The 40,537-nt window shown below is 58.3% G+C and carries 43 protein-coding genes and 2 pseudogenes; 31 read left to right on the top strand and 14 right to left on the bottom strand.

What is annotated here, in order from left to right; translation table 11 throughout:
• Positions 1 to 673: alpha/beta hydrolase (locus KHU33_RS14640; RefSeq protein ID WP_211464126.1), on the top strand; the 673-nt coding region annotated here is incomplete at its 5' end.
• A gap of 453 nt (positions 674 to 1,126) precedes the next feature.
• Here KHU33_RS14640 and KHU33_RS14635 read toward each other — a convergent pair.
• Positions 1,127 to 2,050, bottom strand: coding sequence for a carbon-nitrogen hydrolase family protein (locus tag KHU33_RS14635; protein ID WP_211464124.1), 924 nt, complete (start codon positions 2,048 to 2,050; stop codon positions 1,127 to 1,129).
• An 83-nt stretch (positions 2,051 to 2,133) separates the two neighbouring features.
• Between KHU33_RS14635 and KHU33_RS14630 the strand changes: the two genes are divergently transcribed.
• The 4 genes and pseudogenes from KHU33_RS14630 to KHU33_RS14615 all read left to right on the top strand — a co-directional run bounded on the left by KHU33_RS14630 (position 2,134) and on the right by KHU33_RS14615 (position 5,312).
• Entirely contained in the window at positions 2,134 to 3,045 is a 912-nt protein-coding gene (locus tag KHU33_RS14630; protein WP_211464122.1) for a LysR family transcriptional regulator, read from the top strand.
• A 217-nt stretch (positions 3,046 to 3,262) separates the two neighbouring features.
• Positions 3,263 to 3,676: pseudogene (locus KHU33_RS14625) on the top strand (type 1 glutamine amidotransferase domain-containing protein); the annotation flags it as partial.
• A gap of 208 nt (positions 3,677 to 3,884) precedes the next feature.
• Positions 3,885 to 4,475 (top strand): Crp/Fnr family transcriptional regulator, encoded by a 591-nt coding sequence (locus KHU33_RS14620; protein ID WP_211464121.1) that lies wholly within the window; start codon positions 3,885 to 3,887, stop codon positions 4,473 to 4,475.
• A gap of 159 nt (positions 4,476 to 4,634) precedes the next feature.
• Positions 4,635 to 5,312 (top strand): haloacid dehalogenase type II, encoded by a 678-nt coding sequence (locus KHU33_RS14615; RefSeq protein ID WP_211464120.1) that lies wholly within the window; start codon positions 4,635 to 4,637, stop codon positions 5,310 to 5,312.
• Positions 5,313 to 5,329: 17 nt separating this feature from the next.
• Here KHU33_RS14615 and KHU33_RS14610 read toward each other — a convergent pair.
• Positions 5,330 to 5,530, bottom strand: a pseudogene (locus KHU33_RS14610) (CBS domain-containing protein); the annotation flags it as partial.
• A 70-nt stretch (positions 5,531 to 5,600) separates the two neighbouring features.
• Positions 5,601 to 6,008: a MarR family winged helix-turn-helix transcriptional regulator gene (locus KHU33_RS14605; RefSeq protein WP_211464119.1), complete on the bottom strand. Its 408-nt coding sequence runs from the start codon at positions 6,006 to 6,008 to the stop codon at positions 5,601 to 5,603.
• A 115-nt stretch (positions 6,009 to 6,123) separates the two neighbouring features.
• Between KHU33_RS14605 and KHU33_RS26880 the strand changes: the two genes are divergently transcribed.
• The 6 genes from KHU33_RS26880 to KHU33_RS14575 all read left to right on the top strand — a co-directional run bounded on the left by KHU33_RS26880 (position 6,124) and on the right by KHU33_RS14575 (position 9,283).
• Positions 6,124 to 6,501 carry a YdeI/OmpD-associated family protein gene (locus KHU33_RS26880; protein ID WP_407928284.1) on the top strand — a complete coding sequence of 126 codons (378 nt, stop codon included), beginning with the start codon at positions 6,124 to 6,126 and terminating at the stop codon, positions 6,499 to 6,501.
• Between the two features lie 128 nt (positions 6,502 to 6,629).
• On the top strand, positions 6,630 to 7,178 hold the full coding sequence (locus KHU33_RS14595; protein WP_211464117.1) for a sigma-70 family RNA polymerase sigma factor: 549 nt from the start codon (positions 6,630 to 6,632) through the stop codon (positions 7,176 to 7,178).
• Positions 7,175 to 7,930, top strand: coding sequence for an anti-sigma factor family protein (locus KHU33_RS14590; protein ID WP_211464116.1), 756 nt, complete (start codon positions 7,175 to 7,177; stop codon positions 7,928 to 7,930). Before KHU33_RS14595 ends, KHU33_RS14590 begins: the two co-directional genes overlap by 4 nt.
• Before the next feature lie 173 nt (positions 7,931 to 8,103).
• The gene (locus tag KHU33_RS14585) at positions 8,104 to 8,316 is read left to right on the top strand and encodes a hypothetical protein (protein WP_211464114.1); all 213 of its coding nucleotides are present in this window, start codon (positions 8,104 to 8,106) and stop codon (positions 8,314 to 8,316) included.
• A 10-nt stretch (positions 8,317 to 8,326) separates the two neighbouring features.
• A complete protein-coding gene (locus KHU33_RS14580; protein WP_211464112.1) occupies positions 8,327 to 8,512 on the top strand; it encodes a hypothetical protein in 186 nt (61 codons plus the stop codon).
• 156 nt (positions 8,513 to 8,668) lie between these two features.
• Positions 8,669 to 9,283, top strand: coding sequence for a glutathione S-transferase (locus KHU33_RS14575; RefSeq protein ID WP_211464110.1), 615 nt, complete (start codon positions 8,669 to 8,671; stop codon positions 9,281 to 9,283).
• Between the two features lie 49 nt (positions 9,284 to 9,332).
• Here the strand turns inward: KHU33_RS14575 and KHU33_RS14570 are convergent, their stop codons facing one another.
• From KHU33_RS14570 to KHU33_RS14550, 5 genes are all read right to left on the bottom strand, one after another.
• Positions 9,333 to 9,476 (bottom strand): hypothetical protein, encoded by a 144-nt coding sequence (locus KHU33_RS14570; RefSeq protein ID WP_211464108.1) that lies wholly within the window; start codon positions 9,474 to 9,476, stop codon positions 9,333 to 9,335.
• A 35-nt stretch (positions 9,477 to 9,511) separates the two neighbouring features.
• Positions 9,512 to 9,874: a hypothetical protein gene (locus tag KHU33_RS14565; RefSeq protein WP_211464106.1), complete on the bottom strand. Its 363-nt coding sequence runs from the start codon at positions 9,872 to 9,874 to the stop codon at positions 9,512 to 9,514.
• A 181-nt stretch (positions 9,875 to 10,055) separates the two neighbouring features.
• Complete coding sequence (locus KHU33_RS14560) at positions 10,056 to 11,171, bottom strand: lipocalin-like domain-containing protein (protein ID WP_211464104.1); 1,116 nt, start codon at positions 11,169 to 11,171, stop codon at positions 10,056 to 10,058.
• Positions 11,171 to 13,744, bottom strand: coding sequence for an ABC transporter permease (locus KHU33_RS14555; RefSeq protein ID WP_211464129.1), 2,574 nt, complete (start codon positions 13,742 to 13,744; stop codon positions 11,171 to 11,173). Before KHU33_RS14555 ends, KHU33_RS14560 begins: the two co-directional genes overlap by 1 nt.
• A gap of 11 nt (positions 13,745 to 13,755) precedes the next feature.
• Complete coding sequence (locus KHU33_RS14550; protein ID WP_230414274.1) at positions 13,756 to 14,472, bottom strand: ABC transporter ATP-binding protein; 717 nt, start codon at positions 14,470 to 14,472, stop codon at positions 13,756 to 13,758.
• A gap of 259 nt (positions 14,473 to 14,731) precedes the next feature.
• Between KHU33_RS14550 and KHU33_RS14545 the strand changes: the two genes are divergently transcribed.
• The 13 genes from KHU33_RS14545 to KHU33_RS14485 all read left to right on the top strand — a co-directional run bounded on the left by KHU33_RS14545 (position 14,732) and on the right by KHU33_RS14485 (position 28,494).
• Positions 14,732 to 15,094 (top strand): COG4315 family predicted lipoprotein, encoded by a 363-nt coding sequence (locus KHU33_RS14545; RefSeq protein ID WP_211464103.1) that lies wholly within the window; start codon positions 14,732 to 14,734, stop codon positions 15,092 to 15,094.
• A gap of 102 nt (positions 15,095 to 15,196) precedes the next feature.
• Positions 15,197 to 15,727, top strand: coding sequence for a sigma-70 family RNA polymerase sigma factor (locus KHU33_RS14540; RefSeq protein ID WP_211464102.1), 531 nt, complete (start codon positions 15,197 to 15,199; stop codon positions 15,725 to 15,727).
• 27 nt (positions 15,728 to 15,754) lie between these two features.
• Entirely contained in the window at positions 15,755 to 16,537 is a 783-nt protein-coding gene (locus tag KHU33_RS14535; protein WP_211464101.1) for an anti-sigma factor family protein, read from the top strand.
• A gap of 240 nt (positions 16,538 to 16,777) precedes the next feature.
• The gene (locus KHU33_RS14530; protein ID WP_211464100.1) at positions 16,778 to 17,212 is read left to right on the top strand and encodes a hypothetical protein; all 435 of its coding nucleotides are present in this window, start codon (positions 16,778 to 16,780) and stop codon (positions 17,210 to 17,212) included.
• A 171-nt stretch (positions 17,213 to 17,383) separates the two neighbouring features.
• Complete coding sequence (locus KHU33_RS14525; RefSeq protein WP_211464099.1) at positions 17,384 to 17,854, top strand: aminoacyl-tRNA deacylase; 471 nt, start codon at positions 17,384 to 17,386, stop codon at positions 17,852 to 17,854.
• Positions 17,855 to 17,944: 90 nt separating this feature from the next.
• Positions 17,945 to 18,430 (top strand): adenosine-specific kinase, encoded by a 486-nt coding sequence (locus KHU33_RS14520; RefSeq protein ID WP_211464098.1) that lies wholly within the window; start codon positions 17,945 to 17,947, stop codon positions 18,428 to 18,430.
• Positions 18,431 to 18,539: 109 nt separating this feature from the next.
• On the top strand, positions 18,540 to 19,772 hold the full coding sequence (locus KHU33_RS14515; RefSeq protein WP_211464096.1) for a 3-methyl-2-oxobutanoate dehydrogenase (2-methylpropanoyl-transferring) subunit alpha: 1,233 nt from the start codon (positions 18,540 to 18,542) through the stop codon (positions 19,770 to 19,772).
• Positions 19,773 to 19,774: 2 nt separating this feature from the next.
• Positions 19,775 to 20,821 (top strand): alpha-ketoacid dehydrogenase subunit beta, encoded by a 1,047-nt coding sequence (locus tag KHU33_RS14510; protein ID WP_211464094.1) that lies wholly within the window; start codon positions 19,775 to 19,777, stop codon positions 20,819 to 20,821.
• A complete protein-coding gene (locus tag KHU33_RS14505; RefSeq protein WP_211464092.1) occupies positions 20,818 to 22,089 on the top strand; it encodes a dihydrolipoamide acetyltransferase family protein in 1,272 nt (423 codons plus the stop codon). Before KHU33_RS14510 ends, KHU33_RS14505 begins: the two co-directional genes overlap by 4 nt.
• A gap of 130 nt (positions 22,090 to 22,219) precedes the next feature.
• A complete protein-coding gene (locus tag KHU33_RS14500) occupies positions 22,220 to 25,252 on the top strand; it encodes a transglycosylase domain-containing protein (RefSeq protein ID WP_329956058.1) in 3,033 nt (1,010 codons plus the stop codon).
• Positions 25,253 to 25,278: 26 nt separating this feature from the next.
• Entirely contained in the window at positions 25,279 to 26,637 is a 1,359-nt protein-coding gene (locus KHU33_RS14495) for a TAXI family TRAP transporter solute-binding subunit (RefSeq protein ID WP_211464090.1), read from the top strand.
• Between the two features lie 156 nt (positions 26,638 to 26,793).
• Positions 26,794 to 27,258, top strand: a complete 465-nt coding sequence (locus KHU33_RS14490) for a DUF2844 domain-containing protein (protein ID WP_211464089.1) — start codon at positions 26,794 to 26,796, stop codon at positions 27,256 to 27,258.
• Positions 27,259 to 27,270: 12 nt separating this feature from the next.
• The gene (locus tag KHU33_RS14485; protein WP_211464087.1) at positions 27,271 to 28,494 is read left to right on the top strand and encodes a DUF3443 domain-containing protein; all 1,224 of its coding nucleotides are present in this window, start codon (positions 27,271 to 27,273) and stop codon (positions 28,492 to 28,494) included.
• Between the two features lie 105 nt (positions 28,495 to 28,599).
• Here KHU33_RS14485 and KHU33_RS14480 read toward each other — a convergent pair whose 3' ends face one another.
• Positions 28,600 to 29,343 carry a LysM peptidoglycan-binding domain-containing M23 family metallopeptidase gene (locus KHU33_RS14480; RefSeq protein WP_230414273.1) on the bottom strand — a complete coding sequence of 248 codons (744 nt, stop codon included), beginning with the start codon at positions 29,341 to 29,343 and terminating at the stop codon, positions 28,600 to 28,602.
• Positions 29,344 to 29,881: 538 nt separating this feature from the next.
• On the opposite strand from KHU33_RS14480, the gene KHU33_RS14475 reads away from it, so the two are divergent.
• Positions 29,882 to 31,261 (top strand): collagen-like triple helix repeat-containing protein, encoded by a 1,380-nt coding sequence (locus tag KHU33_RS14475; RefSeq protein ID WP_211464083.1) that lies wholly within the window; start codon positions 29,882 to 29,884, stop codon positions 31,259 to 31,261.
• Between the two features lie 132 nt (positions 31,262 to 31,393).
• Positions 31,394 to 31,588, top strand: a complete 195-nt coding sequence (locus tag KHU33_RS14470) for a hypothetical protein (RefSeq protein WP_211464081.1) — start codon at positions 31,394 to 31,396, stop codon at positions 31,586 to 31,588.
• Between the two features lie 12 nt (positions 31,589 to 31,600).
• Here KHU33_RS14470 and KHU33_RS14465 read toward each other — a convergent pair whose 3' ends face one another.
• The 4 genes from KHU33_RS14465 to KHU33_RS26420 form a co-directional block, all read right to left on the bottom strand.
• The gene (locus KHU33_RS14465; protein ID WP_211464079.1) at positions 31,601 to 33,166 is read right to left on the bottom strand and encodes a sensor domain-containing diguanylate cyclase; all 1,566 of its coding nucleotides are present in this window, start codon (positions 33,164 to 33,166) and stop codon (positions 31,601 to 31,603) included.
• A 34-nt stretch (positions 33,167 to 33,200) separates the two neighbouring features.
• Positions 33,201 to 34,223, bottom strand: coding sequence for a GlxA family transcriptional regulator (locus KHU33_RS14460; protein ID WP_211464076.1), 1,023 nt, complete (start codon positions 34,221 to 34,223; stop codon positions 33,201 to 33,203).
• A 312-nt stretch (positions 34,224 to 34,535) separates the two neighbouring features.
• Positions 34,536 to 34,829 carry a transposase gene (locus KHU33_RS14455; RefSeq protein WP_211464075.1) on the bottom strand — a complete coding sequence of 98 codons (294 nt, stop codon included), beginning with the start codon at positions 34,827 to 34,829 and terminating at the stop codon, positions 34,536 to 34,538.
• Positions 34,830 to 34,850: 21 nt separating this feature from the next.
• Positions 34,851 to 35,273: a hypothetical protein gene (locus tag KHU33_RS26420; protein ID WP_230414277.1), complete on the bottom strand. Its 423-nt coding sequence runs from the start codon at positions 35,271 to 35,273 to the stop codon at positions 34,851 to 34,853.
• Positions 35,274 to 35,484: 211 nt separating this feature from the next.
• Here KHU33_RS26420 and KHU33_RS26415 point away from each other — a divergent pair, with 211 nt between their 5' ends.
• Positions 35,485 to 35,808 carry a hypothetical protein gene (locus tag KHU33_RS26415; RefSeq protein ID WP_230414276.1) on the top strand — a complete coding sequence of 108 codons (324 nt, stop codon included), beginning with the start codon at positions 35,485 to 35,487 and terminating at the stop codon, positions 35,806 to 35,808.
• Between the two features lie 81 nt (positions 35,809 to 35,889).
• Here the strand turns inward: KHU33_RS26415 and KHU33_RS14445 are convergent, their stop codons facing one another.
• Positions 35,890 to 36,498: a hypothetical protein gene (locus tag KHU33_RS14445; protein WP_211464073.1), complete on the bottom strand. Its 609-nt coding sequence runs from the start codon at positions 36,496 to 36,498 to the stop codon at positions 35,890 to 35,892.
• Positions 36,499 to 37,203: 705 nt separating this feature from the next.
• Here KHU33_RS14445 and KHU33_RS14440 point away from each other — a divergent pair.
• From KHU33_RS14440 to leuD, 4 genes are all read left to right on the top strand, one after another.
• On the top strand, positions 37,204 to 38,088 hold the full coding sequence (locus tag KHU33_RS14440; protein ID WP_211464071.1) for a DMT family transporter: 885 nt from the start codon (positions 37,204 to 37,206) through the stop codon (positions 38,086 to 38,088).
• A gap of 180 nt (positions 38,089 to 38,268) precedes the next feature.
• The gene (gene leuC / locus KHU33_RS14435) at positions 38,269 to 39,669 is read left to right on the top strand and encodes a 3-isopropylmalate dehydratase large subunit (RefSeq protein WP_211464069.1); all 1,401 of its coding nucleotides are present in this window, start codon (positions 38,269 to 38,271) and stop codon (positions 39,667 to 39,669) included.
• A gap of 19 nt (positions 39,670 to 39,688) precedes the next feature.
• On the top strand, positions 39,689 to 39,811 hold the full coding sequence (locus KHU33_RS14430) for an entericidin A/B family lipoprotein (RefSeq protein ID WP_092431761.1): 123 nt from the start codon (positions 39,689 to 39,691) through the stop codon (positions 39,809 to 39,811).
• A 40-nt stretch (positions 39,812 to 39,851) separates the two neighbouring features.
• Positions 39,852 to 40,499: a 3-isopropylmalate dehydratase small subunit gene (gene leuD, locus KHU33_RS14425; RefSeq protein ID WP_211464067.1), complete on the top strand. Its 648-nt coding sequence runs from the start codon at positions 39,852 to 39,854 to the stop codon at positions 40,497 to 40,499.
• The last annotated feature ends 38 nt before the right edge of the window (positions 40,500 to 40,537 follow it).

Below are 40,537 nucleotides of genomic sequence, written 5' to 3'. Positions count from 1 at the left end.
GGTACATGGCTTTTGGGGTGGCGCAGCGCATTGGGGCAAGGTTATCGTCGAACTCTCACGCAAGGGCTATACATCCATTTTCGCTGTTGAATTGCCGCTGACATCGCTTGCAGAAGATGCAGAGCGCACTCGCAAGATGATCGCCCAACAGAAAGGCCCCGTTTTGCTGGTGGGCCACTCATATGGTGGTGCTGTCATTACAGAAGCGGGAGATCAGCCAAATGTGGTTGGCCTGGTATATATCGCCGCATTTGCTCCGGACGCAGGTGAGAGTCCAGGCGGCATCACCCAGGAACATCTCCCGGTTGCGGCACCCGATATTACCCCCGATAGCGATGGTTATTTATGGCTCAACCCTGAGAAATTTCACGAAAGCCTCTGCCAGGATCTGACTACGGATGAAGGGCTAGTAATGGCTGTGACCCAAAAGGCTCCTCTTGCAGGTACTTTCGGTGACACAATCACGAATCCAACTTGGAAAAAAAAGCCTTCGTGGTATCAGATTTCCAGCGACGACAGGATGATTGCACCCGAAAATCAAGAACGGATGTCAGTGCGGCTCGGCGCCAGAAAGATCATTACGTTGAAGGCAAGCCATGCTTCGTTGGCGTCCAAACCGGTGGAAGTGTCTGCATTTATCGATGAGGCTGCAACGGAGGCGATGAAGAGCTAACAGGATCGCATTTTTCCGTCCCTGATCAACATCGCTCGGGGACGGATTAAGTTAATCATTTTACTTTTACCTTGATCAGTTGGTAATACATGCTGGAACCGGTCTTCGACAACTTCGCCTCGGCGACAACCATGCTAACAGCCATCGCCATTCACATAGATGGGCTGCAATTTCTTCATCATCCGACCCAGGTGTGAATTTCGCGCTGAAATTCGACATTGCAAAGGTAAACGCATAGGAAAAGCGTTCGCAGCGCGTTTTTCCTAGGCTCATCCGAAACCTAGCTGGAGGAGGTACTTGCCGGAAGTGTTGCGCAAAGAGACTCGATACAGCGGACCTATTCACTACTTCGTACCGGGCGTTCATAGCGGTGCTGATTTAGCCAGTGGTATGCGGTCTCTTGAATGCACGGTCTGGGTAAGGAAGGTCTTGAATTAGCTTTGTATGAAAAAGTCAATCGGTTAATTTCACGCCCGGCTTAGGCCGCTGATCCACGCTGAGCTCAAAGACATCAGGCCTGGAATAGTGGCCGACGACGTCGAAGTCGTAGCGCGCCCGGACCAGTTCGTCAATGTCGATGGCGGCGGCGACCAAACCTTCTTCGTTGATCAGCGGTCCAGCCAGCACGTCGCCAAGGGGGCCAACGATGACGGAGCCGCCACGAATCAGGGGACGGTTAGTGTCCCAGTGCGGGACCTCAATCCCTAGCTCTGCTGGAGATGGCTGCACTTGGCAAGCACTGACTACAAAACAGCGCCCTTCATGGGCAATATGCCGCATCGAGCATAGCCATATATCGCGCTCGTCCACTGTCGGTGCACACCATATCTGTGCGCCCTTGGCATACATCGCCGAGCGCAGCAGTGGCATATGGTTTTCCCAGCATATGGCCGAGGCCAAGAGGCCAGCCGGAGATTCAACCACGGGCAATGTCGAACCATCTCCTTGCCCCCAGATCAACCGCTCTGTGCCAGTTGGCATAAGCTTGCGATGCTTGGCCACCAAACCTTTGACCGGGTCAAAAAACAACGCAGTGCAGTACAGCGTATAGCCGTCACGCTCGATCACGCCAACTACCAGACTTGCGCCGGTACGCTCCGACAGACCAGCCAGGGCTGCAGTCTCTTCTCCGGGTACATCAACCGCGTTGGCATGGTAGCGGGCATACGACTCGCGCCCTTCGGGCAAACGGTAACCCAGACGCGTGCCAAAGATCTCACCCTTAGGGTAGCCGCCCAAAAGAGCTTCAGGCATTACTACAAGGCATGTATCAGAGTCGATGATTTGTTGCTCAAAGCTTAAGATGTGAGCAAGTGTGTCTGCTTTGCCAGATGGAGAGGAGCCGATCTGCAAGGCCGCAACGATTGAGGTTGGCATTACTTTCCTAACATTTAAAAAGGAGATGCATCCATAATCGCATGCCTGTAAAATCAAGCAACGGACATCTATGTATAAACGATATGAATGATATTAATATCTCTAGAGTAGATCTTAACTTGTTGAAAGTGTTTGAGGCGCTCTATGAGGAAGGTGGCGCGAGCCGTGCCGCGATCAGGCTCGATCAGACGCAGTCCGCCGTCAGTGCCGCGCTCAGGCGACTGCGAACGTTGTATCGAGATCCGTTGTTTACTCGAACTGGACGCGGCTTAATGCCGACCGCTCGTGCAGACGAATTGAATCCAGTAATCGGAGAGGCCTTGGGCCGCTTTCGACAAACAATTACGATGATATCCAGAGATGCGCATGATTATCGAGGCCGGTCAGTGTCAATCGGTCTTTCAGACGACTTTGAGATAGCTCTCGCAAAGCGCTTGGTGGATGCAGTGGAAAAGTCCGCGCCCGGCCTACGTTTGATCTTTAGGCAAACGCACAGTCAGATCGTTGCTGATGCACTCTTGGACCGGGAAATAGATCTCGCAATCGCTTCAGGCGGCTTCTCTTCTCGCGGGTTAAGTCGTCAGGCACTTGGGGAAGGAGCGTACTCGTGCTTGGTTGATCCATTGACCGTTCCAGCCTCCGACTACGTACTGTCACTCGACGATTACATTGGGAGACAGCACATTTTAGTTTCATCCGGGGGCGTCATCGGAATCGTTGACGAAGCATTGGCGGATGTGGGAAAGAAGAGGCACGTTGCCGCCTCGACGACTCATTTCGCTGCCTTGCCTTACTTGCTCAAGGGCTCGAACGCAGTCGCAACAATTCCAACCCATGCGGCCCTAGCGATCGCTGCACTAACCGGATTGCTTGTGATGTCGTGTCCCGTATTTTTACCCAGATACCCGATCGAACTCGGCTGGAGGACCGTAGCGCTACGGGATTCGGCCGTCACTGCCGTACAAGGTGCAATCGTGGCATGCTTTGAACCGTGATAACGCTGACCATGGCTGATGTCAAGGTGGAGCGTCCTCAAAATCCGGGGCGGTTCAAGTAGCACAGGTCTTGGAAGCAAAAATATTGAGAAATCTACGGCACACTTTTTCCAAGCTAAATTTAACTTGGAATGATGTGGCCCAGCCATCAAAGGCGATGCACCCGTATGACATCTATGGCCTCCTTTAACGCGATCTCATAGAGGTCAACAGAGACGTCTCTATCAGTGATTTCGATGCGGTGTTCTACCCGGGCGGTCATGGACCGTTGTGGGATCTGGCAGAAGATCCTGTTTCGATCTCCCTGATCGAGACTGCTATCGCCGCCGGCAAACCTGTCGCTGCGGTTTGCCATGCTCCCGGCGTATTGCGGCATGCCAAGTCAGCCGACGGCAAGCCGCTGGCGCAGGGCAAGGCGGTAACCGGGTTCTCCAACAGCGAAGAGGCGGCCGTGGGACTGACCGAGATCGTGCCGTTCCTGGTTGAGGATATGCTCAAGCAACAGGGCGCAGTCTATTCCAAGAAAGACGACTGGCAGTCCCATGTCGTGACCGACGGTCTCCCGATTACGGGACAGAACCCGGGTTCGTCGGAAGCAGCGGCACGCGCCTTGCTCACGAAACTTTCCTGAGGAGCTGCCGCAGATCCCATTGGATATCACTCACGCACCGTCGCAGACATCTTGTTCACGTAGCGCTATTCGTCGAACGCATATCTGACATGGATAATTGGAATTGGCTTTGGATTCGCTGCTCAATCTACACTACGGCATAGTTGAAGCGCGCTAGCGTCCAGGCGCATGGTGGTGGACAAGGTATTCAAGACAGGAGTGGCAGAGCATGAGTTGGTTAGCGGCGATCGGGTATGTGGCTTCTGCCTTGACCTTCGTGACGTTCTGCATGACGGCGATATTGCCTTTGCGGTATATCGCCCTGTGCAGCAACGTGGCGTTCATCGCGTATGGGTACTTTGCCCATTTGTATCCGGTCCTGTTGCTGCATTTATTCCTGCTGCCTCTGAATGGCCTTCGGGTATTGGAACTTCGGAAGCTCATCGGCCTGGTGCGCCAGGCAGGGGAAGGCGAGGTGCCGATTGAACATTTGCTGCCGTTCGCCGCCAAGCGCCGTTTCGCTGCGGGAGATATTCTGTTCTACAAGGGCGATCCGGCGCGTGAGATGTACTACATTCTCAACGGCGCGATTCGGGTCGACGAAATTCAACGCGATATCGGTCCAGGTCAGATTGCCGGCGTAATCGGCGTGTTTGCTCCTGAGAAGAAACGGCCATGGACGGCGGTATGCAAAATGGACGGGGAATTGCTCGCGGTATCCAATGAAAAAGTGATGCAGGCCTTCTACCAGAACCCGCGCTTTGGCATGTCTCTGGCGCGGCTGATTACAAAACGGGCCATCGCGGATATGTCTCAGTGATCGTCAAAGTCAGGTCGCGGCATGCGGCTATCAGGAAAACGGCTCTTTACGGCCGTTTTTCTTTTTCCGGATACAATTTATCCAGTGCGGCCCATCCATGCGTGCCGCTGTAGCGTCAGATCTGGGTTGACAGCTTTTCTCCCGATGACTGGACAATAAATGAAAACCATCAAAGGCATCGTATTTGACCTTTACGGCACGCTTTACGATGTGCATTCGGTCGCCGCGTCATGCGACGCTTATCATCCGGGCCGGGGACTTGAGATCAGCACCGTCTGGCGGCAGAAGCAACTCGAATACACCTGGCTGCGCAGCCTGATGGGGGCATATGCGGATTTCGAGCAGGTAACCCATGATGCCTTGGTATTTGCATCCAGGCATTTGAAGCTGCCGCTAGATGATGCCGCGTGCGCCGCGCTCTGCAAGGAATATCTCAAGATCAAGCCTTATCCCGAAGTACCTGAGGCACTCGCCAGACTGCAGGCGATGGGGATGCCGCTCGCGATTTTATCCAATGGTTCGGCCAACTCGATTCGCAGCGTCGTCGTGGCGTCCGGACTTGAACGCCGCTTCCAACATCTGATCAGCGCCGACGATGCGCAAATCTTCAAGCCGCACAGCAGCGTCTACACACTGGCCGAGCAACGGTTGAACTGCGATTGTTCGGAACTCCTGTTCGTTTCTTCAAATGCATGGGATGCATCCGGAGCGCGCCATTTCGGCTATGCCGTGTGCTGGATTAACCGGGCCGGCAACACGTTCGATGAGCTGGGGCAGTCTCCCGATCATGTCGTGGAGGGACTGGATCAGTTGGCGGATTGGATGGACGCGCAGTAGCGCGCTGCGTAGATCCCTTAACTCAAAAGCCGTTCACGTTTTTGCTCTTCATCGAAAAACAAACGCGATGGTTTGATCAGATCGCTACGGCTGACGATGCCGATCAAGCGCCGGCTTTGCAGGTCGTCTACCACCGGCAGCCGTTCAAGGTGGTGGGTCGCCATACGCGCTGCCACGATACGGCAGGTTTCTGACGGCAGGGCGACCAGGGCAGCGGATTGTTCCATATGTGCGGGATTGAACAATGTGGTCGATGCAGAGCTAAGCTTGATGGGCATGGTGAATTTCTCAGGTATTGATAGTCGGGACGCGAAAGATATCGGTCAGGGTATTCAGCTCGGCATGATGCAATTCCGCCAGCTTGGCCAGGCAGCGTTCGCCGGCGGGCAACAGGTGGATATTCACCTGGCGGCGGTCGATCTCGCTGCTGCGGCGTTCCACCAATTCCAGTTTTTCGCAACGCGAGATCAGCGCAACCACGCTGTGATGCTGCGATTGCAAGCGTTCGGCAAGCTCGCCTACGCTGGCCCAGTCGCGGCCGGGAGCGCCTTTCACATGCAGCAACAGCAAATATTGCTGGGGAGTGACGCCTTCGCTCTGGGCTGCTTCTTCACTGAAACGCAGGAATTTCCGAAGCTGGTAGCGGAATGTCGACAGGGCTTCGAAGTCTTGCTTGGATAAGGAGGGGGATTGCATCTGTGGCGCGGTTCTTCGGGGGGAGTAAGGATTCTTGAGAGCGAATAATATATCACAATGCGATATAGTTTTGTCTGGAAAATTTTCCCGATGGGGCTCGGCGAGCAGCTCGACCGTGCCGACGGATTTCCAGGCGGCGCTGGACGCCAGTCCACGGGCGCAGGCATTTTTCGCCACTCTCAACAGTAGTAATCGCTACGCTGTCCTGTTCAGGATTCAAACCGCTAAAAAAGCCGAGACCCGCGCCAAGCGCATCCAGGATTTCACCCGCATGCTGGATTGGGCGGCTCGTCGAAACCCCAGTGGGTATCGGATAGCTGGACAAAAAGAAGTCCTCATTGGCGTTTCCCGGTTTTGCAGCGGGGCTGGCTCAGCTACTCAGACCGGAAACATAGATGGCGCCGCCTGGCCCGGCCAGCTTGAGGAAGCTGCGCCGCTTGATGGCATGGTCCATAACACCTCCGTAATTATCGTGGTTATAGCGATCACTTGATCGACAAAACCCTATACCGGTGTACCCTGTAATTTATTCCCGCTTGAGATTCTTATTTGAGCCGGTTTTCCGGGAATAAATTTCTGGTATCAGCGGTCTTGTGCTACATGAACCCTGGAAACGTCTGGATGATCGAACCCACAAAAAAACAGCGATTCCAAGCAAGCGTGCTGCCGCACTTGAACTCAGCGTTCAACCTGGCGTGCTGGCTTACGCACAGCCGACAGGACGCGGAGGACGTGGTGCAGGAGGCGTATTTGCGGGCTTTTAAATTTTTCGACGGTTTTCATGGCGAAGACAGCCGCGCCTGGTTGCTGGCAATCGTGCGCAATACTTTCTACACCTGGTATCAGGAGCACCAGAAGCAGCGGCAGGAAACCGCCTTTGACGAGGAAATGCACAATTTCAACGCCTGCGGCATCGTCGGCACGGAATCTGCCGACAACAATCCGGAGACGCTGCTGATGCAGAAAGACAGCGAGCGGCAGTTGCAGCAGGCGCTGCAAGCCTTGCCGTTGGAGTTCCGCGAGGTGATGGTGATGCGCGAGCTGGAAGAGCTGTCCTATAAACAGATCGCCGCCATCGTCGGGATTCCCATCGGTACCGTAATGTCGCGCCTCGGGCGCGGCCGTAAATTGCTGGCGGCAATTCTTGCGCCGGCCAGGCAGGAGGCATGATGGATCATCAGGAAATACTGGCGCTGTTGCCGGCTTATGCAGATCAAGAGCTAGGCGTGGTAGAGGCGCGGGAGGTGCAGCGCCATCTAGAGAGCTGTGTCGATTGTCAGCGCGAATATGCAGCGCAGCGCATCGTCAGCGCGCGCTTTAAGAAGGAGGCGCCATACTTCGATGCTCCGGCGCATCTTGCGCACCGCATCAATGCTGCGTTGCCGCAAGATGCTCCGCGCGCCAAGCCCTGGCATATCAACTGGCTCAATCTCGGCGCCGCCATGGCAGCCGGACTGGCGCTGGCATGGAGCGTTGGTCTGTACCTCAATTTGCCGTCGGACCAGGACAGGTTGACTGAAGAAGTGGTTGCCAGCCATGTTCGTTCGCTCCAGGTAGATCATCTGTCGGATGTGGCGTCAAGCGACCAGCACACGGTAAAACCCTGGTTCAACGGTAAGCTGAATTTTTCTCCGCCGGTGGTCGATCTGGCGCCACAGGGTTTTCCGCTGATCGGCGGCCGCCTCGATTATCTCGGCGGCCGGCCGGTGGCCGCGCTGATCTACCGGCGCGCGCAACACCCGATTAATTTGTATATATGGCCGAGCAGCGACAAAGATGCTGCGCCGCAGTTGCAAAATCGTCAAGGCTATCATCTGGTGCGCTGGACCTGGGATGGCATGAGTTACTGGACGGTATCCGATCTGGCTGCCGGCGAGCTGGAAAAATTTGTGGGGATGGTGCGCTCCACGGTACGTCAATAGTCGGGGCCTTTCTTTAGCTTTTTCTGATAAGCGCCACCAAACTTATAACATTTTCTTGTTTGACAGATGCCAGTTCGTAGACGAAAGTGAATGAGTCCTGAACGGCAGTAATTTGCGGCATCTTAACCGCCTCTCTAGATGACGGGGCGCGAATACGCACATAGCTGCCAGTATTGACAGTTCAAGAAGAATCACCAAAAGCGTACTATCAAGAAAACGAAGCGGGCCGTTTGCACGGCGTGCCGCTATTGCGGCAGAGCCGGGTATTCCTGTCTTTCGATGCACAGCAGTATCGTTATTCTGTATCGCTGTTTTTCCTTGCGACAAACGGCAAGCCGATACTTTTAGCCGTGCCGGGATGGCCCTTACTTTTGACACTAAGCTAAGGAGATTGCAATGGTTAGGCTGAATGAAGCGACCGTCACTTTTAAAGGACTGGCTTACGAATTTGACAGCACCGCTGAGGCAGCAGAATTCAAGAAACGCCTGGAAGCCGGCGGCGATCCAAAGCGTTATGCGGATACGTTCAAATGTATCGATATCTACGCAACCCCGAGTAAGCGCGAGGTACAGGAAGCCTGAAGCGGCTGGCTTTCCTTGTTGCCTGCGTTGATGCAAGACTGGCATGCATCGATGTTGCTGTTCCATGCTAGGATTATTTCCTTTCGATAAATTCAATGCGTCACTGCATCTGTCAGATGCAGTGACGTTCGTCGCTGAACCATCAAAGGAGAAACTATGCAGCTCATCGGTATGCTTGACTCACCCTATGTCCGTCGTGTCTCGATTTCCTTGCAACTGCTTGCCATTCCGTTCGAACACCGGTCCATTTCGGTATTCAGCACTTTCGAACAATTCCGTCAAATCAATCCGGTAGTCAAAGCGCCGTCGCTGGTGTGCGACGATGGCGAGTTGCTGATGGACTCCACACTGATCCTGGACTATGCCGAAGCGCTGGCGGCGCCTGGCAAGAGCCTGATGCCAACTGCCATCGGCGAGCGCCAGCATGCATTGCGGGTTATCGGGCTGGCGCTGGCGGCTTGCGAAAAAACTGTGCAGATCGCCTATGAGCGCAATTTGCGGCCGGCAGAAAAACAGTACGAGCCGTGGGTCGCCCGCGTCCAGGGCCAGCTGTTTGCGGCTTATCAGGCGCTGGAGATTGAACTGCGTAATAAACCGCTGGAGGTCGCCAGCAAGACGATCAATCAGGCCGGGGTGACAACCGCCGTTGCCTGGCATTTCACGCAAATGATGCTGCCTGAAATCGTCATCGCGGCGGATTATCCAACACTGCAATCGTACTCTGAGCAGGCTGAACAATTGGCCGAGTTCATCGCCGCACCGCCGCTATAAGACGCTGAGGGGTCACGCTGTCGAGCTACCGGTTCCGGCAGCGTTGCATCTATTGCGGATGTTTTGTGCCGCGCATGCCGCCCGTATCGTCGCACCAGGACGGGCGGACGTCGGGATCGTCGCATTTCAGATTTGGATAGGCGCAGCCGGCCAGCAGCGAAACGAGGGCAAGTATTCCTAGTGCTGTTTTCATGGGAAGCGCCTGTGGCCGGGGTTTTAATGCGGGTTTTAATTCATCATGCGGCATTGCCGCTGCTCACACTTGTAAAGCTGTTGCTGGCCGTCCTGGCAACTGACCTGATAGGTTTCAACCGCAGCGGTCTTGGCGATCAATGTTGCGCCGCTGGCCGGAATGCAAGCCGTCTTTCTCGCCATGCGCTCCACGGTGTTCGATAATTCACCGCCTTTCCGATTGGCAGGCTGTTGCGGCATGTCGATAATTTGTTCGGACGGACTTAGCGATTCTGATAGCGATACCGGCGCCGGCGCGGAGCTGCGCGGCGGCGGTGTATAGGTGCGCATGGTAGGTGGTACGACGCAGCCGGCGAGAAGAATGGTGGCGATGGCGAGAAATAGAAATGGACTTTTCATGCGTCTCCCAATAAAAAATGCATCAAGCTGGTGCTTGAACCAAGTGTGTTAAATGTATCACCTTTTGCATCTGTTCAGCTTGGCCTTAAGTGTAGTCCGGGATAATAAAATGGAAACTGCAAGCAATGGAAGTGCTTGCGGTTTCGGGCCATGCGGCCAGTCCGACTTGCAAAGCATCACTTCAAAATTTCAGCGCCTTGAGATAACCCGTCAGCTCCAGATAACCGCGGCCGGCGCGCCGGCCATCGCGATTGACGGTTACCGCACCCTCCCAATACACCGATCCCGTCGATAATCGGGAATCGAGTTCCTGATCGTCTTGCAAGGGAATCAGCGACCATTCGATGGCGCCGGTACGCAACGCTTGCTGCACCGGATAGCTGGCGTCGGTGCGCGGTGAGCGCCACTTGCGCTGCGGCTGGAAGCTGACTTGCCCGGGGCCGAATTGCGTCACCTTGCCGCTGGCGTCGCGCAGGGCGGCGTGCGCCCATATCTTGCCGCCGCTACGGCTGCGGATCTGGAACGCCATCAAGGCCGAACCGTCGTCCAGGTTGGCGCCCAGCCAATCCCAGCCGGTGGCATCGGCGTCCAGCACGCTGGTCGACCATTCGTGATCCAGCCAGGCGCTGCCGCTGACCTCTTGTGCATGTCCCGAGCGGATCAGCTTGCCGCCGACCTGTAACTGCGGTTCGCTATAGTAGTAGCTGGCTTGCGCCGCCTGCGGTCCCTTGCGCGAATAGCCGCGCTCGCCTTGGAGCAAAGGCGGCTGGCTTGGCGTCAAACTCAGTTGCAGGGTAAATTCGCCGGCTGCGATACTGGCCTGATAACGGCCGTCGGCGCCGCGCAGCAAGCGCCAGTCGTCCAGCGCGACATCGGTGTTGCCCTCCTTGGCATACGCCAGGCCGAAACCGGCGCGGGCGCTTTTTTGCGCATGCAAGAGCTTGCCCAGGCTGGGGTCGGACAGCGCTGCATGGGCAATGATCAACTGGGTCGGTGCGAAGGCGCTGGGATTGGCGCGGTCATGTTCGGAGGCGGAGCGGAAGAACGTGATCTGGAAGCCGATCGGCTTGCCGTCCGGGGTAGCCAGCCAGCCGGTGGCGTACCACCATTCGGTGCGAAAGCCGGGATGGGCGCCGCTATCCTGCGGCAGCATCACCGGCCGCTCCGGGCTTACCTGCGCAAACTGGGGCGCTGCGGCAAAAAGCGGCGGCGCGAGCAACAGCAGCAGGGCGCCTGATAACCGGCATGACCAACGACATAACCAGCGACATAACCAGCGACGAACGCCATGCAACATCACCAATCCTCCCGTACCGAATGCAGCACATCGACCGACACCGCACGCAGACCCGCCAGCAAAGCCGTAGCGCTGGCCGACAACAGCAGCAACAGCGCCACCGCCGCCAGCCCCAGCCAAGGCATGTGCAATTCCATGGACCAGTGAAACGATTGCGGATTGACGATGAACACCAGAATCAGGCTGATCGCCCAACCCAGCAAAAAACCGACCAGCATGCCGAGCGCGGTCAGCAAGCCGCCTTCCAGCGCCAGCATCGAGAGGATCTGGCGGCGCGTGACGCCGACATGGCGCAGCATGCCGAACTCCCGCGCCCGCGCCAGCGTCTGCGCCGAGAAGGTGGCCGCCACGCCAAACAAGCCGATCACGATGGCGACGATTTCCAGCAGATAAGTGATGGCAAAACTGCGATCGAAAATCTTCAAGGTGAGGGCACGGATTTCTCCTGGCTGGGAGAATTCCAGCGTGGCCCCGAACGGCAATCTGCGCAGCGCCGCGATCACAGCGCCGGGATCGGCATCGCGCTGCAAGCTGAGTGCGGCGTCGGTGACTTCGGTATCGCCGCTTAAGCGTTGGTAATCCGCCAGGCGCAACTCGATTGCTCCCGATTGCCGCGCATAATCGCGCCAGACGCCGGCCACCGTGAAGCGATAGGGATGCATCGCCAGCGGCAACGTGACTTGCTGTCCCAGACGGTAGCCGTACAGATCGACCATGGCTTCCGAGACCCATATCGGCAAACTATCCGCGGCAATCGCACTTGGCGGCAGTACCGGGCCTGTCATGGGCAGCATGCGCGCCGGATCGGCGGCGTCGATGGCGCGTGCGATCAATATCACGGGTGGCCGCGCCGGATCTAGCGTCAGCGGCGAGGTGCGCAGGAAACTGGCACGCGCCACGCCTGGCGCCGTGCTCAGCAAACGCTGCTCGGCGGGCTGCAAGGCGCCGGTCTCGCCGTTGCTGGCCGAGCGCACATACAGGTCTGCCGACAGCAGTTGCTGCATCCAGTCGTCAACCGATATGCGGAAACTGGTGACCATGATCGCCATCGCCACGATCAGGCTAAAGCTGGATAGCACACCGCCGAGCGCGATCGAGGCTTGCCCCGGCACGTTTGCCAGGCGCGCCAGCACCAGCGTCGTGACGAGACCGTGGCGGCGTCCCAGGCTGAATCTTTGCAGCGCGGAAAAGACCAGCGCCGCCACTCGCGGCATCAGCGTGATGCCGCCAATTAACAGCAGCGCGACTGCCATATAGCCGAAGATCGGCAAGTCGAACAGCGGCGGCAGCCGCGTCAGCAGCGCACCGAGCAACAGGCAGGCCAGCGCCGGCCACGGTGTCGCCAGCCGCGCCAACGCGGTTTCTTCGCTGCCGGCCTTGAGCGCCGCCGCCGGTTGCGCCCGGGCTGCTTCCAGTGCCGGCGCCAGGCTGCCGAGCAGGGCGATGCCGCTGCCGAGCGCAAAAAAAACCAGCGCCGCCGGCACATCGAATTGCACACTTGCCTGCACCCCGCGGAAATAACCGCCGCCCAGATCGCCGCCAAAAAAATGCAAGGCCGCCGCCGCCAATACGTAGCCCAGCGCCAGTCCGAGCAGCGCCCCCAGGCAACCCAGCAAACTGCCTTCCAGCAGCACCTGGCGTAACAACTGAGCACGGCGCAAGCCCAGCACGCGCAGCAGGGCAAATTGAGAGCGGCGCCGGATCACCGACAGCGCCTGGGTCGAGAACACCAGGAAGGCGCCGGTGAATAACGCCACCAAAGCCAGCACATTCAGATTGATGCGATAGGCGCGCGACATATTGTTGTTGCGGCTGTCCTGATCCTGGCTTTCCGATACCTGCAAGCCCATCGGCCACTCAGCTTGCAAGGCGCGCCTGAATGCTTCCCGGTTGACGCCTGGCTGCAGCTTGAGGTCGATGCGCGATAGTTTGCCGATGCGGCCGAAGCGCCATTGGGCCGCGCCGATATCCATCACGGCAAGCCGCTGTCCGGCCCGCGCCCGCACCAGGCCGCCGGCCACCCGCAGCTTGACGATGGCGGTGCCGTTGCGCAAGGCCAGGGTTTGGCCAGGTTGTACCTGCAGCCATTGCTGGGCTGCCGGCGACAGGAAGATGGCGTCGTCGGCCAGGGTGTCGAACGGCCGCTCCGGATCGGCTGTGCCAATCAGGTCGGGCGTGACGCGGGCGGCGCGGAAGGTATCGATGCCAAGCACTTTCAGCGCGTTGGCCTGGCCCGGTACGGTGACATTGAGTTCCAGCACCGGACTGGCGACGGCCACCCCTTCGCGTTGCGCCAGTTGCGGATAGACGGCGTCGTCGAACAAGCCTTGCACGCCGCGCAACTGCAGATCGGACTGGCCGGACAAGCTTCTGGTGGCGGCCGAGAACTCATTGAAAGCGGCGCCGTTGATCAGGTCGACCGCATAACCGAGAGCGACGCCGAGCGCGATGGCGGCAATCGCTACCAGCGCCCGTACCGGATGCGAGCGCCATTCGCCCAGCAGCAGCCAGCGTGACAAGAGCACGATCGGATTGCCGGTTTTGACAACCAGGGCGGCGGCGTTCGGCCTCATTGCATCAGGAGTCAAGATTTGCCTGGCAACGGCTGCAAGCCGTCGGCGCTCATGATCAGGATGCGGTCGGCGCTGGCGGCGGCGACCGCAGAGTGGGTGACCATGATGGCCGAGGCGCCGTTGGCCTTGATCTCCTGGCGCAGCAGGGCCAATACTTCATGTGCGGTATCCGGATCGAGATTGCCGGTCGGTTCGTCGGCGAGGATCAGTTTGGGCCGGTGCACCAGGGCGCGCGCAATCGCGACTCTTTGCATTTCACCGCCCGACAGCTGGCGCGGGAAGTCATTGCCGCGGCCAGCCAGCCCGACCGCCGCCAGCAACTCCAGCGCACGCTCCTGCGGTGCGTCGTTGAGCAGCAGGGGCAAGGCAACGTTCTGTTGCAGAGTCAGGTGCGGCAATACATGGAAGGCCTGGAAAATGAAACCGAGTTTTTGACGGCGCAGGAGGGTGGCGGCATCGTCATCCAGGCTGGATATGTTGACGCCGTCGATCAGTATCGAACCGCTGTTGGCGCTGTCGAGGCCGGCGATCAGGTTCAGCAAGGTCGATTTGCCGACACCGGAATCGCCCATGATGGCGATATATTCGCCCGCCGCCAGCGTGAAGTCGAGATGCGTCAGCACCACCCGGCCATGACCGTAAGACTTGCGCAGTCCGTGGCATTCCAGCGCCGGGACGCCGCCATCCAAAGGAGGCGTGGAGGACATGGTTTCAGTATCGGCGTACATGCAAGCCTGGTTTGTCGAATAGGTTAGATGCAATAGTGTAGAGGATTTTGCGAAATGATCCGGATCGTCCCGGCAAACCATCCGCCGACAGCCGGTGGTTGCCCAGGATTAATGGTCAACAGAATGAAAATAATGTATCAAAGGGTTGCAGAAAGTTGGAATAAACTAGTCATGCCGGACGTTTAACTGCTATCCCAGCCATCATTCCCAGCGCTGGTTTCCGGCTGCATTTTTCTATCGATCATCCTGAGGAGACATCATGCGAAAAACCATATTTCTGCTGCTGAGCTGCGCCACTCTTGCGGCACCCGCCTTGGCCGAAGCACCCAAGGCCGTCAATGGCAAGCTGGTCGATGCAGAGGGGCGGACACTGTATATCTTTGATAAAGATACGGTAGCCGGCAAGAGTGCTTGCGACGGCAGCTGTGCCGCGAATTGGCCGGCGGCACTGGCGGATTCCTATGACAAGGCCGCTCCCGATTGGAGTTTTGTGACAGGCGCTGACGGCAAGCGGCAATGGGCCTACAAGGGACATCCGCTGTACCGTTTCGCCATGGACCAGAAAGCTGGCGACGCCAACGGCGACGGCAAGGGAGGTGTGTGGCATACGGCGAAACCCTGATGAAATGCGGCGCTGCGCAACGCAGCGAAACGAAACGCCGTCCGGGGCGACAGCCGCCGCAGCAGTTATTGACGATTAGTTTGGGTGCTTGAGAAGACCCTTATGAGTTTCGAGGCCGACATGGTGGTCTGGCTGCCGGTGCTGCGGCGTTACGCCCGCGCGCTGACAGGCGATGCCGCGTGGGCCGACGATCTGGTGCAGGACACAGCGGAGCGCGCCCTGCACCGATGGCATACCTTGCAGCCGGATAGCAATTTGCGGGCGTGGCTGCTGACCATCCTCAGGCATCTGTTTATCGACCAGTTGCGCAAGCGCCGCGAGATCGCCGTCGATGATGAAAGCGCGCCCTGGCGTACGATGGCGGCGCCGGCCGACGAAGTCGACGGGCTGTTCCTGCTCGACGTCCAGCACGCGCTGTATTGCCTGCCGGTCGAGCAGCGCGAGGTGCTGTTGCTGGTCGGCCTGGAAGAGCTCAGTTATCAGCAGGTGGCGGGCATCCTGAACGTCCCGGTCGGCACGGTGATGTCGCGCTTGTCGCGTGCCCGCGAGCACATGCGCTCTTTGTTGAAGGAAGATCCAGGCAGCAAGCGGCCGCCTCTTAAAGTAGTAAGGAATGCAGCAAGGAACAAGTAGCGAGAAACAAGTAATGAGAAACACGCCATGAATGAAGAGACCTTCTCGACGTTGCCGGATCCGGAGCAAGCCCATCTGCAGACGCTATCGGCATGGGTCGACAATGAACTTTCCGGCCCGGCGCGGACCGCTGTCGTTGAACGGCTGGCGAGCGATCCGCAGGATAGCGCGCGCGTCGCCGATTATCGGGCCCAGAATGCTGCGTTAAAGGCCTTGTTTGCGATGCCGCAAGAGAATGTCCGATGCATTTTCCTGCCGCGCCGGGCGCCGTGGTGGCGGCGTGCCGGAGCGGCTGGCGGGTGGCTCGCAGCGGGCTTGCTGTGCGGGCTGGCGTCTGGCTGGATGGTGCCGTATTTCTATGACGAGCAGCCGGCGTTCGCCAAGCGTGCGGATATTGCCTACGCTGTCTATGCACCGGAGCAACGGCATCCGGTTGAAATTGCCGCAGTCGAAGAAGAGCATTTGATTAACTGGCTGTCGAAGCGTCTGGATCGTCCGCTGACCGCGCCATCGCTGCAGGAATACGGTTACATGCTGGTGGGAGGGCGCTTGCTGCCTGGCGAAGCCGGTCCGGCAGCGCAGTTCATGTATCAGAACGGCAAGGGTGAACGGCTGACCCTGTACGTTACCGCGGCAAGCAAGGACACCACGGCGTTCCGCCTGCTCCAAGACGGTAAGCGAGCTACCTTTTACTGGGTAAGCCAGGGCATGGGATATGCGCTGTCCGGTCAGACATCGGTGGCCCGTCTGCGTTCGATGGCGATTGACGTATGCAGTGCCTTGGGCGGCCATCCCGAGGCGTGGCGCTGACCTCCGTTGCGCTGCCGGCTACCTCTCAGCGCCAGCCCCGCAAACGTTTTTCCATAAAAAATCAACATATTGCTGGAATATGCTGGAATAGCGGCGCCGCTCCCTGCGTTTACATAATACGGGCTAGCTTGCCGCCGGACAGCGTATCGCCATGGCGGCTTTGCCTGGGAAGCAAGCCGATATCGCGGGCCACTCAGTTTGCGCGTGCTGCTACGTCGGACATTCATTTAGGACGACATCATGTTTATCACGTTTAACGAAATTCCTTTGGTCGTACTTCTATTGGCTCTCTCGGCCTGCAGTGGAACGCAAGGCACGTCTGGTTACGCCGGCAAAGCGAGTTGCCAGAAATTGACGACTCAGGCTGAAATCAACGGCAAGGTAGAACCGGTCACCGGTGTTGCTTGCCTGCAAAGTGACGGCACATGGCAACTCATGCAAAATGCCGACCGGCCATATTACGGCTACCCCTATGCCTATTACGATCCTTGGTATTGGGGACCGTACGGTTTCGGCGCGGACTTTATCTTTATCGACCGGGTCCATCATCATCATCATTTTGATCACGGTTCGACAATGCATCAGAGTGCTGCGGCCGGCACTGGCGCGGGTGCGGGCGCAGGTGCCGGTGCCGGATTCCATAGCCGCGGCATGGGCGCCGGGATGCGCCATTGAGCAGGGCATAAGGATGCCGTCTGGCGGCCATCGGATGGCCGCCAGGTGGCGTTGCGCGAGTGCATGCCGCGGATGCGGCGCTAATAAGCCTTCCCAGAAGGGGGGAAGCGCACTATATTGAGACAAATAGCCAATAATTTTTTGTCCACCTCATCCCGGAGGAGGATCATCATGTCAGTTTCCGCCACCTTGGAAGATTGCCTGCGCAACAAAGGCAGCCATTACAAAATCCTGCATCATCCGCACACCCACACCAGCATCGGCACCGCAGAGGCGGCGCATATTCCGGGCGATCGCCTGGCCAAGACAGTCGTCCTGGAAGACGAGCATGGCTATGTGGCGGCGGTACTGCCTTCAACCTATCACTTGCACTTGTCCGAGCTGTGGGACAAGACCGGGCGCCATCTGGTGCTGGCCAGCGAAGACGAACTGCGAGAGATGTTCAAGGATTGCGATGTCGGCGCGCTGCATCCGGTCTGCACCGCCTACGGCGTGCAAACCTATCTCGACGAGAGCCTGGCGCAACAGCCGGAAATCTATTTCGAGGCAGGCGACCACGAAGCCCTGATACAGATGCAGACCGCGCATTTCCTCGATCTCATGGACCAGGCTGAACGGGCGCGCTTCGCCCATCGGATGTAGGCTGAAGGGCTTTGGGTTTTGGGGCTTGTTAGCCGGTCGCGGGCGGCAAGCCTGGTGTGGCAGCCAACGCTGGCAAAGGAGAAGTGCGTCATGCAGCTCATGGCGGTGAAAATCGATAAGCCGGAAGCGAGCAACTTCATTCTTGGCCAGGCCCACTTCATCAAAACCGTGGAGGATCTGCATGAAGCCCTGGTTGCTGCAGTGCCGGGCATCCGCTTCGGCCTGGCATTTTGCGAAGCCTCCGGCAAATGCCTGATACGCTGGTCGGGCACCGATCCCGCCATGGTGGAGCTTGCCCAGAAAAACGCGCAAGCAATTTCCGCCGGCCATTGCTTCATCATCTTCCTTGGCGACGGTTTCTATCCGCTGAACGTGCTGAACACAGTCAAAATGGTGCCGGAGGTATGCCGCATTTTTTGCGCGACAGCCAATCCGACCGAAGTGATTCTTGCTGAAACGGAGCAGGGACGGGGTGTGCTAGGCGTGGTGGACGGCCTGCTTACCAAAGGCGTCGAAGGCGACGGCGACATCCAGTGGCGTAAGGATTTGTTGCGGCAAATCGGCTACAAGTTATAGTCGCTGTACCGACTGGGTGACGAACAAAATCAGGCCGCGCAAAGTCAAACCCGCCAGCGTTAAAGTTTGCTAAACTCAACTGGACATCACCAAGCGCGAGGGAGCGGGTATGAGCCAGTGCAAGCCTCTGACGTTGCATGTTCCGGAGCCGAGCGGCCGGCCCGGCCACGAAACCGACTTCTCCTACCTCCATCTCGCCGCCGCCGGGGCAGTACGCCGGCCGCCGCTCGAAGTTCTCCCTTCCGATACCAGTGATCTTGCCTACGCCTTGGTGCGGGTGCTGGATGACGACGGCAACGCCGTCGGCCCGTGGGCGCCGGAAATAGATCGCCAATTGCTGCGCCGCGGCATGCGGGCCATGATGAAAACCCGGATTTTCGATGCGCGCATGGTGATCGCCCAGCGTCAGAAAAAAATGTCCTTCTACATGCAGAGCCTGGGTGAGGAAGCGATAGGCACGGCGCATGCGCTGGCCCTGCGCGACGGCGACATGTGCTTTCCCACCTATCGCCAGCAAAGCCTGCTGATGGCGCGCGACGTGCCGCTGGCGGACTTGATTTGCCAGCTTTTTTCGAATCAGCGCGATCCCTTGAAAGGACGGCAATTGCCGGTGCTGTACTCGGTGCGCGCCGCCGGCTTTTTCTCGGTCTCGGGCAACCTTGCGACGCAGTTCATCCAGGCGGTCGGCTGGGGCATGGCCTCGGCGATCAAGGGCGATACCAAGATCGCCTCGGCCTGGATCGGCGACGGTTCCACCGCCGAATCCGATTTCCACACCGCGCTTACTTTCGCGCATGTCTATCAAGCCCCGGTGATTCTCAATGTGGTCAATAACCAATGGGCCATCTCGACGTTTCAGACGCTCGCCGGCGGCGAAAGCACCACCTTCGCCGCGCGCGGCATCGGCTGCGGCATCGCCTCGCTGCGGGTCGACGGCAACGACTTCCTGGCGGTGTACGCCGCCTCGTGCTGGGCCGCGGAACGGGCGCGCAGCAATCTGGGGCCGACCCTGATCGAATGGATCACCTATCGCGCCGGCCCGCATTCAACCTCCGACGATCCATCCAAGTACCGGCCGGCGGATGACTGGTCGCACTTTCCGCTGGGGGATCCGATTGCCCGTCTCAAGCAGCACCTGATCCGGATTGGCGCGTGGTCCGAGCAGGAGCACCAGGACACTGAAAAAGAACTGGAGGCAGAAGTGATCGCGGCCCAGAAAGAGGCGGAGCGCTACGGCACCCTGGCCAGCGGCCGGATTCCTGAGCCGGCGACGATGTTCGAGGATGTCTATAAAGACATGCCGGAACATCTGCGGCAGCAGCGCCGCCAACTGGGAGTGTGATCATGTCAGCGCAAAAAGATGTCAAGCCGGCGACGACGCAGATGACAATGATCCAGGCGCTGCGTTCGGCGATGGACATCATGCTGGAGCGTGACAGCAATGTGGTCATTTTCGGTGAGGATGTGGGTTTTTTTGGCGGCGTATTCCGCTGCACCGAAGGTTTGCAGGCGAAGTACGGCGCTTCGCGGGTATTCGACGCCCCCATCTCGGAAGGCGGGATTGTCGGCGCCGCCGTCGGCATGGCGGCCTACGGTTTGCGGCCGGTGGTGGAGATCCAGTTCGCCGACTACTTCTATCCGGCCTCGGACCAGATCGTTTCAGAAGCGGCGCGTTTGCGTTACCGTTCGGCCGGCGAATTCACGGCGTCGATGACCATCCGCATGCCTTGCGGCGGCGGCATTTATGGCGGCCAGACCCACAGCCAGAGCCCGGAAGCCTTGTTCACCCACGTCTGCGGCTTGCGCACGGTGATGCCATCCAACCCGTATGACGCCAAAGGCCTGCTGATTGCCTCGATAGAGAATGACGATCCGGTGATCTTTCTGGAACCGAAACGCTTGTATAACGGCCCGTTCGACGGTCATCACGATCAGCCGATAGTGCCCTGGTCCAAGCATCCGCTGGGGGAGGTGCCGGACGGCTATTACACAGTGCCGCTGGAATCGGCGGCGATCTTCCGTGCCGGCGCCGAGCTGACCGTGCTTACCTACGGCACCATGGTATTCGTGTCGGCGGCGGCGGCGCGCGAGACCGGCATCGACGCCGAGATCATCGATTTGCGCAGCCTGTGGCCGCTCGACCTGGCGACCATCGTCGCCTCGGTCAAGAAGACCGGACGCTGTGTGGTGGTGCACGAAGCCACCCGTACCAGCGGCTTCGGCGCGGAATTGGCGGCATTGGTGCAAGAGCATTGTTTCTACCATCTTGAAGCACCGATCGAACGCGTAACCGGTTGGGACACGCCTTATCCGCACGCTCAGGAATGGGCTTATTTCCCCGGCCCGGCCCGTGTCGGGGCGGCCTTCAAACGCGCGCTGGAGGCACGATGACTATCCATGTAATCAAAATGCCGGATATCGGCGAAGGGATTGCCGAAGTCGAACTGGTGGTCTGGCGCGTCACGCTCGGCGAGCGCGTGGTCGAGGATCAGGTGCTGGCCGACGTGATGACCGACAAGGCCACCGTCGAGATTCCGTCTCCGGTGGTGGGCCGGGTAGTGGCGCTGGGCTGTGAGCCTGGCCAGGTGCTGGCGGTAGGCGGCGAACTGATACGGCTTGAGGTCGAAGAAGCTGAACATGCTGATTCGACCTTGACTGCTCTGCCGCCGACAACCGTAACGCCGGTGCCGGTCGCTGCGCCGTCGCAGGAAGCGCCCGCGGCCAAACTCATCGTGCCGGCTCAAGGCTCTGGCCCCGTGCAAGCGATACGGCAAGCTACCAGTCCGCCGACTGCGTCTCCCGCCGTGCGCCGACGCGCCCACCAGCTCGGTATCGAGTTGCAAAACGTGCCTGCCAGCGGCACAGATGGCCGCATCACGCATGAGGATCTCGACGCTTATGTCGCCCGTGGCAGCAGTCTGCCGGCGGCCAGCGCAGACGGCAGCCGCTATGCCGAGCGCCATGGCGAAGAGGCGCTGCCGGTGATCGGCTTGCGTCGCAAGATTGCTCAAAAGATGCAGGACGCCAAGCGCCGCATCCCGCACTTTACTTATGTTGAAGAATGCGATGTCACCGAAATCGAGGCGCTGCGCGCGCACCTGAACACGAGATGGGCTGGCGAACGCGGCCGACTGACCTTGTTGCCGCTGCTGATGCGCGCCATGGTGCTGGCGTTGCGTCGGTACCCGCAATGCAACGCCCGCTTCGACGATGACGCCGGCGTCGTCACGCGTTACGGCGCAGTGCATATCGGCATCGCCACCCAGACTGCCGCCGGCCTGATGGTGCCGGTGGTGCATCATGCCGAGGCGCGCGACCCGTGGTCGAATGCGGCCGAAATCAGCCGTCTGGCCGAGGCCGCACGCGCGGGCCGGGCGGTGCGCGCGGAACTCTCCGGTTCCACCATCACCATCACCAGCCTGGGAGCCTTGGGCGGCCTGGTATCGACGCCGGTGATCAATCACCCGGAGGTGGCGATTGTCGGCGTCAACCGGATTATCGAAAGACCGGTGATGCGCGACAATACCGTGGTGGCGCGCAAGATGATGAATCTGTCGTCTTCGTTCGACCATCGGGTGGTCGACGGCCTGGATGCGGCCGAGTTCGTGCAGTCGCTGCGCGCCTATCTGGAGTCTCCCGCCACCCTGTTTGTGGAGTAGCGTGGACGCGACGCCGGGGGCCTCGGGACTCAAAAATAGGCGTCTCAATCGCAGCTAGACATAGGCTGAAAAGGCGATTATCTTGAAATACAGGCACTCCCGCCAAGCCGCATTTCAACTTTAGAAAAAAGTGACGCTACGTAATTGGGCCAAATTGCTATTGCTGATCAGTTTGCTCGGGCTGCTGGTGTTCGCGGCCCGGCTGGTCAATAACGAAATGCGCTCATCTCAATGGCAGGCGCGCCATCTCTCCGAACTTGGCCGCGAACTGACATTCAAACTTGAACTCGGCGCAAGCGACGCTATCCGTTTTCCTAAAACCGGCCCTTACGACGAACGCCTCGGGTATAGCAAGATCCCGGCTTTTACCCAATATCTGGGCAAACACGATTACCAGATTACGCAGCAGGCGCGGATCTCGCCAAAGCTGGCGGAACTGGTGGATAAAGGACTGTCCCCGGTCTATAGCGAAAAGACGCAAGCGGGCCTCGATTTACTCGATTGCAATAAACAATCCCTGTACTCGGAACGTTTTCCCGAGCGCAGTTATAAGGATTTCGAGTCGGTGCCGCGCTTGCTGGCAGACACACTGCTGTTTATCGAGGACCGCGACCTGCTCACTACCAGCTATCCGCTCCACAATCCGGCGATCGACTGGAGCCGTTTCGCCAGAGCCATCTTTGATCAGGGCGTGCATGTGTTCGATAAATCGCACCAGACGCCGGGCGCCAGCACACTGGTGACGCAGATCGAGAAATACCGTCATTCGCCTGAGGGGCGTACCGCATCGCCGCAGGAAAAGCTGCGGCAGATGGCGTCGGCCTCGGTCAGGGCGTATCTGGGCGGCGAGAATACGCTGCCGGTACGGCGCCAGATCGTGGTCGATTACCTGAATACCGTGCCGCTTGCGGCCAAGCCCGGCTATGGCGAAATCGATGGCTTGGGCGACGGCTTGTGGGCCTGGTTCGGGCGCGATTTCGCGGAGGTCAATCAACTCCTGGACAACAACGCCGATGCGGTGGAAGGCGATCCCGATCGGCTAAAGCGCAGGGCGGAGGCGTTCAAACAGGCGCTTTCGCTGATGATCGCGCAGCGCCGGCCATCTTATTACCTGCGGGAAGGCGCCGCCGATCTGGAACAGTTGACCGATAGTCATTTGCGGCTGCTGGCGACAGCGGGAATCATCCCGGCGGCGCTGCGCGATGCGGCGTTGCCGGTCAAGTTGAATCTGCAGCAAAAACCGGTCAGCGCGCCGCCGATCTCATTTATTACGCGTAAAGCGGTGACTGCGTTGCGCGCCCATCTTTCCGGTTTGTTGCATATCAACCACTTGTACGATCTGGACCGTCTGGATCTTAGCGCAGCGACCACCATGAATGGCGAGATGCAGCGTGCAGTGACGACCGTGCTGCGTCAGCTCAAGCAACCGGCCAATGCAAAAACGGCTGAACTGTATGGCCATAACATGCTCAGTCCGGGTGACGACCCGGGCAAGCTGATTTTCAGTTTCACGCTGTTCGAGCAGCGCGACGGCGCCAACCTGCTGCGGGTGCAGACCGATAATTTCGATCAGCCCTTCGATATCAACGAGGGCGCCAGACTCAATCTGGGGTCTACCGCCAAGTTGCGCACGCTGATTACCTATCTCGAAATAATCGCCGATCTGCATCAGCGTTACACCGGCATGACGCTGGAGCAGCGTGCCCAGCTGCAAGTGGAGAAGGAGGACGTGCTGAGCCTGTGGGCGCTGACCTACCTGGCGCAAGCACAGGATCGCGGTTTGCCGGCGATGCTGGAAGCGGCCATGGAGCGCCGCTACTCGGGCAGCCCGGGGGAAGCGTTCGTGACCGGCGGCGGGGTGCAGACATTCTCGAATTTCGAGTCTGAAGAAAACTACAAGGTGATGACGGTACGCGAAGGTTTCCAGCAATCGGTGAACCTGGTTTTTGTACGGCTCATGCGCGACATCGTGCGGCATTACAAATTCAAGATGGTTGGCGCAGGTTCGGCGTCGATGGACGGTCTGAGTGCTGCGAAGCGGCAAGAAATACTATCCCGCTTTGCCGACAAAGAAGGACGTCAGTTCATGCTTCGCTTCTACAAGAAATACCATGGCAAGACGCCCCAGGAGGCGCAGGAACTGTTGCTGGAAAACATGCATCCGGCGCCGGCACGGCTTGCCACGATATTTCGCAGCATTGCGCCGGATGCGGATCTGCAGCATTTCTCTGCCTTCATGCGCAAGCAATTCCCCAAAGACGGCTTGTCGGAAGCCAAATTAAGTGCGCTGTATTTGCAGTACGGGCCGGACAAGTTCTCATTGGCCGATCGCGGCTACATCGCGCGCATCCATCCGCTGGAATTGTGGCTGCTCGGATTCATGCGCCAGCATCCGGACGCGACACTGACGCAAACGCTGGACGCCAGCCGCGACGCGCGCCAGGAGGTCTACGCCTGGCTGTTCAAAACCCACAATAAAAATAAGCAGGATAAGCGTATCCGGCAAATGCTGGAGCTTGAGGCGTTTCTGGAGATCGGCCGCGCCTGGCGGCGGCTTGGCTATCCCTTCGAATCGCTTACCCCCTCTTATGCAAGCGCAGTTGGCGCCTCGGGCGACCGGCCTGCCGCGCTGGCGGAATTGATGGGGATTATCGTCAATAACGGCATGCGTCTGCCGCTCAAGAAATTGCAAATCCTGGAGCTGGCGCAAGGCACGCCTTATGAAACCCACTTCGAGAATAGCGGGCCGGCGCCGGAACGGCTTTTGCCCGAAGAAATAACCGACGTGGTACGCCGTTCGCTGATCGACGTGGTGGAGGGCGGCACTGCCAAGCGCCTCAAGGGCGGCTTGCCGTCACGCCATGCGAACGGCAAGCCGCTGGGAGTTGGCGGAAAAACCGGCACCGGCGACCAGCGCTTCGAGGTCTATGCGGCGGGCGGCAGGCTGATTTCTTCGCGCGCCGTGAACCGTTCCGCCACTTTCGTGTTCTTTATCGGCGATCGCTTCTTCGGCACCATGACCGCCTACGTCCACGAGCCCTATGCGGCCAGTTATAAGTTCACGAGTGCGCTTTCGGTACAATTGCTGAAATCGCTGACGCCGACCCTGCTGCCCATGATGGAAGCGGACGCCAGCGACACGCCGTTAGCATGTCGGCATTGACAGCTCACAACAATAGAATAATTCTCATGGCAACCCCACTCAATCCGTCCGAACTGAAACAATCTGCAAAAAATATCAAGATGCGATTCGTCGCGATTTCGTGGCGCGACCTAGCCATCAGCTTCGGCCCGATCGCCTTGCTGGCGGTGGTGGCCATCTGGCTGGCGATCTGGTTCATCCATCCCGCGCCGCCGAATACCATCACCATGATCACCGGTCCCGAGCACAGCAATTTCTGGAACACGGCCGAAAAATACAAGAAGATTTTGGCGCGTAACGGCATCAAGCTGAAAGTCGTGACTTCCGAAGGATCGCTGGACAATCTGAAGAAACTGAGCGATCCGCATTCAGGGATCGATGTCGGTTTTGTCCAGGGCGGGGTGGCGGGGGAGCTGCCGATTGATCATCTGGTGTCGCTGGGCAGTGTTTCCTATGTGCCGGTGTCGGTGTTTTACCGAGGCCGTGACAAGGTAGACCGCTTGTCCGAGTTGAACGGAAAGCGCGTGTCTATCGGCGTGCCAGGCAGCGGTTCGCGGGTGTTGGCGCTGACGTTGTTGAAAGCGAATGGCATCGAAGCCGACGGCAAGACTGAGCTGCTCGATATGGCCGGCGACGAAGCTGCGCTAGCGCTGACCGACGGCAAGATCGACGCCGCTTTCCTGATGGGCGATTCCGCCTCGCCGCCGACCATGGGCAAGCTGTTGCGCACGCCTGGCATCCATCTGCTCGATTTTGCGCAAGCGGCCGCCTACGCCCGCCGTTTCAGCTATCTGAACCAGTTGAATATTCCGAAGGGAGTATTCGATCTGGGGAAAAATATTCCCAGCCGCGATATCCGCCTGATTGCCCCGACAGCCGAACTGATCGCCCGCGAAGACCTGCATCCGGCACTCTCCGATTTGCTGATTGAAGCTGCCAAGGAAGTGCATAGCGACGCCAATGTACTGCAGCGCGCCGGCGAGTTTCCGGCGCCGCTGGCGCATGAATACCGTATCAGCGACGATGCCACGCGCTACTATAAATCGGGCAAGGGTTTCTTCTACCGCACCTTGCCGTTCTGGCTGGCCAGCCTGGTGGACCGGACCATGGTGGTGCTGCTGCCGATCATCTTGCTGCTGATTCCGGGCTTCCGCCTGGTGCCGCTGCTTTACGGCTGGCGCATCAAGTCACGCATCTATCGCTGGTACGGCACCTTGATCGCACTGGAGCGCGCAGCCGTCATCGACACCGATACCCCGGAACAGCAGGCGCAGCTGCTGAAGCGCCTGGATCATATTGAAGAAGCGGTCAACCGGATGAAAATGCCGCTGGCTTTTGCCGATCAGTTTTATGTATTGCGGGAACATATCGGTTTCGTGCGCAGCCGCCTGCTTAATCGCAGCTGACAATCCTGGGGGTAGGTTTACGCATTGCAGGTGCCGCGAATATCTAGCACATTACGAATGGCAATGACAGATGTGGATGTTAAAACATCTTTGCAAATTGCTGTGCAGCATCGGTTATGATTTCTCTGATATTTGTTAATCGAGCAGAGGTGAGCCATGAGATTCCCTGTTTCTGTGATGTGCGGATTGCTGTTTGCGCAATCCGTGCCGGCGTTTGCGGCGCTCGGCGCGGCTGTCGGTCCGGCCGCCGGCGTGGCCCAGGCCCAGGCCGATAGCGCGAGCGCCAAGGTCAGCGCTCGCGTGACCAACTACAACGGCTATTCGGTCAGTGAAGTGGTAGAGCCCTCGGGCACCACGGTGCGTGAATACATAGGGCCGGATAACGTGGTGTTTGCCGTCAGCTGGCAAGGACCGAGCATGCCGAATCTGCAGCAATTGCTGGGCAGTTATGCCGATCAATATGTGAGCGCAGCCAGTGAGCCGCATGCGGGCCGGCGTGCGGTAGCAATTCAGTCGGATCAACTGGTATTGCATTCCGGCGGCCATATGCGCTCCTTCGCCGGCAGCGCTTATGTGCCTGCCTTGTTGCCGCAAGGCGTGACCCCTGACAATATTCGCTGAGTGGAGACGACCATGCGGATGACCACGCGCTTTTCGATGTATCTGCTATGCCTGCTCAGCAGTCTGCTCTTGCTCGCCTGCGGCGGTGGCGGCGGTTCTGGCAGCAGTCCGACCCCAACCCCGACGCCGCAACCGGTCCAGAATGTCCAGGCCATAGTCATCGATAGCGGCCCCTCGGCTGCCTCCGGCTCAATCAACTCGCCCTATGTCACGCTCACCGTCTGCCAGCCCGGCAGCACGGCCCAATGCCAGACCATCGACCACATCCTGGTCGATACCGGATCGAGCGGCTTGCGCATCATCTCGTCAGTCCTGGCCGGCAATATGACGCTGCCTGCGGTGACTAACGCCAGCGGCAATCCCTTGGCCGAATGCGCGCGCTTTGCCGACGGTTATAGCTGGGGTTCGGTGAAACAGGCTGATTTGCGTATCGCCGGCGAAGTTGCCAGCGGCATCTCGGTACACATCATCGGCGATAACGTTTTTCCGTCAGTGCCTACCGGTTGTTCCGGCAGCCTGGTTGCGGAAAACACGGTGGCGGCGTTCCATGCCAACGGCTTGCTGGGCATCAGTTCCTTTCTCCAGGATTGCGGCGCCGCCTGCGCCAGCCAGGCGCTGGAAGGGTGGTACTACACTTGTCCAGGTGCGAGTTGCAGTGCTACCACGCTGGCGTCAGCCAAGCAGGTGGGTAATCCGGTAGCGGCTTTCGCGCAGGATAACAACGGCACTGTGATACAGCTGCCGGCAGTCGGCGACAATGGCGCAGCGGGTGTCACCGGGTCGCTGATTTTCGGCATCGGCACGCAAACCAATAATGCACTTGGCAGCGCCAGCGTCTATACCTTGAATAGTGCGGGCAATCTGAGCGCCTTGTATCAGGGGCAGGTCATGCAGGCTTTTTTTGACAGCGGTTCGAATGGATTGTTCTTTGCCGATTCGACTATCCCCAACTGCACCAGGAGCAAGGGCTTTTATTGTCCTTTGGCCACGCTGAGCCGGAGTGTGACGAATACCGGCTTGAACGGGCGCAGCGGCAGCGTCAACTTCAATGTGGTCAATGCGGATTCCCTGTTCCAGTCCAACCCGAATAATACGGCGTTCAACAATCTGGCCGGCGGCGCGGCTTTCTCTTCGTTTTTCGATTGGGGGCTGCCATTCTTCCTTGGCCGTTCGGTCTATACCGCGCTTGAGGGCGTCTCGGCTGGCGGCACGACAGGGCCATACGTAGCCTATTGAACGGTCGTTGAGGGGCTTGGCTGTGAATGATCCGAAGGGCGCAGCGATGCGCCCTTTTTCTTGCCTGACTTATTGCCCAACTTGTTATTCAACTCATTGTTCAACTTAACGGCTCGGTAAAAAAAGCGACGGATCTACAGGTTTTCCCTGGCGCCGGATTTCGAAATACAGTTTGACCGCGTTGCTGTCGGACTTGCCCATCTCGGCTATTTGCTGACCCTTGCGGACCATTTGCCCCTCTTTGACGACGATGGTTTTGTTGTGGGCGTAGACCGATAGCAGTTTGCTGCTATGTTTGATGATGACAAGATTGCCGTAGCCGCGTATGCCGCTGCCGGAGTACATGACCTTGCCGGCGGCGGCGGCCAGCACCGGCTGTCCGAGCTGGCCGAAAATGTCTAAGCCTTTTTTCCCTTGACCGACGCCGCCGCTGGATTGGCCGCTTGCCGGCCAAGTCCAGTCGACCGGATCTTTTTCGTCGCCGGCTGCCGCCGCCGTATCTGCACTGTCAACGCTGCGCGGCGTGGTTTTGCTGCTGGCTGCACTGGCGCTGCGGGCGCCCTGAGGCAAGACCCGCAATACCTGATCGACCTTGATGTCATTTGGGTCCGACAACTTGTTCCAGGCGATGATGTCGCTATTGCTGCGCCGGAATTTGCGCGCGATGCTGGATAAGGTGTCGCCTTTTTGCACCGTGTAATAGCCGGGTCCGCTCGGCTGTGCGGGATTGGAGTCAGGGCCGGACGGCGTGCTGCAGGCGGCGAGAGTGGCCAGCAGGATCAACGCAAGGCCGCAATGCTTGATTCCGTTTTGTTTTTTCGAGCTGGATGCTGCGGTATTCTGGACCAACAATGGCGTTCCTCTGATCAATCGATCTCACTTTAGTTAAATAATCACCGGCGCCTTCGGGCCAGTGCGCGTCTTCTGACCTTGTTTGGCTTAACTAGTTGCGTGCTCTGCATTCACTACACAGTGAAACCTGCATTTGTTGCTGTTTTTTCTAGAGGCTTGAGAATATCTCAATTATGACGACGGGGTAAATGCCGGTCGCAGCCCTGATCCCTCCATGTCAGATTGTCTCCCGACGCCGGGCCGTTGAGAGTGCCTATCTTTTGATGTCGATAGAGCAATTAATTGTTCCTGTCCCGAAGCCCTTGTTACGTTACATGTAACGTATCAATTGCAACCCGGCACTTTGCTTCGCGAGTCGCTCAGGCTAGTGTGAGAAATTTCTTAGTCATTGATTTATAAGGATTTATTGCTTTCTGGAATAGAAAGTCGTGGTGTGACTTTTTCCTTTGCTTAGAGATTTTCCTGGTGGCATGTTCTTTGCGAAATAGACAAGCAGGAACAACTGCTTCGAACTTTCAATAAGAGGAAATGCACCATGAATACATCGCAAAAGGGTAGCTTGATTGTCGCGTCGTTGTTATTGACCAGTATGCTCGCCGGCTGCGCCAGCGGCGGCGGGAGTCTGGGTAAATCGCTCGGCTCGACATCGGTAGCGGGAGCAAGTCAGGGCGCTGCAGGCGGCACTGGTGCGGGAGGCGGTGATGGCGGCGGAACCGGCTCGGGCAGCGGCGGGGGTTCTGACGGAAGTGCCGGCACTGGCGGCGGAAGCGGTGGTACGGGCGGTGGAAGTGGTGGCACAGGCGGCGGAGATGGCGGAACAGGTGGCACAGGTGGTACAGGCGGCGCTTCGGGTAAATTTCTTTCTCGGGTCGGTGGCTCCGTATCCGACACAGCTGCTGCGTTGGATACGATAGGCAATACTGTCATCAATAACGTACCGCTGTTGCCGACGCAGGCAAAAACCGGTTTGGGCGGCGTGGTTGATAACGGCGCCGGCATTGTTTCCACCGTCGGCGCCGGCATCGGCAACGGCCTGGGTCAGCTCGGCACTAACCAGAATGCGCTCGGCACAACTCTCGGCAGTACAGGCGGCGTTGTCACGCAAACGGGGAACACGCTACAGAGCGCCGGGCAACTGGTGGCTGGATTGGGAAGCGGACCGCTGGCGCCATTGGCAGCCGTGACCACGCCGGCAGGCGGTTTGCTAACCCAGGTCGGTACTGCAGTCTCCGGATTGGGGGCGCCGTTGACCGGCGCCTTGACTAGTGGTCCGGTGCAACAGATCACCCAGACCGTCAGTCAGGCGATTGTGCCGCTGACCAGCACGGTGACCACCTTGACACAGACCGTCGGCAACGCAACCGGCCTCAACCAGCCCGTGAATACCTTGCTGGCGGCGGTGGGCGGCGGCGTCAACACTGTTGGGGGCGCGCTGACTGGCGCCAAAGTACCTGGGGTCAGCAGCCTGGGTCCAGTAACGAGTAATGCCGGCGGTACGGTGGCTGGCCTTGGCACGAACGCCTTGGTTGGTACCGGTCAGCCTCTGCTCGGCAACAAGACCGGCGGTTTGCTGCAGCCTTTGAATAACGTGCTTACCGGTGTGGCCGGCGGATTGGGCGGCGCTGCCGGCGGCAGTCCGTTGGCTCCGGTAACTGGCGTACTGAGTGGTGTGACCGGCGCCGTCGGCGGTGCAACGGGTTCCGGTAGCAGCCCACTGGCTCCGGTCACTAATCTGGTCGCTGGCTTGACTGGTGCGGTTGGCGGCGCAAGCGGCTCGACCGCCAGTCCTTTGGCTCCGGTCACCAATCTGGTGGCTGGCCTGACCGGAGGCAAGGGCACAACAGGAACCACCAGCACTCCATTGGCGCCAGTGTCAGGTTTGCTTGGCGGATTGTTGGGGGGAGTTAAGAAATAATAATTGCGTTGCCAGCTTGCTCCAGGGAAGCGCTGGCAGTACGCCAGGCTCCCTTATTTCAAGATTGGCGAATCAAGTGGCGCAGGAAGGCAAGGGCTGAAGTCTTGTATCAAAACTACCTGAGGTGGGATCATGAGAGCCGAACAAATAGTCGATCTGATCGCTTGCGCCAGCCCACAAGCACAGGTCCCGGGAAATGATCTGCTGATAGGCATGCTGGCACGTGAGATTGCTGCGCTGTCGTACAAGCTGACCGAGCAGGAATTGTTTCGCCTGATAGCCGTTGGCTCGCTGGTGTATGAACGCGGACGCCGCGGCAGGATTTGAAATGACACCCGTCTAATGCAGATCGGCACTGGAGCAAACACGATTACGACCGGCTGATTTCGCAGCGTACAGTGCCTTGTCTGCTGCCTGGATCAGATCAAAAGGAATATTCCCATCCCTGACCGGGACGAAGGCGTCGACACCGGCGCTGATCGTCACTACACCGGCCGGGCCATTGGGATGTTCGATCTGCAGATTGTAGATGGCGAGACGAATCTTTTCTGCCACGGCGATGGCGCCGGCCAGATTGGTGTCGGGCAGCAAGACTGCCATCTCTTCGCCGCCGTAACGCGCGGCCAGGTCGCCCGGACGGTTTTTACTGGCTTCTACGACTTTGCTGATCTGCCGCAGGCATTCGTCTCCGGCCAGATGTCCGTAAAAATCATTGTATTGTTTGAAGTAATCGACATCGATCATCACCAGCGCCAGTGAATTCGCGGTGCGCATGGCGCGGCTGAATTCGTCGCGCAGCGCGCTGTCGAACTGGCGGCGGTTGGCGATGCCGGTCAAGCTGTCTTGCAAGGCAAGCTGCTCCAGATGCCGGTTGAGGGTTTTCAGCGATTCCTGGACCCGCAGCAGATCGGTCTCTGCCAGCAAGCGCAGTTGAATCTGATGAATCAGGCGCCAGCCGAGCAGGCCCAGGGCCAGCGTCAGCAGCATGGCGCCGAACAGGTGCAAATAAGTGTCGGCGCGCCAGTCGGCCAATACCTCGTCCTTTGAGCGGGCGACGGTGACGAACAGCGGATATTTTTCCAGATGGCGATAGGCGATCAGCCGTTCCACGCCATCCTGGCCGGCCTTCATGACGGCAGTACCGGCAGCGCTCCTTGATGCGTAATCGCGATAGATAGGGTTGTTAGACAAATTCTTGCCGATCGTATCGTCCATCATCGGCCGTCTTACCAGCATGGTGCCGTCATTCAGGCTCAGAAAAATGGAGCCGAGGCGGCCGATATCGAAGCTTTCGTAATAGGTCTTGAAATAGTCGATGTTGATGGTGCCCAAAGCCAGGCCGGCGAAACTGCCGTCAGGATGGTTGAAGCGCCTGGATACGGTGACTACCCATGCGCCGGTGGATCGGCTGCGTATCGGCGGCCCGATATATGGTCCGCGTCCAGAATGGCTGCGATGATATTGGAAGTATTGGCGATCGGAGTTGTTGACGACCGGGATCGGGCCGCTGCGGGCGTTGACCAGCCAGTTGCCGCTTTCATCGTAAATCGACAGGTCATTGAGTTGCGGCAGTTCGGCGATATGCTGGATCAATAGTTTATGCAGGCGCTCCAGCGAGGCGCCGCCGGTACCTTCCACTTCGAGGCGTTCAATCACGCCTACCAGGACGGTGTCGGCTTCCTTTATCGTGTCGTCGGCATGCTGCGACAAGGCGCGCGCCAGATTGGATGTCGCAATTTCGGTATCGCGCAATTCGATGTCACGTGCATTCCAGCTGCGCCACACTTCGACTGTCATCAACGAGACGCAAACCAGCGCCACGAAAATGATCGCAAGAAAGGTGATCGGCAGCGCCTTAAGTTTGAAATGCGCCGGCGGATGCGCAATCGCGATGGGAATGTTCATCGTCTCTCCAGACAATAACGCACTGGTCCATTCTTCAGTTTGGCCTTATGCCCTTGCGATATTCGGTCGGAGAGGTCCACATATGCTTGCGGAACAATTTAGCGACATGCTCGCCGCTGAATAAGCCGCAGCGGCGCGCTATCTTGTCTACCGGCAGATCGGTCTCGGTCAATTGCTGGCGCACCGCTTCCAGGCGCAGGTTCAGCAGGAAATCATGCGGCGTCTGGCCGGTTTCACGCTTGAACTGCCGCACAAAATTACGCTCGCTCATGGAAACAAAATTGGCGGCGTCGACCACGCTCACGGAGTCCGCAAGATGCTCGACAAACCAGAGCGAGGCTCTGTGGATCTTGCTGCTCTTGGCGGGAGCGCTGGCTGGCGAGGCTGGTTTGAGCGAAGGCGTATCGCGCCTGCGCTGGCATACCACCAGGCTTTGCGCTACACGCTGCGCAACCGCCGGGCCGAGATCGTTTTCCAGCAAGCGCAGCGCCAGATCGGCGGCCATGCCGACGTCGCAAGACGTGAAAATGCCGTCGTCTTCGCTGATCAACGCTTCGCGGTCAATTTTAATCAGCGGGAATTCACGCGCCAGCTTGTCCTGCAGCGCCCAATGCGTGGTGGCGCGGCGATGATTCAGAAAGCCGGCGGCGCCGATCACGAACACGCCGGTGCAGATCGCGGCGATACGGCGTACGCTGCTACGCATTTGCTGTAGCCAGGCGATCAGATCGGGATTTCGGTAGGCGTCGAAATTTCCAGTGCCGCTGGCAACGAGCAGTGTGTCGAACTGATGTTTGTCGAAAGATGCTAGCGGCGCGGTCATGATCTGCACCGAGGCGGACGACATGATCATGCCGCCGGAGATGGAAAGAATCGAGACGGCGTAACGCGTGGCGCCTGGGAACACCGTCGAAATCAGCTTGTCGCCGATGCCGAAAACATCTGCTGCGCCCACCACGTCAGCCAGTACGACCCCTTCAAAAACGATGATCCCTATGTGCCTGGTTGAGCAGCCGTCGTCTATCACCTCAAGTGTCTTTGTGCACTCGATATCCATGTGATTCTCCCCGAGAGCAATCTACCTTTGTGCATTGCTGGAACGCAATTTTTTATTGGTAAATTACTATTTCCCATTCTGCTACAAAATAAGATTTTGTCCAGCGAATGATTGTTAAATATAGTTGGTTCTGTGACGTATCAACATAAGATTTTTTACGGTAACAAAAAATCTCGTGATGAAATTTCTCCTGTGCACTAATGTTAATTTCCATCAAGCATTTAATGAAATCGGAAACCGTTTTTTACCCACCTGAACTCAAGCAATATGGCGCGCGGAGTTGTCTCCCCCAAGCCAGTTGCTTGCATTCATTCAATTAGAGGAACCGTAGTGCTCATGCATACCCCTCTTGTCGTCCAGTGCGTCTTGCAAGCGAGAATTTTCCAGCGTCAATTCAGCCACAATCTGTTTCAGCTTGGCGTTTTCTTCTAGCAGGCACTTCATGTCTTGCGGATAACCTTGCAGGCCGCCGTATTGCCTCTTCCAGTTGAGGAAGGTGCGCTCGGTAATTCCAGCTTGCCTGATCACATCGGCCAACGGCATGCCAAGCTCCTCTTGTTTGAGAGCGGCAGCAATTTGGTCGCTTGAGAATGGCGTGCGTTTCATGGCATCCCCTCGCGTCTCTTTTTAGTGATCTTTTAATGCCGATAGATCTGGCAATTTGTCCAGGCCGAGTCGGGCGCGTATTACGGGATCCTTGTACTGATCGCCGATGTTGCCGACACTGTTTTGGCCGATGATGCCGGTTGACGCTGCCGCGGGTGCAGCCGGAGCGGCAGGTCCTGCGGCCCTCTCCATGCCAGGGCAGGAGCGTCCGGTCGACTCAACCGCTTTCCGGTTGGCTTCACTTTGGCACAGCAAGGCGAGTGCAACGTCATTTAAACCCATCGCGCGGAATTCTCTGGAATCGAGCCTGCGTACGCAAGCTTGATCGACCATGGTGCTGCCGCCGGTTGCGCCGAAGCCCGTGAAGGACAGGCCGAACGATGCCGAACCCATGCAGGTGTCAGACAAGGTCGTGGTCAACGATGGCGCGACAATATTCGGCACGGTCTTGACGGAATAGCTGCCGCCATAGTCAACCGTGGTTTTGGTGTTGTTGGGACTGCTGCCTGGATCGCCCGCAGCGCTGCCGGATCCGGTTCCAGTTCCGCTTGCAGTGCCGCCTGCTCCGGTTCCAGAAGTTCCAGAGCCCCCAGAGCCCCCAGAGCCTCCAGAGCCTCCAGAGCCTCCAGAGCCTCCAGTGCCTCCAGTGCCTCCAGTGCCTCCAGTGCCTCCGGACGCCGGTAAGATCGGCAAGGAAACCGACACGCTCACCGTCGAATTGCCGCCGGTCCCAGAGCCGCCGGTTGCGCTGCCGCCATTGGTGGCCGACGCGCCATATGTGCCCGATATCGTGTTCGAAGCCGTACCGCCTGACGCAGTACCGCCTGACGCCGAACCGCCGACGCCGCCGGCGCCGCCAACCGCGGTTGCGGTAGATGTGGAAGTGGTTGTAGGCGTGGTCTGTGCAAGAGCTGGCAATGTAAAGGCCGAGGCTACCAGGATACCTATAAGTTTGCGTTTCATGGCTTCTCCATCGTAGTGATTGGTTTGACAAACGAGAGGGAAAAATTTCTTTTCCCATCCCGCAATTCATCGGTAGCCGAGCCGCTGATTGTTGTTATTAATATTGATTACCTGCGCCTGCCTTCGATACGGCAGTGCCGCCGTTGCCACCGTTGCCAGCAGTTGCATTACCAGAGGAGGCGCTGCCGGCGAACACAAAGTTCCCGGCTGAGCCGCCGGTATTGCTGGCGGCAATCGATGCGTCCGAGTTGCCGGTATGGGTGTAGTTGGTTCCGCCACCCGCAACCGCATTGCCGTTATAGGCTTGTGTGCCGCCGGTAGCGCTGGTTATGCCGCTGCCGCCACCGGCGCCGCCGCCAGTCGTTGCGCCAGCGGCAGTTGCACCGCCAGTTGCCGAGCCGCCGCCGGCGCCGGTCCAGTTGTTGCCGCTGGTGGCTGTGCCCCCAGTGATGGTTTGGCTTGCATTGCCGCCAGTGGCTGTGCCCCCCGTAGCCGATCCGCCTATAGCGCCGCCCGCCGTTGCAGATCCACCTGCGCCGCCTGCGCCGCCAATCGACACCGCAGTTGCGACGCTGGTGGTGATGGTTGTGACGGCAGTTGTACTTGAACCGGAACCGGAACCGGAACCTGATCCTGAAGATTCATGAGCGAATGCAGAGACGGCGAACAGTGAAACTACGGATGCAGCAATAATTTGCTTTTTCATTTCTGATTCTCCTTGGAGCGGGGCATCATTCACTAGAGTGTCCCGTCTATGCGCCCCTAGCCATAGACAAGCGTTACCACATGTGAGGGTCATATCGGCAACGCGTCGGGCAGAAGATGTTCGCTTGATTGGAGCGAGCTTCTTATGCGGCAACAAGCGCTGCGAGTGCCTCACTGAACCAAAACGGAAATGTCTTTTTTCGACAAGGCAAAGCGTGACCGGAGAGAGAGCGGGAAAATGGAGCCGATCAGCGCCAGGCTCGTCGAACCAATGCTTTTGCGCTGATCTGATAATAGGATTGCAAAATCGAATGCTTACGACAAAACCTTGTCAGGTTCGGACAGCTGGAATGGCGGATGTGGATATTTTTTTGATCACAACCGCATGTGAGCGCTAACAAAAAATGCTTAAGAACACATTGCATTCGTGGCGCCTCCACGCACATCTTCAAGAGTAGCGATGCGCGGAAATTTCGTTGCTAATTCGTTGATAATACTTGTTGTCCGTTTTTGACAAGCAGGCAAAAAAAAGTCTCATGGGTTTTAGTGGGCGGTCGCCGATTGGCGGTCCTCCACGAGATGGAGACAGGATGGCTTGCATGAAAAAAGAAACTTGGTCTACGTCTCTCGTCGTTATCGGATATATTGCCGGATGCAAACAGATGTCCTGATGTTTGATGTTCATCCAAATCGAAAAAAAACAATTATGAATATTGCCGAACTTTTTTTGCTTGCCGCCATCTGGGGCGCGTCGTTTCTTTTCATGCGCGTCGGCACCCCGGAATTCGGCCCGGTGCCGCTGATTGCCTTACGGGTGGGGATAGCGGCGCTGGTGCTGTTGCCGGTACTGCGTTCCGCCGCAGCCCGCAGCCATTTGCGTAGCAAGGCGTGGCCGATGCTGATTGTCGGCGTCACGAATTCGGCCTTGCCGTTTTCACTGTTCGCCTACTCGACCTTGTATCTCAGCGCCGGTTTCGATGCAATCCTGAACGCCACCGTGCCGCTGTGGACCGGCCTGATTGCTTTCATCTGGCTGAAAACGCCAATGAGCCGGCCGCAAATTATCGGCATGCTGGTCGGTTTGGTGGGCGTGATTACGTTGGTGTCGGACAAGATCGGCGCCGGCGTGTCCAGCGTGTGGCTGGCGATAGGCGCGGTATTGCTGGCCACGCTGTCCTACGGTTTTGCCATCAATTACTCGAAAACGCGGCTGGCAGGCGTGCCGCCTTTTGTTGTCGCCTGCGGTAGCCAGCTGGCGGCAACCCTGGTGCTGTTGCCGCTGGCAATATGGTATTGGCCCGCCGCACCTGTTTCTGCCACGGCGTGGTATTCGGTGCTGGCGTTAGGGGTGGTTTGTACCGGCATCGCCTACGCGATTTTCTATCGTTTGCTAGAGCATGTGGGCTCGGCGTACGCCGCCTCCGTGACCTTCCTGATTCCTATCTTCGGGGTGATCTGGGGGGCGATTTTTCTGAAAGAAGAAGTCACTGCGCCCATGCTGATCGGTTGCCTGATCGTGTTGCTTGGGACGGCTTTGGCGACCGGCAAGCTCGATCTGTCCGGCTATCTGGGTAGTAAAGTAGCGAAGTAAAGTGCTCAAGTAAACTCTGGTCTCTGCGCCGTTGGGGGCGGCGCTATAAGTGAATATATGCAACATGTCAGTCGCTAGTGTGTCGTTTTCGCGGCGTCAAGCAGCATTAGTTGCCTGCTTCTATGGCATAATCAAGAGCTAAATTCACTGTTTTGCGCAGTCTCGAAGCTGCCCCGGATCATGCTTAAAACGCTCTACGATAAACTTTGGGAATCCCACGTCGTCCATACCGAGCAGGATGGCACGGCGATTCTGTATATTGATCGACATCTTTTGCATGAGGTTACCAGCCCTCAGGCTTTCGAAGGCCTGAAGCTGGCCGGCCGCAAGCCATGGCGGCTGCCGGCCAACCTGATGGTGGCCGACCATAACGTGCCGACCACCGGCCGCGCCAACGGCATTGCCGATCCGGTCTCGCGTTTGCAGGTGGAAACCCTGGACGCCAACGCCAAGACCTATGGCCTGACTTATTTCGGCATGAACGACCATCGTCAAGGCATCGTCCATGTGATCGGGCCCGAGCAGGGCGCAACCTTGCCGGGCATGACTGTGGTCTGCGGCGATTCCCACACCTCGACCCATGGCGCTTTCGGCTGCCTGGCGCATGGCATCGGCACTTCCGAAGTCGAACATGTGCTGGCTACCCAACCCTTGCTGACCAAGAAATCGAAATCGATGCTGGTGCAAGTCGACGGTGCGATTCCTGACGGCGTTACCGCCAAGGACATCGTGCTGGCCGTGATCGGCCGCATCGGCACCGCCGGCGGCACCGGTTATGCAATCGAATTCGCCGGTTCGGCGATTCGCGCCTTGTCGATGGAAGGCCGCATGACGGTATGCAATATGGCGATTGAAGCCGGCGCCCGCGCCGGCATGATCGCGGTCGACGATACTACGCTGAACTATGTCAAGGGCCGGCCGTTCTCGCCGGCCGGGCCGCATTGGGAACGCGCCGTGGCTTACTGGCGCACCTTGCATTCCGATCCAGGCGCCAAGTTCGACATGGTGGTGACACTCAACGCCGCCGAGATCAAACCGCAGGTGACTTGGGGCACCTCGCCTGAAATGGTGGTGGCGATCGATGGCCGCGTGCCTGATCCGGACAAGGAAAAAGACGCCACCAAGCGCGACGGCATGGAAAAAGCGTTGGCCTATATGGCGCTGAAACCGAATACCGCGATGGAAGATATCCGTATCGACAAGGTGTTCATCGGTTCCTGCACCAATTCGCGGATTGAAGATTTGCGGGCGGCGGCGGCAGTGGTGCGCGGCAAGTTCCGTGCTTCCAACGTCAAGCTGGCGATGGTGGTGCCGGGCTCCGGACTGGTCAAGGAACAAGCCGAGCGCGAGGGTCTGGACAGGATTTTCAAGGACGCCGGCTTCGAATGGCGCGAGCCGGGCTGCTCTATGTGTCTGGCCATGAATGCCGACCGGCTCGAACCGGGCGAACGTTGCGCCTCCACCTCGAACCGCAATTTCGAAGGCCGCCAAGGCGCCGGCGGCCGCACCCACCTGGTCAGCCCTGCGATGGCGGCAGCGGCTGGCATTGCAGGCCATTTTGTTGATATTCGTTCGCTATAACTAATTTCGAAGGACAAAGATGAAAAAAATAGTCACCCTATGCGTTTTGCTGGCCAGCGTCTATGCGCTGAGCGCTTGCAATACTTTCCACGGCTTTGGTAAAGATGTGGAACACGTCGGCGAGAAAATTCAAGGCAAGTGATCACCTCGCGCAAGCGGGGATGGCAGATTGGAATGAAGAAATGAATAAATTTACCGTACTGGATGGTTTGGTGGCGCCGCTGGACCGCGCCAATGTCGATACCGATGCGATTATCCCCAAGCAGTTCCTGAAATCGATCCAGCGCACCGGTTTCGGTCCGAATCTGTTTGACGAATGGCGTTACCTGGATCATGGCGAGCCAGGCATGGACAATTCGCGCCGCCCGCTCAACCCGGAGTTCGTCCTCAATCAGCAACGCTATCAGGGCGCGTCGATTCTGCTGACCCGCAAGAATTTCGGTTGCGGTTCGTCGCGCGAGCATGCGCCGTGGGCGCTGGATCAATACGGTTTCCGCGCCATCATCGCACCCAGTTTTGCCGATATTTTCTTCAATAACTGCTTCAAGAACGGCTTGTTGCCGCTGGTCCTGCCCGAGGCGCAGATCGACCGCCTGTTCGATGAAGTCAAGGCGTTCCCGGGCTATCGCCTGGTGATCGATCTGGAAAAGCAATTGGTCAGCACGGCCAACGGCAGCCTGGCTTTTCCGTTCGAAGTGGGCGAATTCCGCAAATACTGCCTGCTGAACGGTCTCGACGACGTCGGCCTGACCTTGCGCCAGTCCGACAAGATCCGCGAATTCGAAGAGCGCCATCTGTTTGCGCAGCCTTGGTTGAGCAACACCATTTAAGAAGCTTGTCGGCCACGGATATTTTTTGAATCATTCAA

It is taken from the genome of Collimonas silvisoli (assembly GCF_018305005.1).
Lineage (GTDB): Bacteria > Pseudomonadota > Gammaproteobacteria > Burkholderiales > Burkholderiaceae_D > Collimonas > Collimonas silvisoli.
The sequence above is the reverse complement of the archived record's forward strand: the minus strand, read 5'-3'. Positions and strand labels throughout refer to the sequence as shown.

Bases quoted from the DNA above. Each gene is read 5' to 3' on its own strand.
- KHU33_RS14635 (WP_211464124.1), bottom strand. From the start codon at position 2,050: ATGCCAACCTCAATCGTTGCGGCCTTGCAGATCGGCTCCTCTCCATCT.
- KHU33_RS14630 (WP_211464122.1), top strand. From the start codon at position 2,134: ATGAATGATATTAATATCTCTAGAGTAGATCTTAACTTGTTGAAAGTG.
- KHU33_RS14620 (WP_211464121.1), top strand. From the start codon at position 3,885: ATGAGTTGGTTAGCGGCGATCGGGTATGTGGCTTCTGCCTTGACCTTC.
- KHU33_RS14615 (WP_211464120.1), top strand. From the start codon at position 4,635: ATGAAAACCATCAAAGGCATCGTATTTGACCTTTACGGCACGCTTTAC.
- KHU33_RS14605 (WP_211464119.1), bottom strand. From the start codon at position 6,008: ATGCAATCCCCCTCCTTATCCAAGCAAGACTTCGAAGCCCTGTCGACA.
- KHU33_RS14595 (WP_211464117.1), top strand. From the start codon at position 6,630: ATGATCGAACCCACAAAAAAACAGCGATTCCAAGCAAGCGTGCTGCCG.
- KHU33_RS14590 (WP_211464116.1), top strand. From the start codon at position 7,175: ATGATGGATCATCAGGAAATACTGGCGCTGTTGCCGGCTTATGCAGAT.
- KHU33_RS14580 (WP_211464112.1), top strand. From the start codon at position 8,327: ATGGTTAGGCTGAATGAAGCGACCGTCACTTTTAAAGGACTGGCTTAC.
- KHU33_RS14575 (WP_211464110.1), top strand. From the start codon at position 8,669: ATGCAGCTCATCGGTATGCTTGACTCACCCTATGTCCGTCGTGTCTCG.
- KHU33_RS14570 (WP_211464108.1), bottom strand. From the start codon at position 9,476: ATGAAAACAGCACTAGGAATACTTGCCCTCGTTTCGCTGCTGGCCGGC.
- KHU33_RS14565 (WP_211464106.1), bottom strand. From the start codon at position 9,874: ATGAAAAGTCCATTTCTATTTCTCGCCATCGCCACCATTCTTCTCGCC.
- KHU33_RS14560 (WP_211464104.1), bottom strand. From the start codon at position 11,171: ATGTTGCATGGCGTTCGTCGCTGGTTATGTCGCTGGTTATGTCGTTGG.
- KHU33_RS14555 (WP_211464129.1), bottom strand. From the start codon at position 13,744: ATGAGGCCGAACGCCGCCGCCCTGGTTGTCAAAACCGGCAATCCGATC.
- KHU33_RS14550 (WP_230414274.1), bottom strand. From the start codon at position 14,472: ATGTACGCCGATACTGAAACCATGTCCTCCACGCCTCCTTTGGATGGC.
- KHU33_RS14545 (WP_211464103.1), top strand. From the start codon at position 14,732: ATGCGAAAAACCATATTTCTGCTGCTGAGCTGCGCCACTCTTGCGGCA.
- KHU33_RS14540 (WP_211464102.1), top strand. From the start codon at position 15,197: ATGAGTTTCGAGGCCGACATGGTGGTCTGGCTGCCGGTGCTGCGGCGT.
- KHU33_RS14535 (WP_211464101.1), top strand. From the start codon at position 15,755: ATGAATGAAGAGACCTTCTCGACGTTGCCGGATCCGGAGCAAGCCCAT.
- KHU33_RS14530 (WP_211464100.1), top strand. From the start codon at position 16,778: ATGTTTATCACGTTTAACGAAATTCCTTTGGTCGTACTTCTATTGGCT.
- KHU33_RS14525 (WP_211464099.1), top strand. From the start codon at position 17,384: ATGTCAGTTTCCGCCACCTTGGAAGATTGCCTGCGCAACAAAGGCAGC.
- KHU33_RS14520 (WP_211464098.1), top strand. From the start codon at position 17,945: ATGCAGCTCATGGCGGTGAAAATCGATAAGCCGGAAGCGAGCAACTTC.
- KHU33_RS14515 (WP_211464096.1), top strand. From the start codon at position 18,540: ATGAGCCAGTGCAAGCCTCTGACGTTGCATGTTCCGGAGCCGAGCGGC.
- KHU33_RS14510 (WP_211464094.1), top strand. From the start codon at position 19,775: ATGTCAGCGCAAAAAGATGTCAAGCCGGCGACGACGCAGATGACAATG.
- KHU33_RS14505 (WP_211464092.1), top strand. From the start codon at position 20,818: ATGACTATCCATGTAATCAAAATGCCGGATATCGGCGAAGGGATTGCC.
- KHU33_RS14495 (WP_211464090.1), top strand. From the start codon at position 25,279: ATGGCAACCCCACTCAATCCGTCCGAACTGAAACAATCTGCAAAAAAT.
- KHU33_RS14490 (WP_211464089.1), top strand. From the start codon at position 26,794: ATGAGATTCCCTGTTTCTGTGATGTGCGGATTGCTGTTTGCGCAATCC.
- KHU33_RS14485 (WP_211464087.1), top strand. From the start codon at position 27,271: ATGCGGATGACCACGCGCTTTTCGATGTATCTGCTATGCCTGCTCAGC.
- KHU33_RS14475 (WP_211464083.1), top strand. From the start codon at position 29,882: ATGAATACATCGCAAAAGGGTAGCTTGATTGTCGCGTCGTTGTTATTG.
- KHU33_RS14470 (WP_211464081.1), top strand. From the start codon at position 31,394: ATGAGAGCCGAACAAATAGTCGATCTGATCGCTTGCGCCAGCCCACAA.
- KHU33_RS14465 (WP_211464079.1), bottom strand. From the start codon at position 33,166: ATGAACATTCCCATCGCGATTGCGCATCCGCCGGCGCATTTCAAACTT.
- KHU33_RS14460 (WP_211464076.1), bottom strand. From the start codon at position 34,223: ATGGATATCGAGTGCACAAAGACACTTGAGGTGATAGACGACGGCTGC.
- KHU33_RS14455 (WP_211464075.1), bottom strand. From the start codon at position 34,829: ATGAAACGCACGCCATTCTCAAGCGACCAAATTGCTGCCGCTCTCAAA.
- KHU33_RS14445 (WP_211464073.1), bottom strand. From the start codon at position 36,498: ATGAAAAAGCAAATTATTGCTGCATCCGTAGTTTCACTGTTCGCCGTC.
- KHU33_RS14440 (WP_211464071.1), top strand. From the start codon at position 37,204: ATGAATATTGCCGAACTTTTTTTGCTTGCCGCCATCTGGGGCGCGTCG.
- leuC (WP_211464069.1), top strand. From the start codon at position 38,269: ATGCTTAAAACGCTCTACGATAAACTTTGGGAATCCCACGTCGTCCAT.
- KHU33_RS14430 (WP_092431761.1), top strand. From the start codon at position 39,689: ATGAAAAAAATAGTCACCCTATGCGTTTTGCTGGCCAGCGTCTATGCG.
- leuD (WP_211464067.1), top strand. From the start codon at position 39,852: ATGAATAAATTTACCGTACTGGATGGTTTGGTGGCGCCGCTGGACCGC.